General features: G+C 58.8%; 50 protein-coding genes, 2 tRNA genes, 1 other RNA gene and 1 pseudogene (1 of these 54 running past the window's edge). 34 read left to right on the plus strand and 20 right to left on the minus strand.

Annotation, left to right across the window (positions count from 1 at the left end):
• Positions 1–217: 217 nt before the first annotated feature.
• The gene (locus CKW26_RS18790) at positions 218–583 is read right to left on the minus strand and encodes a DUF6124 family protein (protein WP_095049681.1); all 366 of its coding nucleotides are present in this window, start codon (positions 581–583) and stop codon (positions 218–220) included.
• A 582-nt stretch (positions 584–1,165) separates the two neighbouring features.
• Positions 1,166–2,182, minus strand: a complete 1,017-nt coding sequence (locus tag CKW26_RS18795; RefSeq protein WP_095049682.1) for an AraC family transcriptional regulator — start codon at positions 2,180–2,182, stop codon at positions 1,166–1,168.
• Positions 2,183–2,393: 211 nt separating this feature from the next.
• Between CKW26_RS18795 and CKW26_RS18800 the strand changes: the two genes are divergently transcribed.
• The 7 genes from CKW26_RS18800 to CKW26_RS18830 all read left to right on the plus strand — a co-directional run bounded on the left by CKW26_RS18800 (position 2,394) and on the right by CKW26_RS18830 (position 12,579).
• A complete protein-coding gene (locus CKW26_RS18800; RefSeq protein WP_095049683.1) occupies positions 2,394–3,989 on the plus strand; it encodes an FAD-binding oxidoreductase in 1,596 nt (531 codons plus the stop codon).
• A gap of 5 nt (positions 3,990–3,994) precedes the next feature.
• Entirely contained in the window at positions 3,995–5,590 is a 1,596-nt protein-coding gene (locus CKW26_RS18805) for a glycerol-3-phosphate dehydrogenase/oxidase (RefSeq protein WP_095049684.1), read from the plus strand.
• Between the two features lie 20 nt (positions 5,591–5,610).
• Complete coding sequence (locus CKW26_RS18810; protein WP_095049685.1) at positions 5,611–7,179, plus strand: FGGY-family carbohydrate kinase; 1,569 nt, start codon at positions 5,611–5,613, stop codon at positions 7,177–7,179.
• A 240-nt stretch (positions 7,180–7,419) separates the two neighbouring features.
• Positions 7,420–8,709 (plus strand): phospholipase, encoded by a 1,290-nt coding sequence (locus CKW26_RS18815; RefSeq protein ID WP_095049686.1) that lies wholly within the window; start codon positions 7,420–7,422, stop codon positions 8,707–8,709.
• 49 nt (positions 8,710–8,758) lie between these two features.
• Entirely contained in the window at positions 8,759–10,717 is a 1,959-nt protein-coding gene (locus CKW26_RS18820) for a DUF1302 domain-containing protein (protein WP_095049687.1), read from the plus strand.
• A 163-nt stretch (positions 10,718–10,880) separates the two neighbouring features.
• Positions 10,881–12,254: a DUF1329 domain-containing protein gene (locus CKW26_RS18825; protein WP_095049688.1), complete on the plus strand. Its 1,374-nt coding sequence runs from the start codon at positions 10,881–10,883 to the stop codon at positions 12,252–12,254.
• Between the two features lie 76 nt (positions 12,255–12,330).
• A complete protein-coding gene (locus CKW26_RS18830) occupies positions 12,331–12,579 on the plus strand; it encodes a plasmid stabilization protein (protein ID WP_095049689.1) in 249 nt (82 codons plus the stop codon).
• Positions 12,580–12,875: 296 nt separating this feature from the next.
• Here the strand turns inward: CKW26_RS18830 and CKW26_RS30535 are convergent, their stop codons facing one another.
• Positions 12,876–13,739: a methyl-accepting chemotaxis protein gene (locus CKW26_RS30535; protein WP_371748303.1), complete on the minus strand. Its 864-nt coding sequence runs from the start codon at positions 13,737–13,739 to the stop codon at positions 12,876–12,878.
• Positions 13,734–14,795, minus strand: a pseudogene (locus tag CKW26_RS30540) (methyl-accepting chemotaxis protein); the annotation flags it as partial. The gene CKW26_RS30535 and the pseudogene CKW26_RS30540, both read right to left, overlap by 6 nt.
• Positions 14,796–15,048: 253 nt before the next feature.
• Between CKW26_RS30540 and CKW26_RS18840 the strand changes: the two are divergent.
• The gene (locus CKW26_RS18840; protein WP_095049818.1) at positions 15,049–15,720 is read left to right on the plus strand and encodes a histidine phosphatase family protein; all 672 of its coding nucleotides are present in this window, start codon (positions 15,049–15,051) and stop codon (positions 15,718–15,720) included.
• Complete coding sequence (locus tag CKW26_RS18845; RefSeq protein ID WP_095049691.1) at positions 15,717–16,532, plus strand: phosphatase PAP2 family protein; 816 nt, start codon at positions 15,717–15,719, stop codon at positions 16,530–16,532. The genes CKW26_RS18840 and CKW26_RS18845 overlap by 4 nt, the downstream gene beginning before the upstream one ends.
• A 67-nt stretch (positions 16,533–16,599) precedes the next feature.
• On the opposite strand, the gene CKW26_RS18850 is transcribed toward CKW26_RS18845, so the two are convergent.
• From CKW26_RS18850 to CKW26_RS18870, 5 genes are all read right to left on the minus strand, one after another.
• Positions 16,600–18,078 carry a glycosyltransferase family 39 protein gene (locus CKW26_RS18850; RefSeq protein WP_095049692.1) on the minus strand — a complete coding sequence of 493 codons (1,479 nt, stop codon included), beginning with the start codon at positions 18,076–18,078 and terminating at the stop codon, positions 16,600–16,602.
• A 29-nt stretch (positions 18,079–18,107) separates the two neighbouring features.
• Positions 18,108–18,695, minus strand: coding sequence for a ribosomal protein S5-alanine N-acetyltransferase (gene rimJ / locus CKW26_RS18855; RefSeq protein ID WP_095049693.1), 588 nt, complete (start codon positions 18,693–18,695; stop codon positions 18,108–18,110).
• 248 nt (positions 18,696–18,943) lie between these two features.
• Positions 18,944–19,318, minus strand: a complete 375-nt coding sequence (locus CKW26_RS18860) for a DUF6124 family protein (protein ID WP_095049694.1) — start codon at positions 19,316–19,318, stop codon at positions 18,944–18,946.
• Between the two features lie 211 nt (positions 19,319–19,529).
• A complete protein-coding gene (locus CKW26_RS18865) occupies positions 19,530–20,936 on the minus strand; it encodes a DUF2252 domain-containing protein (RefSeq protein WP_095049695.1) in 1,407 nt (468 codons plus the stop codon).
• Between the two features lie 84 nt (positions 20,937–21,020).
• The gene (locus CKW26_RS18870) at positions 21,021–21,944 is read right to left on the minus strand and encodes a PliI family lysozyme inhibitor of I-type lysozyme (protein WP_095049696.1); all 924 of its coding nucleotides are present in this window, start codon (positions 21,942–21,944) and stop codon (positions 21,021–21,023) included.
• A 204-nt stretch (positions 21,945–22,148) separates the two neighbouring features.
• Here CKW26_RS18870 and CKW26_RS18875 point away from each other — a divergent pair, with 204 nt between their 5' ends.
• Both CKW26_RS18875 and CKW26_RS18880 read left to right on the plus strand, forming a co-directional pair.
• Positions 22,149–23,189, plus strand: a complete 1,041-nt coding sequence (locus CKW26_RS18875; protein WP_095049697.1) for a DMT family transporter — start codon at positions 22,149–22,151, stop codon at positions 23,187–23,189.
• Between the two features lie 76 nt (positions 23,190–23,265).
• The gene (locus tag CKW26_RS18880; RefSeq protein ID WP_095049698.1) at positions 23,266–23,892 is read left to right on the plus strand and encodes a hypothetical protein; all 627 of its coding nucleotides are present in this window, start codon (positions 23,266–23,268) and stop codon (positions 23,890–23,892) included.
• 168 nt (positions 23,893–24,060) lie between these two features.
• On the opposite strand, the gene ssrA is transcribed toward CKW26_RS18880, so the two are convergent.
• The 7 genes from ssrA to CKW26_RS18915 form a co-directional block, all read right to left on the minus strand.
• Positions 24,061–24,449, minus strand: a transfer-messenger RNA (tmRNA) gene (gene ssrA / locus CKW26_RS18885).
• Between the two features lie 96 nt (positions 24,450–24,545).
• Complete coding sequence (locus CKW26_RS18890; protein WP_095049699.1) at positions 24,546–24,824, minus strand: hypothetical protein; 279 nt, start codon at positions 24,822–24,824, stop codon at positions 24,546–24,548.
• Between the two features lie 130 nt (positions 24,825–24,954).
• Entirely contained in the window at positions 24,955–27,765 is a 2,811-nt protein-coding gene (locus CKW26_RS18895) for an FAD-binding and (Fe-S)-binding domain-containing protein (RefSeq protein WP_095049700.1), read from the minus strand.
• Positions 27,762–28,433 carry a lactate utilization protein gene (locus tag CKW26_RS18900; RefSeq protein ID WP_095049701.1) on the minus strand — a complete coding sequence of 224 codons (672 nt, stop codon included), beginning with the start codon at positions 28,431–28,433 and terminating at the stop codon, positions 27,762–27,764. Before CKW26_RS18900 ends, CKW26_RS18895 begins: the two co-directional genes overlap by 4 nt.
• Positions 28,433–29,887 (minus strand): LutB/LldF family L-lactate oxidation iron-sulfur protein, encoded by a 1,455-nt coding sequence (locus CKW26_RS18905; protein WP_095049702.1) that lies wholly within the window; start codon positions 29,885–29,887, stop codon positions 28,433–28,435. Before CKW26_RS18905 ends, CKW26_RS18900 begins: the two co-directional genes overlap by 1 nt.
• Entirely contained in the window at positions 29,884–30,708 is an 825-nt protein-coding gene (locus CKW26_RS18910; RefSeq protein ID WP_095049819.1) for a (Fe-S)-binding protein, read from the minus strand. Before CKW26_RS18910 ends, CKW26_RS18905 begins: the two co-directional genes overlap by 4 nt.
• A 162-nt stretch (positions 30,709–30,870) precedes the next feature.
• Complete coding sequence (locus CKW26_RS18915) at positions 30,871–32,565, minus strand: lactate permease LctP family transporter (RefSeq protein ID WP_095049703.1); 1,695 nt, start codon at positions 32,563–32,565, stop codon at positions 30,871–30,873.
• Between the two features lie 262 nt (positions 32,566–32,827).
• Between CKW26_RS18915 and CKW26_RS18920 the strand changes: the two genes are divergently transcribed.
• A complete protein-coding gene (locus CKW26_RS18920) occupies positions 32,828–33,595 on the plus strand; it encodes an FCD domain-containing protein (protein ID WP_007915207.1) in 768 nt (255 codons plus the stop codon).
• A gap of 103 nt (positions 33,596–33,698) precedes the next feature.
• Here the strand turns inward: CKW26_RS18920 and smpB are convergent, their stop codons facing one another.
• A complete protein-coding gene (gene smpB, locus CKW26_RS18925) occupies positions 33,699–34,181 on the minus strand; it encodes an SsrA-binding protein SmpB (protein ID WP_007915208.1) in 483 nt (160 codons plus the stop codon).
• 119 nt (positions 34,182–34,300) lie between these two features.
• Here smpB and CKW26_RS18930 point away from each other — a divergent pair, with 119 nt between their 5' ends.
• From CKW26_RS18930 to CKW26_RS18940, 3 genes are read left to right on the plus strand one after another with little or no spacing between them, the layout of a single operon-like run.
• On the plus strand, positions 34,301–35,704 hold the full coding sequence (locus tag CKW26_RS18930; protein ID WP_093435729.1) for a sodium-dependent transporter: 1,404 nt from the start codon (positions 34,301–34,303) through the stop codon (positions 35,702–35,704).
• Positions 35,705–35,711: 7 nt separating this feature from the next.
• Entirely contained in the window at positions 35,712–36,146 is a 435-nt protein-coding gene (locus tag CKW26_RS18935; protein WP_003221509.1) for a type II toxin-antitoxin system RatA family toxin, read from the plus strand.
• Positions 36,139–36,453: an RnfH family protein gene (locus CKW26_RS18940; RefSeq protein WP_095049704.1), complete on the plus strand. Its 315-nt coding sequence runs from the start codon at positions 36,139–36,141 to the stop codon at positions 36,451–36,453. Before CKW26_RS18935 ends, CKW26_RS18940 begins: the two co-directional genes overlap by 8 nt.
• 60 nt (positions 36,454–36,513) lie before the next feature.
• Here the strand turns inward: CKW26_RS18940 and CKW26_RS18945 are convergent, their stop codons facing one another.
• Positions 36,514–37,041, minus strand: coding sequence for an outer membrane protein assembly factor BamE (locus tag CKW26_RS18945; protein WP_095049705.1), 528 nt, complete (start codon positions 37,039–37,041; stop codon positions 36,514–36,516).
• A gap of 97 nt (positions 37,042–37,138) precedes the next feature.
• Here CKW26_RS18945 and fur point away from each other — a divergent pair, with 97 nt between their 5' ends.
• Positions 37,139–37,543, plus strand: coding sequence for a ferric iron uptake transcriptional regulator (gene fur, locus CKW26_RS18950; RefSeq protein WP_003221515.1), 405 nt, complete (start codon positions 37,139–37,141; stop codon positions 37,541–37,543).
• Between the two features lie 75 nt (positions 37,544–37,618).
• On the opposite strand, the gene recN is transcribed toward fur, so the two are convergent.
• A complete protein-coding gene (recN, locus tag CKW26_RS18955; protein WP_095049706.1) occupies positions 37,619–39,292 on the minus strand; it encodes a DNA repair protein RecN in 1,674 nt (557 codons plus the stop codon).
• Between the two features lie 240 nt (positions 39,293–39,532).
• Between recN and grpE the strand changes: the two genes are divergently transcribed.
• The 8 genes from grpE (at position 39,533) to CKW26_RS18995 (ending at position 50,003) form a co-directional block, all read left to right on the plus strand.
• Positions 39,533–40,099, plus strand: a complete 567-nt coding sequence (gene grpE, locus CKW26_RS18960) for a nucleotide exchange factor GrpE (protein ID WP_007915219.1) — start codon at positions 39,533–39,535, stop codon at positions 40,097–40,099.
• 102 nt (positions 40,100–40,201) lie between these two features.
• Complete coding sequence (gene dnaK / locus CKW26_RS18965; protein ID WP_095049707.1) at positions 40,202–42,118, plus strand: molecular chaperone DnaK; 1,917 nt, start codon at positions 40,202–40,204, stop codon at positions 42,116–42,118.
• Between the two features lie 297 nt (positions 42,119–42,415).
• The gene (dnaJ, locus tag CKW26_RS18970; protein ID WP_095049708.1) at positions 42,416–43,540 is read left to right on the plus strand and encodes a molecular chaperone DnaJ; all 1,125 of its coding nucleotides are present in this window, start codon (positions 42,416–42,418) and stop codon (positions 43,538–43,540) included.
• Positions 43,541–43,549: 9 nt separating this feature from the next.
• Positions 43,550–44,356: a 4-hydroxy-tetrahydrodipicolinate reductase gene (gene dapB, locus CKW26_RS18975; protein WP_095049709.1), complete on the plus strand. Its 807-nt coding sequence runs from the start codon at positions 43,550–43,552 to the stop codon at positions 44,354–44,356.
• 257 nt (positions 44,357–44,613) lie between these two features.
• Positions 44,614–45,750: a glutamine-hydrolyzing carbamoyl-phosphate synthase small subunit gene (gene carA, locus CKW26_RS18980; RefSeq protein WP_007915228.1), complete on the plus strand. Its 1,137-nt coding sequence runs from the start codon at positions 44,614–44,616 to the stop codon at positions 45,748–45,750.
• Between the two features lie 125 nt (positions 45,751–45,875).
• A complete protein-coding gene (carB, locus tag CKW26_RS18985; RefSeq protein WP_007915231.1) occupies positions 45,876–49,097 on the plus strand; it encodes a carbamoyl-phosphate synthase large subunit in 3,222 nt (1,073 codons plus the stop codon).
• Positions 49,094–49,570, plus strand: a complete 477-nt coding sequence (gene greA / locus CKW26_RS18990; RefSeq protein WP_003221530.1) for a transcription elongation factor GreA — start codon at positions 49,094–49,096, stop codon at positions 49,568–49,570. Before carB ends, greA begins: the two co-directional genes overlap by 4 nt.
• Positions 49,571–49,598: 28 nt before the next feature.
• Positions 49,599–50,003 (plus strand): MFS transporter, encoded by a 405-nt coding sequence (locus CKW26_RS18995; RefSeq protein WP_095049710.1) that lies wholly within the window; start codon positions 49,599–49,601, stop codon positions 50,001–50,003.
• Positions 50,004–50,012: 9 nt separating this feature from the next.
• Here CKW26_RS18995 and CKW26_RS19000 read toward each other — a convergent pair whose 3' ends face one another.
• Positions 50,013–50,321 (minus strand): YhbY family RNA-binding protein, encoded by a 309-nt coding sequence (locus CKW26_RS19000; RefSeq protein WP_003221534.1) that lies wholly within the window; start codon positions 50,319–50,321, stop codon positions 50,013–50,015.
• A gap of 101 nt (positions 50,322–50,422) precedes the next feature.
• Here CKW26_RS19000 and rlmE point away from each other — a divergent pair, with 101 nt between their 5' ends.
• The 10 genes from rlmE to nusA form a co-directional block, all read left to right on the plus strand.
• A complete protein-coding gene (gene rlmE, locus CKW26_RS19005; protein WP_007915237.1) occupies positions 50,423–51,052 on the plus strand; it encodes a 23S rRNA (uridine(2552)-2'-O)-methyltransferase RlmE in 630 nt (209 codons plus the stop codon).
• Positions 51,053–51,254: 202 nt separating this feature from the next.
• Positions 51,255–53,162 (plus strand): ATP-dependent zinc metalloprotease FtsH, encoded by a 1,908-nt coding sequence (gene ftsH, locus CKW26_RS19010; RefSeq protein WP_095049711.1) that lies wholly within the window; start codon positions 51,255–51,257, stop codon positions 53,160–53,162.
• 8 nt (positions 53,163–53,170) lie between these two features.
• Positions 53,171–54,022: a dihydropteroate synthase gene (folP, locus tag CKW26_RS19015; protein ID WP_095049712.1), complete on the plus strand. Its 852-nt coding sequence runs from the start codon at positions 53,171–53,173 to the stop codon at positions 54,020–54,022.
• A gap of 16 nt (positions 54,023–54,038) precedes the next feature.
• Positions 54,039–55,376, plus strand: a complete 1,338-nt coding sequence (glmM, locus tag CKW26_RS19020; RefSeq protein WP_064119464.1) for a phosphoglucosamine mutase — start codon at positions 54,039–54,041, stop codon at positions 55,374–55,376.
• 65 nt (positions 55,377–55,441) lie between these two features.
• A complete protein-coding gene (gene tpiA, locus CKW26_RS19025) occupies positions 55,442–56,197 on the plus strand; it encodes a triose-phosphate isomerase (protein ID WP_016986498.1) in 756 nt (251 codons plus the stop codon).
• A 4-nt stretch (positions 56,198–56,201) separates the two neighbouring features.
• Positions 56,202–56,588, plus strand: coding sequence for a preprotein translocase subunit SecG (gene secG, locus CKW26_RS19030; RefSeq protein ID WP_027610782.1), 387 nt, complete (start codon positions 56,202–56,204; stop codon positions 56,586–56,588).
• 22 nt (positions 56,589–56,610) lie between these two features.
• Positions 56,611–56,696: transfer RNA gene (locus tag CKW26_RS19035), tRNA-Leu, on the plus strand.
• Between the two features lie 97 nt (positions 56,697–56,793).
• A tRNA-Met gene (locus CKW26_RS19040) sits at positions 56,794–56,870 on the plus strand.
• A gap of 139 nt (positions 56,871–57,009) precedes the next feature.
• Positions 57,010–57,468: a ribosome maturation factor RimP gene (rimP, locus tag CKW26_RS19045; RefSeq protein WP_007915250.1), complete on the plus strand. Its 459-nt coding sequence runs from the start codon at positions 57,010–57,012 to the stop codon at positions 57,466–57,468.
• A gap of 47 nt (positions 57,469–57,515) precedes the next feature.
• Positions 57,516–57,671, plus strand: partial view of a transcription termination factor NusA gene (gene nusA / locus CKW26_RS19050; RefSeq protein ID WP_093435760.1) — the beginning only. It continues 1,326 nt past the right edge of the window; only the first 156 of its 1,482 coding nucleotides appear in the window; the start codon lies at positions 57,516–57,518; the stop codon falls past the right edge of the window.

Raw genomic sequence — 57,671 nt, forward strand, 5'->3', positions numbered from 1 at the left:
TACGAAGCTGCACGGTGGACACCTCTTCCCAAGACACAGGCCATCTCCTTCGCGATGAACAATGTGTCTATTAAAAAGTGTCCACCATGTCTCCGAACACCTGTCCACCATGTCTCCGGTACATACACCGGGAGAGGGTTGGGGTGAGGGGGAAATGACACACCACAAAAAGAAGCCCGCCATCCAACCCTTCCAGTTGGGGTAGCGGGCTTTTTCGTTACTCGGTCGGCACTAACCTGTCCAACACGCGATTGACGGCCATTTCCGCCACCATCACCACTTGCGCAATACCCTGCAGTGTCTTGCGGTGTGTGCCTTCAACCTGCGCGGCATGGTTGTTGAGCATGACGGTCGCCGAGCCAAGAGTTTCGCTGGCGTCGGCCAGCAGGGATTCGGTGCCTGCCTCGGGGTTGGCCATGTACAGCGTGTTGGGGGAGTAGGGCGTAGCCATGAGGTCGGCGTTCGTCGGACCGAGATAGTGGTCTAGGGCGCGCTCGGCGGCTTCGTGGAATTTCTTTGAGTCGGGGGATTCGTAGGGGGAGGCCGGGTCGGTGACCGGCGGGTTTGGCGTTATCTTGAACATAGCTGTGTTCCCTTTGTTGAGCGGCAACCCTTTGGCTACTAAACGAAAGGGTGGCAGCTGTACGCAGGTTAGTAGACCGGGGAACTCAGCTAAGCCGGCGCGCCGAAGCGCCCTGCGTACAGCCACCATCAAGCTCAGGTACGCGAGTACCTGTGATGAATGTACGACCAGCAGAATTACCACCGGGCTACTAAACCCGATCACTGGGAATCAGTGACGCAATCAAGTTACGCAGCATGCTCAGGGCGCACAAGCCGGCGGATTCTGGCTTAGGCGTAGGTTACGGCGCAAGGATTTGTGGGCTGTTTCGCGTAACGCTGAGTGTCTTTAAACACCTGTGGTGCGGGATGTTTATTGCGTTCAAGTATCGAAGATTTACCTGTAGGAATTCTGGGCTGCCACTGACGCCATCGCTGGCAAGCCAGCTCCCACAGGTTTATGTGCAAGCCATGGATTTTGTGGACGACTTGGGCACTATGGGAGCTGGCTTGCCAGCTCCCATAGGTTTATGTGCAAGTAATAGATTTTGTGGACGACTCGGACACTGTGGGAGCTGGCTTGCCAGCGATGGGGCCGGAATATTCACCCCCGATGCATCTGCCGAAACTCCCCCGGCGGCATCCCGCGTCGGCTCTTGAACGTGCGATGAAACGACCTCGGTTCGGTAAACCCCAGATACTGCGCAATGTCCTGAATCGGCAAGGTGCTATTGAGCAAATAATGCTCAGCCAGCTCCTGGCGCAAATCATCGAGAATCTGCTGATACGACGTCCCCGCCTGATGCAATTGCCGCTGCAACGTGCGCACGGAAACAGCGAGCTGTTCGGCGACCTGTTCTTTGCGCGGCAACCCCTCCTTGAGCAATTGCCGCAGGATGTTTTTCACCTGCTGCTCAAGCGACGCATCCTCCAGCGTCGCCATCAAGCCCAGCGCATGTTCTTCCAGCGTTCGCAGCAACTGCGCATCGGCCTGGCGCAACGGCAACTGCAAATAAGCCAGCGGCACGACCAGCGCCGAATACGGCTGATCGAACAACACCGGGCAATCGAAAAACGCTTCATATTGCGCTGGTGTCGCTTCGGCCGGGCACGAATGTTCGAGCCAGACCCCGGCCGGCGACATCTGCGTGTCGGCGATCCAGCGCGCATAGTGCAGCCACGAACCGAGCACGTTTTCCACCAGATGCCGGCGGATTCGCGGGCGCTGATAACGGCAAGTCCAGATCAGATGCACATGTCCGTCCTGCACCTCGGCGCGGCTGACGCCCATGTCGCCGACCAGTTTCTCGAACGGCATGATCCGGCTCATCGCATCGCCCAACGTCGCGCAGTTCATGGTGATGTAACCGAGCACGCTCCACGAATTGGGCAGGACGAAATTCGCCGCGTTGAGCCCGAACAGCGGATCGCCCGAGTGTTCGCAGAAATAATCCAGCAAGCGTTCATGCGCTTCACCGGGCAAACGCAGGGTGTTGTCGCTCAACTGCTGCGCCTGCAAACCCGCTGCCGCCAACGCCGGCTCGATGGCCATGCCCAGTTGTTCGGCATGGCGCAGGTACTTGAGCAGTGGCGGAACCGAGGTGTAGCCGAGCGATTGCATGATCCCATTCCTTTGATCAACGGCAGCGGAGGCGGACGAAATAGCCTGAAAGGTAATTTGAAACCCCGACTAAAGTAAATGGCTGACGCTTGCGCGACGTTTGACTCAATTGGCTACACGAACTGGCCGGATGCGACCGTGACACTTGGCGGCCGCTGGCTAGTATGGAGGCCTGAAATATCACTGATCTGACGGCAAGAAGGACACACGCATGCGACGCTGGAACGGCTGGGGAGATGCAACCACGGTGGTCGAACTGCCGGCCCAGGGCGCGGAGTTTCTTCATGAGCGCCTGGGCGAGGGGCGCGCGCTGCCCGATGCGACGCTGGAGGCGGCGCTGGCGCGTGTGCCGAATTCGCGGTTGCAGGCGCACACTTTGTACAGCGTCGATGCCCATGACCGTTTACTGCATGCGCGGGGACAAAGCCTGCCGGACTGGCTGGCGTTGCGCGAAGGTGCGCTGGGCAATTATCCCGATGCGGTGGCCTTTCCCGAGACCGCCGAGCACATTCGCCAGTTGCTGGCGCTCGCCCATGAACAAGACTTGTGCCTGATCCCGTATGGCGGCGGCACATCGGTGGCCGGCCACATCAATCCACCGGATTCGGAGCGGCCAGTGGTGACGGTGTCGCTGGCGCGGATGAACCGCCTGATCGACCTCGATGAACAGAGCCTGCTGGCGACGTTCGGCCCCGGCGCGAGTGGGCCGCAGGTCGAAAGTCAGTTGCGTGCGAAAGGCTACACGCTGGGGCATTTTCCGCAGTCGTGGGAGCTGTCGACGCTGGGCGGTTGGGTCGCCAGCCGCTCAAGCGGTCAGCAGTCGTTGCGCTATGGCCGGATCGAGCAGTTATTCGCTGGCGGAACGCTGGAAACCTTCGCCGGGCCGATGCATATTTCAACCTTTCCGGCCTCTGCCGCCGGGCCTGATCTGCGCGAAGTGGTGCTGGGTTGCGAGGGCCGTTTCGGGATCATTTCCGAGGTCCAGGTGCGGGTCAGTGCGCTGCCTGCCGATGAGCGTTTCTACGGTGTATTTCTGCCCTCTTGGACCAAGGCACTGCAAGCCATCCGCCAATTGGCTCAGGCGCGCGTTCCGCTGTCGATGCTGCGCCTGTCCAACGCCGTGGAAACCGAAACGCAACTGGCGCTGGCCGGTCATCCGCAACAAATCGCCTGGCTGGAAAAGTATCTGAAACTGCGCGGCGCCGGTGCGGGCAAGTGCTTGCTGACCTTCGGCGTGACCGGCAATCGTCGGCAAAACGCGCTGTCGCTGAAACAGGCGCGACAACACCTCAAGGCCTTCGGCGGCGTGTTCACCGGCACCTTGCTCGGCAAGAAGTGGGCGCAGAACCGCTTCCGTTTCCCCTACCTGCGCGAGAACCTGTGGAACGCCGGTTACGTGGTCGACACCCTCGAAACCGCCACCGACTGGAGCAATGTCGACCACCTGCTCAACCTCGTTGAAAACAGCCTGCGCGAGGCCTTGGCCGCCGAAGGCGAGCGAGTGCACGTGTTCACCCACCTGTCCCACGTCTACGGCGAAGGTTCGAGCATCTACACCACTTACGTGTTTCGCCCAGCAGCGGATTACCCCGCGACGCTGGCACGCTGGAAAGCGCTGAAACACGTGGCCAGCCAGACCATCGTCGACAACCACGGCACCATCAGTCACCAGCACGGTGTCGGCAAGGATCACGCGCCGTACCTGCTGCGCGAGAAGGGCGCATTGGCGATGGACACCTTACAGGCGCTGAGCAAGCACTTCGATCCGGCCGGGCGCCTCAACCCCGGCACGCTGCTGCCGGAGTGACGGCCATGAGTCAGGACTGGAACGCTGCGTGGCGCCAGCAGATTCTGCCGACGCTGGCCGAGGAAACCTGGGATCTGATCGTCATCGGCGGCGGTATCAGCGGCGCCGGCATCCTGCGTGAAGCGGCGCGTCGAGGCTGGCGCTGTCTGCTGCTGGAACAACGCGATTTCGCCTGGGGCACCTCAAGTCGATCGTCGAAAATGGTCCACGGCGGTTTGCGTTACATCGCCAAGGGCCAGTGGCGCCTGACCCGCGATTCGGTGCGCGAACGTCAGCGCTTGCTCGACGAAGCGCCGGGGCTGGTCGAGCCGATGAGTTTCCTGATGCCGCACTATCGCGGCGGCTTTCCCGGGCCTCGTGTACTGGGCGGTTTGCTGAGCGTGTACGACGCCTTGGCGGGACGGCGCAGCCATCGCTTTCATGATGCGCAACAACTGCGTTATCTGGCGCCGGGCGTGAGGGAAAACGACTTGCTCGGTGGCACCTGTTTTGTCGATGCGCTGACCGATGATGCACGGTTGGTGATGCGTGTGTTGAGCGAAGCGCGGGCCGATGGCGCTGTCGTGGTCAATGGCGTGCGCGTCGAACAACTGCTACGTGAAAACGGCCGAGTGTGTGGCGTTCAGGTCGAGGATTGCGAGGCCGGTTCGTCACTGCAATTGCGCTGCGGCGTGCTCGCGGTGGCTACCGGCGCCTGGGCTGAACGCTTGCGCCCGGCAGCGGCGCCACGGCAATTGCGGCCGTTGCGGGGTAGTCATCTGTTACTGCCAGGTTGGCGTTTGCCGGTGGCGCAGGCGTTCACTTTCATGCATGAGCGCGACCGGCGTCCGGTGTTCGTTTTCCCGTGGGAAGGCGCGACGGTGGTCGGCACCACGGACCTCGATCATCGTGAGGATCTCGATCAGAGCGCGAGCATCAGCGGCGAAGAACTCGACTATCTGCTGGCGGCTTGCACGCAACAGTTTCCCGGAGCGCAAGTGAACGCTTCGGACGTGCTGTCGACATGGTCGGGCGTACGTCCGGTAGTCGGCAGTGCGGCGGGCAATCATCAAGACAAACCGTCGAACGAAACCCGCGAGCATGTGCTGTGGCAGGAGCCCGGTTGCGTGACCCTGGCTGGCGGCAAACTGACCACGTTTCGCCCGCAAGCCATCGAAGTGCTTAAGGCCTGCGCGGCGATGCTCGAGCGTCCTTTCGTTGACGACGCCGCGCCAGTGTTTGCCGCTGTGCCTGCGCTGGCGATCCCTGAATTGAGCAACCATCAGTGGCGACGCCTGGCCGGACGGCATGGCCGCGACCTGCCGAGGCTGGCGCAACTGATCAAAGAAGTCAGCCACGAAACGGTCGGTGCTACGGATACTCTGTGGGCAGAACTGGCCTTCGCCTGCGAAGCGGAAATGGTCTTGCACCTCGACGATCTGCTGCTGCGCCGCACGCGTCTGGGCCTGCTGTTGCCGCGCGGTGGCGAAGACTATTTTGTCGCCATCCGCCAACTCTGCCAGCCTCGACTGGGCTGGAGCGACGAACACTGGCAGCAGGAAGAACAGCGTTATCGGGCGTTGTGGCAACGCCATCACGGTTTGCCGGATGCCACGCCTTGATGCCCCCAGAAGAGAGCTCCATGGATAACCACCCGAACAAGCGTTACCTGCTGGCCATCGACAACGGCACCCAGAGCGTGCGTGCGCTGCTCTTCGATTTGCAGGGCAATCTGCTCGGCAAAGGCAAGGTCGAGTTGCAGGCGTATTACTCGACGCAGCCGGGTTGGGCCGAGCAGGATCCGGAGTATTACTGGGCGAAATTGGGGGAGGCGTGCCAGCAAGTCTGGGCGCAGACCGGCATCGACCGTACGCAGATTGCCGGCGTTTCCCTGACCACGCAGCGCGGTACGGTGATTAACGTCGATGCCGAGGGCAAGCCATTGCGTCCGGCGATTCTGTGGCTCGATCAACGCCAGAGCGAAGTCGAAGGCGGGATTAAAGGGCCGTGGGGCTGGCTGTTCAAACTGGTCGGCGCCCAGGCGACTGTGGATTATTTTCGTGCTCAGGCTGAGGCGAACTGGATTGCTCAGCATCAGCCGGAAGTCTGGGCGGCAACAGACAAGTTTTTGCTGCTGTCCGGTTTTCTCACCCATCGCCTGTGCGGGCGTTTTGTCGACTCTGTGGGTTGCTGCGTCGGCTACCTTCCGTTCGACTTCAAACGCCTGAAATGGGCTGCGCCGAGTGACTGGAAATGGCAGGCGCTGGCGGTGTGCCCCGAGCAATTGCCGAGCCTGCACAAACCCGGAGAAACCCTCGGCCACATTACCGCCGAGGCCGCTCGCCATACGGGTATTCCCGAAGGCTTGCCGCTGATTGCTGCGGGGGCTGACAAGGCCTGTGAAGTGGTCGGGTCCGGCGTGGTCGATGCGAGCACGGTGTGCTTGTCCTACGGCACCACGGCGACGATCACCAGCACCCGATCGCGCTATCTGGAAATCGTCCCGTTGATCCCACCATATCCATCGGCGGTGCCGGATCAGTACAACTGCGAGGTGATGATTTATCGCGGTTACTGGATGGTCAGTTGGTTCAAGAACGAGTTCGGTTTGCGCGAGATGCAGCAGGCCAAAGAGCAGGGTATCGAGCCTGAGCAGTTGTTCGATGCACTGGTTGATGCGGTGCCGCCGGGCTCGATGGGCCTGATGCTGCAACCGTATTGGTCGCCGGGGATTCGAGAGCCGGGTGTCGAGGCGAAAGGCGCGATGATCGGCTTCGGTGATGTGCACACCCGTGCGCATATTTATCGGGCGATTCTGGAAGGGCTGGCGTATGCGTTGCGCCAGGGCATGGAGAATATCGAGCGGCGTTCGAAGGTCTCGATCAAGCGGTTGCGCGTGGCCGGTGGCGGCTCGCAGAGTGATGCGGCGATGCAGCTCACGGCGAACATTTTCGGCCTGCCGGCGGAGCGTCCGCATGTGTATGAGGCGTCCGGTCTGGGCGCGGCGATTTGTTGTGCGGTGGGGTTGGGGTTGCATGCGGATTTCCCCACGGCCATCGCTTCAATGACCAGAGTAGGGGCTGTCTTCACCCCACAACCCGATGCGCAAAAAATCTACGAGCAACTGTACAAAGAGGTCTACCTGCGCATGTATCGCCAACTCAAACCGCTGTATCAGAGCATCCGCAAAATCACCGGTTACCCCGCCTGAAAGAACACCACAAATCCCCTGTAGGAGTGAGCCTGCTCGCGATAGCGGTGTGTCAGCCAACATCTATTTGACTGACACACCGCTATCGCGAGCAGGCTCACTCCTACAGGGGCGGTGGTGTTTTTGATATCGGGTAATTGGCGCCATCGGAGACTTTTTCTGGTGAGATCGGACAGTGTCAGCGGCGGGGGCGGTTGTTAGGCTCATCCCCCACGGCACCGCCAATAAGAACGAAAAGCAATGAAGCTGACCTTCCTCCTGTTGCTGCTTTGTGCAACCGCCCCGAGCGCTTGGGGCTGGTCGAACCATACGGTCGGCAGCTATCTGGCGTTGCAGGATCTGCCGGCGTTGCGCGATGCGCCAGCGGTCGAAGTCGAGCCACTGGAGCGGTTTCTCAGCGAGCAATACCCGGCCGTGCTGGCGCTGTTGGAGCAACAGGAAACCTTCGCCCGTGCGCACTTCGCACAATACCCACCACGCCCCGATAATCTGAAATTGCCAGCGGTGCCAAGTGATAATCTGCGCCACGACTTTCTCACGGCACTGCGCATCAACCCCGAGATTAATCTGGCGATGGTCATCCAGCCATTACCCGGTAAAGACCTCCCCGAACGTGAACATTTGCAGGCCAATCAAGTCATGGTCGAACAAACCCTGTCACCGTGGAATCGCCAGCGTTTCATCGTGGTCACCGATCATGAAAAAGTCGCAGCCCTGGCCGTGCTCGCCAGCGCTGCTGATGAGCCTGATTACGGCCACGACATCAATCTGTTCAGCGACAACCCTGGCAACGTCGGCGCGCTCTACGGCTTCGGCCCGCAACCGTTCGGCGATGCGCGTTTCCAGTACAGCTCGCAGGCGCCGTTTCATATGGGCTTCTTCCACGAAAGCGCGGTGGTGTATGCGGCTGCCGGTTTCCTCGAACGCAGTTGGCCGGACTGGCGCGCGTATCAGTACATGGGCCTGGCGCGACTGGCGTTTGCCAGTGGTCATCGGTATTGGGGTTATCGCTTTCTCGGCTGGGGACTGCACCACATTCAGGACCTGACCCAGCCGTATCACGCCAAACCATTGCCGGGCGTCAACCTTGCCAATCTTCTTCTGCTGGAAGGCAAGGCAATCGCCGGTTTCGCCGCCGACAAACAAGCCTCCATCGAGCGCGTCGCGACCCGGCACATGGAAGTGGAGAAATATCAGTCGACCTGGCTGCGCCGCGTGCTGCGTGCCGGTCAGCCGCATCCGATGCTCGCGGCTTACGCCGATGTGGCTCAGGACAAAAGCTACCCGCCGTACTCGGTCGACTACCTGCGCGAAGTGGTCAGCGCCGAAGCCGTCAACGACTCCGCCGCCTTCGACGAAGCCATCGGCCAGTGGCTGGAAACGGTGCCCGTCAGCAGTGATTTCAGCAGCGGCAATCAGCTGCAACGCGAAGACTTCGACCACCCGGCACTCAACCAGCAGTTGTTCAGGTTGCTCGGACATTTCGGCGCTCACAGCCGGATTTACGTCAGCGCGGGTTTGGCGCCGTAGTGCGCCGCAACGCACACCACAACAATAAAAAACAGGCAAGGAGGAACAGATGATCAACACTCGATTGCGCCTGACGGGCGCCGCGCTCCCCGGTGTCGGCCTGGCAGGGCTGCTGCAGTTGTGCGCAGTCGATGCGGCGCACGCGGTGGAGTTCAGCCTGATGGACAAACAGGTCACCGGCTCCCTCGACACGACCTTGTCTTACGGTCGTTTGTGGCGGGTGCAGGGCCGCGACAAGACTAACGATGACGTCAACACCAACGACGGCAATCGCAACTTCGATACCGGGCTGGTTTCCGAGGTGTACAAGATCACCTCCGAGCTTGAGGCCAACTATCAGAACTACGGCGTGTTCGTGCGCGGCACCGCGTTCTACGACACGCAACTGATGGACAAGCGCAACGACTACTACGACAACAACAGCCCCTCGCAACCGAGCCAGAGCTACCCGCAGGACAACCATTTCACCAGCCAGACTCGCGACATCGCCGGCAGCCGCATCGAGATGCTCGACGCCTACGTGCACGGCAGCTGGGACGTCGCGCAGATGCCGGTGACAGCGCGCGTCGGTCGGCAGGTATTCAACTGGGGCGAGGGGATTTTCTATCGCGGCGGGATCAACACCACCAACCCGGTGGATGCCGCCAAGTACCGCTTGCCCGGCGCCGAAGTCAAGGAAGTGCTGGTGCCGGTCGAGGCGCTGAGCTTCAACATCGGCCTGACCGACTCGCTGACCATGGAGAGTTTCTACCAGACCAACTGGAAGGAAACCCGCATCGACCCGGTCGGCACCTTCTACTCGCAGACTGACCTGTTCGCCGACGGTGGCAACACCGGTTACAACAACTTCAGCGGCACGGCGCTCGACACGCCGGTTCCGGGGTTTGGCAACGTCATCGGTTTGTACAGCGCGCTGGGTAACAACCCGTTGCTCAACTCCGCCCTGCAAACCACAGGCCTGTACGCCAACGGCGTGACACCGGCCTACGGCAACACACTGAAAGTGGCGAGCATCGGCAAGGACTACAACGCCCGCAACGATGGCCAGTTCGGTTTTGCCTTTCGCTACATCGCCGAGCAGCTCAATAGCACCGAGTTCGGGTTGTACATGGTCAATTACCACGCCAAGGAACCGACCATCGCGGCGGATCTGGGCGGGTATAAAGGCATCGACATGGATGCGCTGACCAACCTGTTGTCCGGCGTTGCGGGCAGTCAGGCCGGGGCGCTGGCCAATGGGTTGGCGACTGCCGACGTGATGGGCAATATCCAGGCGCATCGGCGTTATGCCGAAGACATCCGCATGTACGGTTTCAGCTTCAACACCACATTGGGCGAGGCGTCGGTGTTTGGTGAAATTGCTTATCGGCCGAATCTGCCGATCGGCGTTGCGGCGACCAACGATTTGATTGGCGACCTGGCCAACGGCGCGGCGGCGGCAGTGACGGGCAAGTCGATCAACGTCGGCGGGCAGATGGTCACCCTCGACAGCCAGATCAATAACGCCGAGCGCGTCGAAGCGTTCAACACCTCGCTGGGGACCATCTACAACTTCGGCCCCACGGCTTCGTTCGACTCGCTGTTCGGCATCTTCGAACTGGCCTCCGAACACCTGCGCGGCAGCAGTCTGCAGTACACCGCGTATGACGGCAGCCGTCGCTTCTACGCCGGCACCGGTAACTATTCCTATGTGTCTGGCGGTGATCGCGACGATCAGGTCAACCGCAATTCCTACAGCTACACGGCGATGCTCAACGGCACCTGGAACGATGTGTACGCCGGGGTCAACGTCTCGCCGTACATCGTTTACAAGGACGACTTCGAGGGCAACAGCTATCAGGCCGGCAACACCATCGAAGGTCGCAAGGCTTACACGCTGGGGATCAAGGCCAACTACCAGAACAAGCTCGAAGCCGAACTGCAATACACCGAGTTCTATGGCGGCGGGCAAAACAACGGCATTCGCGACCGCGACAACGTCGGGTTCAACCTCAAGTATTTCCTTTGATATCCAGAACACAGGCGCACCCCCTGTAGGAGTGAGCCTGCTCGCGATAGCGGATTTTCAGTCGCTGTAGATGTTGTCTGACACACCGCTATCGCGAGCAGGCTCACTCCTACAGGGGATCTACGGTGATTTGCAGACCTCACTCCCGTTTCGGAGATCGATTATGTTTCACACTTCAAGATTGACCAAAGCTTCGCTAGGGCTTGTGTTGGGCCTTGCCGCCAGCACCGCTCTGGCCGCCATCACCCCACAACAAGCCGAACAACTGAAAACCACCCTGACCCCCATGGGCGCCGAGCGTGCCGGCAACGCCGCCGGCACCATCCCCGCGTGGACCGGCGGCATCACTCAAGCCCCGGCTGGCTACAAACCCGGTCAGCATCACCCCGATCCATACGCCGCCGACAAACCGCTGTTCACCATCACCAAAGCCAATCTCGACCAGTACAAAGCCCACCTCAGCCCCGGTCAGATCGCGCTGTTCAACAGCTACCCCGACACTTTCCAGATGCCGATCTACCCATCCCGGCGATCCGGCTCAGCGCCGCAATGGCTGTACGACAACACCCTCAAGAATGCGACCTCGGCCAAATTGCTCGAAGGCGGCAGCGGCTTCTCCGATGCTTACGGCGGCGTGCCGTTCCCGGTGCCCAAGGACGGCGTTGAAGTGCTGTGGAACCACATCACTCGCTATCGCGGTATCTACGTCGTGCGCCGCGCCTCCGAAGCGCCGGTCCAGCGCAACGGCAGTTTCGCGCTGGTGACCTCGCAGCAGGAAGCGCTGTTCAATTACTACCGCCCGAACGGCCAGTTCGCCGACCTGAAGAACATCCTGTTCTACTACCTCGCCTTCGTGAAAAGCCCGGCACGGCTGGCCGGCGGTGCCGCACTGGTGCACGAAACCCTCGACCAACTCAAAGACGCACGCCAAGCCTGGATCTACGACGCCGGCCAACGCCGCGTGCGCCGCGCACCGAACCTCGCCTACGACACGCCGATCGCGTCCTCCGATGGACTGCGCACCGCCGACGACACCGACCTGTTCAACGGCTCACCGGACCGCTACGAGTGGAAGCTCAAGGGCAAACAGGAAATCTACATCCCCTACAACAACTACAAAGTCGCCAGCCCCGAGGTGAAATACGCGCAACTGCTCACCCCGGGCCACCTCAACCCGCAATACACCCGCTATGAACTGCACCGCGTGTGGGTGGTGGAAGGCAACCTGAAACCGGGCTCGCGGCACATCTACTCCAAACGCGTGCTGTTCCTCGATGAGGACAGCTGGGGCGCGGCACTGGTCGATCAGTACGATGGGCGAGGGGAGTTGTGGCGCGTATCGATGGCCTACCTGAAAAACTTCTACGACCTGCCGACCACGTGGAGTGCGCTGGATGTTTTCCACGATTTGCAGGCGCGTCGTTACTACGTGCAGAACCTTGATAACGAAGAAGCGGAGACGGTGGATTTCGCGCAGCCGGTGCCGGAGGATGCTTACTTCATGCCGTCGGCGTTGCGGCAGCGGGGTACGCGGTAAGTGATTGCGCTGGCTGTTCTTGGGCGGATGGATGTTAGTCTCGATCAATGATTTTTAGTTGATAGCAGGAGTCATCATGGCCAGCATCACAATTCGAAATATTGATGGTCCGCTCATGGATCAGTTACGGATTAACGCGGCCCGGAACGGAAATTCCATCGAGGAAGAAGCTCGCATGATTCTGGGGCGAGCATTGATTAGAAGGGATAGCGCTGGAGGCTTGGGTAGCCGGATTCGCCAGCGCTTTTCCTCGGTCGGAGGGATCGACCTTGGTTTGCCTTCACGGCAGGAAAAAGCCAGGGTTATGGATTTTCCAGATTGCTGATGCTCGAAATGCGCACGCGCTGAAGAATACCTTCATGTAGGAGCTGCCGAAGGCTGCGATCTTTTGATCTGGCTTCTGATTTGTTCAAAAGCGAAGATCAAAAGATCGCAGCCTGCGGCAGCTCCTACATTAGGCGGAGTTTTTTCCGGGACATCGGGGTGATGGGGCGGACGCAATCGCGAGCAGGCTCACTCCTACATGGGAATTGGCGTCGCCCACATAATCTGTGATCGACGCGTTACCTGTAGGCCTTCGTCTGCTCGCGATTCGGTTGTAGCTTCAGCGCGAAATCAGGATCAAACGCGGAAGTGGCTGACCATCTGCTGCAACTGACCACCCAAACGCGCTAGTTCAACACTCGACGCTGCCGTCTCATCACTCGCCGCTGCGGTCTGTTCCGACACGTCGCGCACGTTGATGATGCTGCGGCTGATCTCTTCAGCCACGGCGCTCTGCTGTTCGGCAGCAGCAGCGATCTGCTGGTTCATCGACTGGATGTTCGACACCGTACGGGTGATGTTTTCCAGCGATGCGCCAGCCTTGCGCGTCAGCGCCACGCTGCTGTCGGTCAGCGCACGGCTGTTGCTCATCACGGCCGAGACTTGCTGGGTGCCGTTCTGCAGACCGGCGACCAGGCCTTCGATTTCTTCGGTGGATTTCTGCGTACGCTGGGCCAGACCACGAACTTCATCAGCGACCACGGCAAAACCACGACCGGCTTCACCGGCACGCGCGGCTTCGATCGCGGCGTTGAGCGCGAGCAGGTTGGTCTGTTCGGCCACGGCTTTGATCACGTCCATGACGCTGCCGATCTTGTCGCTTTCCTGTTGCAGCACGCTCATCGCTTCGGTCGAACGCACCACTTCGCTGGCCAGACGTTCGATCTGGGCGATGGCTTCGTTGACGACTTTGTCGCCTTCACGGGCTTCGCCGTCAGCGGCGGCAGCGGCTTGTGAGGCTTCTTCGGCGTTGCGCGCGACTTCCTGCACGGTGGCGGTCATTTCGTGCATCGCGGTGGCGACCTGATCGGTCTCGACTTTCTGGCTGTTCACACCGGCGCTGGTCTGCTCGGTCACAGCGGACAGTTCTTCGGCGGCGCTGGCGATCTGGGTGACGCCGTCGCGGATACCGCTGATCAAGTCACGCAGGGTCACGCCCATGCGTGCGATGCCTTGTTGCAGCACGCCGAGTTCGTCGCGGCGGGTGACGGTGACGTTCTGGGTCAGGTCGCCGCTGGCGATGCGCTCGACCACGGCCAGGGTTTCTTGCAGCGGACGGGTGATCTGACGGGTGATGATTACCGCAGCAATCACGCCGACCAACAGCGCCAGCAGGGTGCTGATCAACTGGAAGGTGCGCGCCTGGGCACTTTCGATGTCGCGACGGTCGAGTTGGATCTGATACAGCTGCTCGCTCGTGGTAACGATGGCGGCGCCCTGATCGGTCATTTCTTTGCGCGCCTGCACCGCATCGGTGTTGGCGTTTTTGTACGCCATCAATGCGCTGCGATAGTTGACCAGTGCGGTTTCCAGTTGACGCAGGGCGTCTTGCTGCGAGTCAGCAAAATGCACGTTCAGTTGCTTGAGGCTGGCAATGGCGGCGTCAATCTGGCGGACGGCTTTCTGCTCGGTTTCGGCGTTGCTGGTGGCGGTGTAGCCGCGCACTTCGTAGCGCGCGAGGATGAACGCTTCCTTGGCGGCGGTGATCGCCTGGAACTGTTCGAAACGCTGCTCGCTCATGTCCATCTGCTGCACGCGCTTGCTGATCGACTCGATCTGGTTGTACGCGGTCTCGGCACTCACGCTCATGCTGTCGCGCGCGCTGTTGCCGGTGCGGTAAGCGTTGCGCATTTTGTTCAGCGAGGTCTGGTATTCAGCGATGGTCGCTGCCTGCTCTTTGAGCAGTTTGACGTTTTCCGGGCTCTTGAAGCTGTTGATCAGCTTCTGTTGTTGCGCGGCAAAACTTTCAAGGGTGGTCTGCACGTTCTGTGCGGCGGTTTCATCGCCATTGGTCAGCATGTATTGCAGGCGCACCACGCGCAGTTTGGTCAAGCCGGCATTGAGCTGGGTGATGTCACTCATCCAGTTGCTGCGGTCGATCAGGCCACCGAGGCTGGTCCAGCCCGTCAGGGCCAGCACGCAGGTCAGGGCCAGCACGAGGCCGAAGCCCAGGCCCAGTTTCATGTTCACGCTGATGTTGCCGAACCAGCTATTCATCAAAAATCCTCCAGAAACGTTGGGTTTCTTGTCGTCGGTTAGGCTGGAAGATTGTTGTTTTTTTGAGCCAGCAAGGGTGTTAGCAGGACTGTATCGGCCGCATTTCCCAGAGCTGAAAGGATTTTGTCCTACGGAATTTGTAACACCGGATCCCAAGACTTTTTTCACATGGGTTTCACTGGCTGCCCACGCGCGCCTCTGTACCTTCGCCGCATCGAATGAACCCGAGATGCACAGTGGCGAGGCGGTTTTTGTGGAATTGAGACTGAGTCTGTTCGGCGTCAAACGCTCGATCGATCTGAGCTTTTTAGCGCGTTTTCGCAACACTTGGGTGGTGTTGGCGGCATCAGTGTTGGTGATCCCGCTGACTCTGTGGTTGCTGGAGCCGGCGGCGGTGCCGGACCTGGCCCACGGCAATGTCGCCGGTGCGCAAGCGTTGGCGACAGGTTGGGCTAAGGGCGAGATGATCGTGCTGGTGCGTCATGTCGAGCGCTGCGATCACTCCAAAGCTGCCTGCCTGAGTGGCAATGACGGTATTACCGATCGCTCGCGCAGTGTCGCGGTGGCGGTTGGTGCCGGGTTCGAACAACTGGGCCTGAACAACGCCGACATCTACAACAGCCCGTCGATGCGCACGGTGCAGACGGCCGGCTACATGTTCAATCATGCCGCCAGCGGTGACGACTGGTTGATCAACTGCCGGGGGCGCATGTTGCAGGATGCGCTCGCCCACAAGATCCCGGGGCGCAACCTGATTCTGGTGACCCACAGCGAGTGCATGGCGCAAATCGAGAAAGACCTCAACGTACCGACTTCGAGCGCGGGTTATGGCTCGTCGTTGTTTGTCTCCGCTGCCAGCCCGGCGGCTCCCAAGATGCTCGGCTTTATTGAAGCCTCCGACTGGCGCACGGTGAATACCCGATGAAATCCCGCTTCTACGCTTACAACTTTGGTATTCCGCTCGCTTGTGCGGCGCTGGTGTTCCTGATGTTCGACATGACCAAAATCGACATTGCCTTCAGTAACCTGCTGTTCGATCCGCTGACCCAGACCTTCCCGCTCGACAAAATCCACTTCTTTGAAAAACTCACCCATAAATGGGCGCGGATCATTCCCAACTGGACGGCGGAAATCGCCCTGATCGGCGCGCTGCTATCGGTGCTCTGGCCATTGGTCAATCCGCAGAAACGTCCGCGACTCGGCGCAATGCTGGAGCGCAGCAAAGTCGCGCCAGTGCTGCGATTTGCCGCTGATCACCGTAGGGATTTTCTGTTTGTGGTGGTCGCATTTGCCGTTTGCACTGGGGTGATTCACTTCCTCAAATCGCACACCAGCGTTTACTGCCCGATCGAGACCACGCTGTACGGCGGCAAAATGGCTCACGTTGAGTGGTACAGCAATTTTCAACTGTTCCATGAAGCGGGTAGTGGCCGGTGCTGGCCGGGTGGTCATGCGTCGGGCGGCTTCACCATGCTGGCGCTGTATTTCGTGGCGCGACGTTATCAATGGCGTTTTTCCAGTGCCATCTTGTGGGGTTCGCTGCTGCTGGGATTGGTTTACGGCACCACCCGCGTCCTGCAGGGCTGGCATTACATGTCCCACACGTTTTGGGCCGGAATCTTTGTCTGGCTGGCGTGTTTGCTGACAGCGTTGGCGTTCTATGGGCGGGCTCGGCTGGATTTGCCAGTGCTGGGCAAGCGTGAGCAGAAAGCTTTCAGTGCTGAGGTCTCTCTCTGAACCCGTTCGGATCAAATGAAAAACCCGCCAATCATCGGCGGGTTTTTTTATGGGGCTGCGCAGGCCCTCAATAGCCGACGAAGTAATACGGTTGTCGTCCGACTATCATGGTCTTGAGCACTTTCAATGGGGCTGCGGGTTCGCTGTCGCCGGCCATCACCGCGACATGCGAGGGTGATGCCGCGAGAAAATCTCGTAACTGCGCTTCGGTATCCAGGCCTTTGAGTACTTGCTGGGTATAGAAGACCGTGGCGCCACCGACCCGCTCATTGGCCTGAAACAGCGCGACTTGGTGCCCGGCGGTTTGCAGCGATTGAATCTCTGCACTCAACGGCAGGAACGAAAGCTTTTTGTCGGCATGAGGCAACGCCCACTGCGCGGCGGCGAGGTAACTGCCGATCACCAGCGTGAGCACACCGACTACCAGTGTCTGACGCTGCCGGGCAATTCGGCCTACGAATCCATTACCGGATTCATACTGCTTCAAGCGCTCGAACAGCACGCCTGCATACTCCGCTGCGATCACCGCGGCGGCCGGTGTCATCGACATCAGGTACACCGTGCGTTTGCTCGACGCCAACGTCAGCATGATGAACTGCGCCACGATCCACAGGCTGAAAAACAGCAGGTAACGATTGGCCTTCAGGTGTTTGCGGAAATGCCAGAGCCCCAGGTACACCAGAATATTCCACGGCAGAAAGGCTTCCGGCAGTTTGGCGAGGTAGTAGTAGAACGGTTCGTAGTGCCCGGCCTCGACGAACGAACCGCTGAAGCGCCCGACGCTGTTGGTCAGCAGCACTTCTCTGACGGCCTGTGCGCCGCCGTGCTGGAAGAGGATGACGAGCCAGATCAGCAGCGGAATCAAACCGAGCAGGGTCAGGAAACCCGGTCGCAGCCAGTCAGCGATTTTCAGTCGTTTGTCCATCAGGTTGTCGGCCAGCAGATAGGCAAAAATCACCACTCCCGGCATGGCCAGCCCCAGCACACCTTTGCTCAACGTGGCGATGGCGATCCCGACGACAAACAGCAGCGAGTTGCCCAGAGTCGATGCCCGCTGCGCCTGATAAAAGGCCAGCAGCGCGGTGGTCACGCCGAGTGCGAGCAGCGCATCCTCACCGACGCCGCGCACATTGCTCCAATAACTGGCCATGGTCGCGAGCAGAATGCCTGCGGTCCAGGCAATCATTTTCGGTCGCTCGAAACGCCGTAACATGCCGTACAGCAGCATCACACTGAGCAAACCGGCAACGGCCGACGCCAGCCGCACGGCCCACGGTGAAACACCGAACACGCGCATGGCGCCAGCATCCAGCCACAGGCTCAGCGGTGGTTTTTCCAGAAACGGTTCGCCGAACAACCGAGGCGTCACCCAGTCGTCGTCCAAGTGCATCTCCATGGCGATACCGGCGACGCGGGCCTCAGTGGAGCCTTGCAATTGGTGGCCACCCAGCGCGAAGAAAAACAGCAGGGCGGCAAGCAGAAACAGCGAAGTGGCGGCACGCGACATGGGGTTCAGGCAACCGGAAGGGGCGGGAGGCCTGAGCATACGTCGGCAATCCTGAACAAATTGTGAAGCTAGGCCAGTTGTCGCGACCAACGCTTCTCCGGCGTTTCGAACAGCCGATTGACCAGCGCCGTCAGCACATGATCCTGCCAGCGCCCGGCAATGTTCAGATACGCCTTGGCGTAACCCTCACGTTCGAAGCCCAGGCGCTCAAGCAAGCGCGCACTGCGCTCGTTACCGGGAATGTAGTTGGCCATGATCCGGTGCAGGTTCTGGCTGTCGAACATGTAAGCGATGCCAGCCTCCAGCGCTTCCTGCATCAAGCCCTGACCCTGTTGGGCCTCGTCGATGTGATAACCCAGATAACACGCCTGAAAGGCTCCGCGAATGATGCCGCTGAAATTGCAGGCGCCGATCATCTGCTGGCCATCCGGGCTCAGCAGCGCGAAATGCATGGCCAGCCCGGCCTCGAATGCACTGGCCTGTACGTCGAGGCGCCGGCGAATTTGCTCAGTGGAAAAATATTCGGTGGTGCGGATCGGTGACCATGGCGCCAGGTGGCGCAGGTTGCGTCGGTAGAACTCGCTTTCCAGCTCGGCCTGCTCCGGTGCAAGTATCGCGAGCGTCAGGCGTTGGCAGGGCAGGGTCAACAGCGGCATCGGGCGCTCCGGCTTGTGGGATCTGCTCGCAGAGTCGCGCAATCACTGGGGTTACGGCAAGTTGTGACGAAGAAGGGGTTTTGTTTCAGGCAAAAAAAAGCCCGCAGGAGCGCGGGCGAACCGTAGTTTCTTGAATGAGCGAGCGGACTGTACAAGGCTTGGCCGCGCAGCTGCAGTGAAGAAAAATTCATCTCGATGGGCGGCTCCAATGCAGTCCGATGCGCAACCGAGCGCCGGGGTTTCGCCCGTCAATGGCGGGTTTCAGGCCCGGTAGTGTTCAGCGGTTTCTGCGGATCAAGATTGTCCCGTGCCCGACAAATCAGGATCTCGGCCAGTGCGCTCAATTGCTTCATGGCCACCGCCACATGGCGTTTCGAGCCGTCGAACTCATCGGCAAAGGTTGCGCTGATGGCCGCGAGGGAATCGAGGATCTCACTGGCGTGGGTGAGCAGGGTCAGGGTGTCGACATCGTCGCGCACCCTGATGAGCTGATTGAGCGGGATGCTACGGCGCCGCTTGTGCGCTTCGCTGCGTGCGCTGGTATTCGATGGCGGTTGGGTGCTGGACGTTGGCGCATCGGACGGTGCCGGGCCAACCAGCGAAAGGCGGGGGATTTTCTTCATGACGTAGCTCCGTGGAGTGAACATTCACTGCAATTGCGGCTGCCAAACCGTCCGCTGGATGGCAGTGGTCGTGGAGCGTAACGCCCTGAGGAACTGTGCACCAGTTCATCAAAGTCGACGCGTGTTGCGGGAATTTTCCTAGGACGTTCGATGTGGGAAGGAGGGCGTGGCGACAAAACCAATGGCAGTCGCGGTGATCACGGACGTCATTTCAAGGCATATGGTCAGCGGCAAAGTCTGCCTCTGATCGGGCACGCAACTGCCCCTTGCGACAGGCCGTCTGGAAGCGTTCGAAATCACGTTCGTTCTGCGCGGTGTAATGTTGCGCGTACTTCAATAGCGCATCCGCCAGCGCATCGCCTTTGCCGATGTAGCCACTGATCTGCGCAGCGAGACCGGAGGCCTTGGCATGTGCCCGGGCGAGGGCGCGGCCGCAAACGCGACCGTAGGCAGCAAAGGTTTCACCGTCGAAGTTTTCCAGTTCGGCAGAGATCTTCATGTCGCGTAATTGCCGCACGTAGAATTGCCGACCGCTGGGGCCGGTCGTCCAGCCCAGAAACAGGTCGCTGGCCGCCTGCATCAGGCGCTGCCCCTCGACCACGCGCTGCCCTTCATGACGCACCCTGGATTTGCTTTTGACGTAGTCGGCGAGCACCGAACGCCGGGCTTCCTTGAATTGCAGGAACAGCGGGAACTCCTGATCGTCCGTCAGCAGCGCCACCAGACAACGCGTGCCGACACTGCCGACGCCCACCACTTTGAACGCCAGATCCTGCACGTGAAACCGCGACAACAACTCGCGGCGGTCGGGTTGCAACGTGCTGCGATACTCGCGCATGAAGGTGTCGAAGAGCGGCCGCCAGTCCGCGAGCCGCAGCCAGTCATCCTCGGCATCCAGCAGCGTGGTGTTTTTGTGCAGGTGAAAAATTTCCGGCAGGTCATCGCGAATGATCAGACGCCCGTGGGTATCGCGCTCGCTGATTTTCGGCAGCAGCTCGGCGTGTGTGCGCCGTTCGGCCTTCTCGATGGCGCGCTCCACATGTTCAAGGGTACTTTTGCGTGCCTGCGCCAGCAGGTCGTTGTAGCTGATCGACTCGTACCAGTTTTCCAGCGTGCTCTGCTCGGCGCACTCCAGAAGCGTGGTCTGATAGGCGCCGACCATTTCACGACACACCTGTTCCTCGACCGACTCACCGTGGCGCAGGTCGCGGGCTGCCACCACGCAACTTGCCGCCAGACGCTTCAGATCCCACTCCCACGGCCCGGGATGTGCTTCGTCGAAATCGTTGACGCTGAACAGCAGATTGCGCTCAGGCGTGGCGAAACCGCCGAAATTCATCAGATGGCTGTCACCACAGATGGGCAAGTTCAGGCCCATGTTCGCCGTGCCCGACAAATCGTGCGCCTGCAACAAGGCATTGCCGCGAAAGAACGTGAACGGCGACACCAGCATGCGCCCGTAACGCAGTTCGACCAGCGACGCGACGCGGCCCTGGCTGGAGGCCTTGATCAACGGAATCGGGTCACGGTTCATCTTGCCGGTGGATGCCTGAGCGCTGCGTGAGCACTGCTTGCGGGCGTCCTTGCCTTGTTGCATGCGGTCTTTGAGTGAGGTCATTGGGCTCGGTCCGGCGGAAGGGGCGCTGTGAGTGTAGAAGCGCTTTTGGGGTTTATCCGTTGGCGTGAGCCCGGTGACGTCAACTCAATACTCCGCCACCTTATCTTCGCGCAAAACCCACCCGGCCTCGCCCGCCATCAACGTGTATTGAACCTGGCGCATCTTCCCCGTGCGGCCTGCGCCTGCGTCAGTGCTGTCATACACCGGGAAGCGCTGCACCAGCGCGTTTTCCACCACTGCAAACGAATCCTCGCCCTGATAGCCTTCGGCGATTTTCGGATTGTCGCTGACCGGCGGCAGGTAGATTTCGCTCAGGGATTTCTTGTTGTTGGCGGAATAGGCGATCAGCTCGCCCGGCATGCCGCGTCCGGGCGAGCGGGTAAACACGTAGAGTTCGGGGGAGCCGTCGTTATTGAGGTCAGCAACCTCGGCACGCACGACCTCACCGGTGAGCGCCCGGCTGATGACCGCGTTATCGATCTCCAGACCTTTGGGGGTGATGCGCAGCGTCGGTTTGCCATCGACCTGTTCGGTGCTGGCGTGAAAGGCAATGCCCTGCAATTCCAGCGTCTGCTCGAATGGCTGTCTCCCGCTGGTGGCGTCGCCATTGACCCGTCTCAGAGACAGCTCGTAGTTGGCCACTTCGTTGCGCCGTGCGGCATTGCGCATGAGATAGACCTGAACGGTGTACTCGCCGTCGGCCGGCAATGTTCCGAGGAAATGATTGCCCATGATCGAACCGTTGAACAGCGCGTAATCCGCGCCCTTGGCGGTGATGTTGAAGTAAGCGGAGGTGTTGGACGGTTTGAAATCGACGGTGAGCAATTGGCCGGCCTTGGCGTTGAATCTGTACTCCGCCGTCTGGTCGCCCTTGATCGACTGTTTGCGCTGAACACTGTCGGCGCTGGTTGGGAAATCGATCGGTTCGACGCGCACAGCGCCAGTATCTGCTGCGGGGACCGGCAGAGAAATCAGTGCGGCCAACGCGGCGGCAATCCAGGTTTTCATCTTCAACTCCATTGCATCTCGATGTACGCAGCATAGAGGCTGCGCCGAGCAGGCACCCACTGATTACGCGGTTTATATGTTGCTGGATTTGAGCGCGTGCTTGAGGTGATGTTTCTGACACGAATCAGCTGTTCACATAATTCTCACCTCAGTTTTGCCATGATCATTACCGGTATTCCATCGGCCCGAGCGAGTGATCCCGTCATGAATGTGAGCGTTCTCTACGCTTTGGTTGCGGCAGCATTGTTTGGCGCCAGCACGCCACTCGCCAAGCTGCTGGGGGTACAGATTTCACCGATTCTATTGGCCGGTTTGCTCTATCTGGGCAGCGGTCTGGGTTTGACCGTCCTGCGTGTTGCCCGCGATCGAGGCTGGCAGCGTTCCGGACTGGGCACAGGCGAATGGCCGTGGCTGGTCGGAGCGATTGGCTTCGGCGGTGTGCTGGCGCCAGTGGCATTGATGTTCGGTTTGACCAGAACGTCCGGCGCGAGCGCGTCGCTGATGCTCAATCTGGAATCAGTGCTCACGGCACTGCTGGCCTGGGTCGTGTTCAAGGAAAACGCTGATCGACGAATCGTGATCGGCATGCTCGCCATCGTGGCCGGCGGTGTCGTGTTGTCATGGCCGCAAGAGGCCATGTCGGCGCAGGACTGGACAGGCCCGCTGGCCGTCGCCTTCGCCTGCTTTTGCTGGGCCATCGACAATAACCTCACGCGGAAAGTCTCTGCCTCGGACGCACTGTTCATCGCCGGCAGCAAAGGCCTGGTCGCCGGTCTGGTCAACTGCGGCCTGGCCTTGCTCATCGGCACGCAAATGCCTGCGGCCACCACGCTGGTGCCCATCCTGCTGGTCGGATTTCTCGGCTACGGCGTCAGCCTGGTGATGTTCGTCCTCGCCCTGCGCGGGCTGGGCAGTGCGCGCACCGGCGCATACTTTTCCAGCGCACCGTTTCTGGGCGCAGCGATCTCGATTCTGCTGCTGGGCGAGTCGGTATCGCTGATGTTCCTGCTCGCAGCAGCGTTAATGGCCGTGGGGGTATGGATTCATCTGATGGAGAACCATAGTCATGAGCATCAGCACGAACGGCTCGAGCATGATCATCGCCATACCCACGACGAGCATCACCAGCATGTGCACGGGTTTGAATGGGATGGAACGGAGCCGCACAGTCATCCGCATGTGCATACGCCGATGCGGCATAGCCATGCGCATTTTCCGGATGTGCATCATCGGCATGGGCATTGATTGAATGTCTGAAGACTGGCGATTGATATCATTGTGATATTATTTTTTGTCTTCAGTCTTTCATTCGAGTCATTCCATGAAACCCTTTTTCCTGCTGCCCCTTGTCACCCTGTTTTCGGCTTTCAGCGTTGCCGCTGCACCCTCACCGGTAGCGTCGTTTGCCGCTTGTGACGATCACTCACTGGCCGTTGTGCAATCACCCTTGATCAAGGATCTGGTGCCAAGCACCGTCGAAAATGGCCAGATCAGATTGTCCGGCGGCACCAAGAGCGACATGGGCCAGCGCTGGATGTTTGCCAAGCCAGTCGAGATCGATGGCATGTCGTTGACCGGTTTTTACGCCGAAGACATGGACCTGATGGGCACGCGCATCATCAGTTGGGGCTTCTACGCCAAACAGACGCCGAACGAACTCCACACTCAACTGGAAAAAGCGGGCGGCCCGCGCCTGGACATGTCGCAGGGACTCTACGCTCGCGCGGAAATCTGGTCCCATGGCAAATCCAGCTGGCAGCCGGAAGATCCTGCCGCCACTGCCGGTAAGCTGGTGGTCGACAGTGCCGAGCGGGTGTTCTTGATTGAACCGGCTCCGGAAGAGCTGAGTGCTGGGAGTAAGGGGATGTTTACTTGCTCGATTCAGGGCAAGGTTAATGAGGCGATGCTTAAGTCTAGTCGTCCGGATTTGGTTAGTGTTGCTCGTTGATGGGGCATGAGTGCAGGTATGGAAAAGGACGACATTAGGTCGTCCTTTTTCGTAGCGTTTTCGAGGTAGTCGAGCCTGATCAATTGCAGACTACGGTCTTGCGTGCCCGGTTTGGCTTATGCCCTGATGCGACAAAGCCCGCACTTGGCGGGCTTTGTCGTTGAGAGTTGGTGGAGCCGGGGGGATTTGAACCCCCGTCCGCCAGTACTCCGCTGTCGGTACTACATGCGTAGCCGTTTCTATTAAGTTAACCCTCAGCGACCCGAAGGGCAGGGTGCTTTGGGCGAGTTGTGTAAGTTTTAGCCGCTTCGTCCACAACGTACTGCACGGCGATTCTGTTCTATATGACAATCATTTTGGGTTTACAGACATCCCCTGATGATTGCTGGACCCGAAGGTACCAGGAGCATTGTCAGCTGCAATTAAGCAGCGAGAGCAACACCGTATTGGTCGTCATTGGCAACTATAAGTAGTTGCAACAGTGGATTTACGACTTCTGTTACCAAGTCGGCATGCACCTAAAGTTTCGCAACCGGCGTCGAATCCTAAACGGCCCCGAACTCATTGCTCAGTACATCTGTTTGAGCAACAAGCGTGTGCAGTGTACGCCAATCGGCCCACAAGGCCAACCCGAAGGTTGGCCGGGACGCTGATCAGTTGTTGGTACCGGTGGACTTGCGCAATTCCACGATGGTTTGCGACGTTTCCGCAATGCAATCGTCGATTTTGCCTTGAGCCTTGAGCGCCTCGGCCTTGCTCACACTGGCGTTAGCACGCTGACTCAGTTCCGGGTTCGCTGACAGCTGGCCCTTGGCATTGTTGATGGTCTGAATATTGGCATCACACAGGTCAGCAGGCTTGCCGTCAGCAAACGAAGTGGACGCCATCATCGATGCAGTAACGAACAGACCTAACAGTACAGAACGTTTCATGTGTATCTCCTTGAACCGAGTGGGTCCAGACTTCGCTGGCCGTCAGGACGGGCAACCGTATGGAAGAAAAACCCCGATCAGCCGGGGTTAATCTGTGGACTACAGTCGAACTCAAGGGTTCTATTTTTCTTCAGCGAGCCTTCGCCCGGGTCACTCGATCCACCAGATAGACCAGTCCGTGGTAGTCAATTCCGCCATGTTGCGTCAGACCGATCTCACAGGTGCGGCTGGTGGAAATCCCCTCGCTGCAATGCTGCACCGCGTCCTTGAGCGTGCGCAGCGAATGGCTGTTCAGCTCCGGCGTGGTGAAGCCTTTGTCCCCGGCAAACCCACAGCAATGAATGCCTTCCGGGATCACCACGTTGTTGCTGCACTTGCGCGCCAGATCGATCAACGCCTGGCTTTCGCCCAGATGCTGCGTGCTGCAGGTCACGTGTACGGCAATCGGTGCCTCTTGCGGGGTGAAGTCGAGTCGATCAAGAAGGTGCGTACGGATGAAGCGCACCGGATCGTACAGATCAAGACGAACATCACCGACATCCTGCACCAGGCGCAACGTGCACGGACTGGTGTCGCAGTAGATCGGATCGAGTCCGCCGCGACTCGCATGCAGCAGTGCGCTGATCAACTCTTGGCGTTTGTGTTCGGCCTGTTCGGCGTAGCCTTTTGAGGCGAAGGGCTGGCCGCAGCAGAGATTGTCCTGATTGTCCGGGAAGACCACTTGGTAGCCGGCCTTCTCCAGCAAGCCACGGGTTTTGTCGTAGAGCGACATTTGCTCTTTGTCACCCGCCGCCGGGCCCATCACTCGCGACACACACGCGGCCAGATAGACAACGCGCGGGCGCTCGTCCGACACGCTGGGGCTGAAGCGAATGGCTTTCTCCGGTTGCGGCATCGCATTCGTCCACAACGGCACCTGACCTTTGGACAGGCGCGTAATGGTTGCCGAAAGTTTCGCCAGACGCGGCGCGCCGAGCATCATTCGTGCGCCGTTGGCCACGTGTAGGGTGAAGCGTGCGCCTTGCAGGGTCTTGGCGAAATTTCCTTCGATCCAGTCAGCGGTTTTCTGATGCGTCGCGTGTCGGGCTCGGAGTTTTTTCACCAGCTCACCGGTATTGATGCCTACAGGGCAACGTTGCGCGCACAGACCAGTGGCGGCGCAGGTTTCGATGCCTTGGTACTCGTAGGCTTTTTCCAGTTCGGTGGTGTCGACACCTGCACGTTTTTTCGCCTGAATATCGCGCCAGATGACAATGCGCTGGCGCGGGCTGAGGGTCAGGCCTTTTGACGGGCAGACAGGTTCGCAGAAGCCGCACTCTATGCACTTATCGACAATCTCATCCGCCGCCGGCAGCGGCTTCAGGTGCTTGAGGTGGATCTGCGGATCTTCGCTGAGCACCACGTCGGGATTGAGAATGCCATTCGGGTCGAGCAGACGTTTGAGCTGCCACATCAACTGATAGGCGTCGCTGCCCCATTCCAGTTCCACGAACGGCGCCATGTTGCGCCCGGTGCCGTGTTCGGCTTTCAGCGAACCGCCAAACTCCACCGCGACCAGTTGCGCGACGTCGTCCATGAACGCTTGATAGCGTGCGACTTCTTCCGGGTTGTTGAAGCCTTGGGTGAAGACGAAGTGCAGATTGCCTTCCAGCGCGTGTCCGAAAAGGATCGCTTCGTCGTAGGCATGTTTGTCGAACAGCTCGATGAGGCGATTGACGCCGATCGCCAGTTGTTCGACCGGGAAGGTCACGTCTTCGATGATCACCGTGGTGCCGGTTTTGCGCACTGCGCCTACGGCGGGGAAGGTGTCCTTGCGGATCGCCCAGAGCTTGGCGTTCTCGGCAGGGTCTTCGGTAAAGTCGACCTGCTTCTCCACTGGGAAGTCGCTGAGCGACGCCATGATCTGCCCCAGCTGCTCCTGCAGCAAAGTGGAAGATGCGGCGCGGGATTCGATCAGCAGTGCGCAGGCATTGTTCGACAGCTGTTGTACGAAAGCAGGCATGCCCGGTTTGTCTTGCACCGAGCGCAGGCTACGCCGATCGAGCAGCTCTACGGCGGACACCGGTTGGCTTTTCAACACGGTGACCGCGTTGCAGCAGGTTTCCACATCCGGGAATACGATCAGCGCCGAAGCCTTGTTTGGGTGATCGATCACCGTGTCGTAAGTCACCGCGCTGATAAAGCCGAGGGTGCCTTCGGAGCCGACCAGCAAGTGGCTCAAGATATCCACAGGCTCATCGAAATCCACCAAGGCGTTGAGCGACAGGCCGGTGGTATTTTTCAGACGGTATTTGTGGCGGATTCGTGCAGCCAGTTCGGCGTTGGCGCGGGTCTCGCGGCCCAATGTCGCCAAGCGTTCGAGCAGATCGCCGTGGCTTACGCGGAATGCCGCGACACTTGTAGCGTCTTCGGTATCCAGGCGCGTGCCATCGGCCAGCACCAGGCGAATCCCGGCCAGCGTGTGGTAGGTGTTTTGCGCGGTGCCGCAGCACATGCCGCTGGCATTGTTAGCGACGATGCCGCCGATTTTGCAGGCGTTGATCGACGCCGGATCCGGGCCGATCTTGCGCCCGAACGGTGCCAGCCATGCGTTGGCCTGTGCGCCGATCACCCCGGGTTGCAGGCGTATTTGCGTGCCTTGGCCGCGAATCTCGCGAGCGTTCCAGTTATCCCCAAGCACGATCAAAACGGAATCGCTGATCGCCTGACCGGAAAGGCTGGTGCCCGCCGCACGGAAGGTCACTGGAACATGGTCGCGCTGAGCCAGTTTTAGCAGCGCCACCACTTCATCTTCGGACTCGACGCGGATTACCAGTTGCGGGATCAGTCGATAAAAACTGGCATCCGTACCAAAGGCCAGGGTCGATAACGGGTCATCAAAACGGCGCTCGGCCGGAATCAGTTGTTGCGCATCACGCAGGAAATTCACCGGAAGCGTCATTGGTCCTCCAGGATCAGCACCACGAGGTCTTTCGGGCCGTGGGCGCCGTAAGCCAGCACTTGCTCAATGTCAGCGGTTTTCGACGGGCCGGACACCAGCAACGCATTGGTCGGCATGCCCTGGGCCCACGCGAATTCCTCTTGCACCTGATAGAAGTTGTCACGGATTTCGCTGGCCTTGAGCAGGGCGAAATGCACCGGCGGGACCAGGCTCATCAAACGCGGTTCTTCGCGGGTTGGCCAGAGGATCAGGCTGCCGGTGGCGGCGATTGCACCGAGGGTGCCGGTGAGGCTGGCCGGGGTGTCGTTGAACAGTTCGGCTTTCCACTCTTCCATTGGCCGGTCGTAGGATTTCAGTGTCGGCAGATCAGGATTGTTCGCCCAATGCTGTGTGATTTTCTGCCCGTGCGCTGTCGTCGGTGCGATCAACAGACTCGGCAACTGGCGGTCGCGCAACAATTGCGCAAGCAGTGCCGGCCATTCTTCGCCCGAGGTCAGGTGGATTTCGGTGTGCACCGCTTCCATCAATTTGCGCAGTTGCGGGATGCGTTGTTCGGCGCTGTAGGTGTAAGGCTGCGTCACCAGATCGACATCGAAGTTGTCGGCAATCGGTGTGGCGCCAGTCAGACTTTTCCGCAGTTTGCCGAGGATATTTTGCTTGGCGCTCATCAGCGGTCTCCCTGTTTGGCCAGATGCTCGCGGGCCATGTCGTGCAGTGAGCGGGCAGCGGGTTTCGGCGCGCTGTGATTTTGTGTCCATGGGCCGACATTGCTCGGGGTCAGGGCACGCAGGCGCGTGGCGAAGAAGCCGAACAATCGATACAAGGTCGGCGAGCTGTTGAGCTTGGCCCAGGCGTTCCAGATGAAACGTTCCTTGCGCGAATACTTGCTGCCCTGACCGCGCATCACTTGATTCGGGCTGTCCGGGGCTTTGACGTTCTCTTCGCGCAGGCGCCGCAGGATTGCCGGGATCGGAATTTTTACTGGGCACACTTCACCGCAGGCACCGCACAGCGACGAAGCGCTCGGGTGATCGGGGACTTTGGCCAGACCGACCATGTGCGGGGTGATGATTTTGCCGATCGGTCCCGGGTACACCTCGCCATAGGTGTGGCCACCGACGCGGGTGTAGACCGGGCAATGGTTCATGCAGGCGCCGCAGCGGATGCAGTTCAAGGTCTGACGCAATTCACTGTCGGCGAAGGCCTGACTGCGACCGTTGTCGAGCAGCACCAGGTGCACTTCCTGCGGGCCGTCGAGTTCGTGCTCCTTGCGCGGGCCGGAGATCATGTTGACGTAGGTGGTGATCGGAATGCCCAGCGCCGAGCGCGTCAGCAGTGACAGCAGCGGCACCACGTCACGCAGGTTTTCCACGACTTTTTCGATGCCGGTGACGGCGATGTGCACCGGCGGCACGGTGGTGGTCATGCGGCCGTTGCCTTCGTTTTCCACCAGCAGCAGGGTGCCGGTTTCGGCGACGGCGAAGTTGACACCGGAGACGCCGATGTCCGCTTCGAAGAATTTCTGCCGCAGGACTCTGCGACCGATCTGAATGAGTTGGTCAACGTCCTTGGTGTATTCCACGCCAAGTTTGTCGTGGAACAAGGACGCGACCTGACCGGCATTCTTGTGGATCGCCGGCATAATGATGTGTGAAGGCTTCTCGTGGTCGAGCTGGACGATGTATTCCCCCATATCGGACTCCAGACATTCAATGTCCCGAGCCTCGAGGAAATGGTTCATCTCCATCTCTTCGCTGACCATCGATTTGCCCTTGATCACTTGCCGCGCCTCGTGAGCGCGGATGATCGATAAGACGATGCCATTGGCCTCGTCCACCGTTTCCGCCCAGTGCACTGTCACACCGTTGCGGGTCAGGTTCTGTTCCAGTTGCTCGAGCAGGTCGGGCAACTTGGACAGCGCGCGGGCCTTGATCGAATTGCCCAGTGCGCGCAAATGTTCTCTTTCGTGGGCATCGCTGAAAGCGGCTGCCCGCTTGGCCATCAGTGAGTCCATGGCAGTACGGAAGTTGTTCCGCAGTTGCTGATCACCCAGAGCATTGTGTGCCCGGGTGCGGAAATCTTCTTCTACGGCGACCGTAGGAATAATCGCGGAAGTGCTCATTGCGCACCTCCGGTTCGTTGCCACAGAAAGCTGGCGAGATGTTGCCCGCGTAGCGCTTCTTTTTGTTTCTCCAATGCGCCGTTGATGTTCATCAAACAGCCACAGTCGGCGCTCAACACCTTGTGCGCGCCTGAATCCTTCAACGCTTGGGTCTTGTCAGCCACCATCGCGCCGGAAATGTCTGGCATACGGACGCTGAATGTCCCACCGAAGCCACAGCATTCGCTTTCGTGGTCATGGTTGACCCGTTCCACGTTGCTCAACTGCGCCAACAACTCGCGGCCGTGCAGGTGGGTGTTCATTTCGCGGCGTGCCGAACACGAAGTGTGCAGCGCGACTTTGACCGGTTCACCGCTGTCCTTGAGTTGCACCTTGCAGACGAACAGCAGAAATTCGGCCAGTTCATAGGTGCGGGCCGCGAGGGCCTGAACCTTTTTCAACGTCTCCGGCTCGTCCTTGAACAAGTCGGCGTAATGCTCCCGCAGCATGCCGGCGCAGGAACCCGACGGCACCACTACCGGATAATCCCCGGCAAACAGCGCCAGTTGCGAGCGCGCCACCGTCCGCGCCTGCTCGGTGTAACCCGAGGTGTAGGCCGGTTGGCCGCAGCAACTCTGCCCTTGCGGATACTCGACCCGGATCCCTTCGCGCTCCAGCAAGTGGATCGCGTCCATCCCGGCTTCGGGGTAGAACAGGTCGACCACACACGTGCCGAAGAGGTAGACCCGCGACGGTTTCTCGCTGGGGTATTGCCGAGGTTCGGGCAGTGGCGGTGCCACGCGCGTCGCGTTTGGCACAGCGTTGTAAAAAAGCTCGCTCATCAGGCGTGTCTCCGGGTGGGCCCGGTTATCCGTCTGTGGCGGCTGCTGAATATAAAGAGCGTTGCTTTCAGCAGCCTTACAGACCGGGTTGTGAATTGCTGACGCCGGCATCACGTAACCGGCGTCGGTTTTTTCCATGCTTCTTGTAGGCGTCTTGTAGGTTTAGTGCACCAGCATGCCGGTGAACCAGTAGGCCTGAGCCAGGGTGATCAAGCCGACAATCGTTGCAAAGAATAGGCTGTGTTTGAGGGTGAAGCGGAACAGATCCGATTCCTTGCCCACCAGTCCGGTCGCGGCGCAAGCCACGGCGATCGATTGTGGCGAGATCATCTTGCCGGTCACGCCGCCGCTGGTGTTCGCTGCCACCAGCAGGGTGTCGTTGACGCCGATCTGGTGCGCAGTGGTTGCTTGCAACGAACTGAACAGGGCGTTGGACGAAGTATCCGAACCGGTGAGGAATACGCCCAGCCAGCCGAGGAATGGCGAGAAGAACGGGAACGCTGCGCCCGTACCGGCCAGCACCAGCGCCATGGTCGAAGACATGCCGGAGTAGTTGGTGACGAAGGCGAACGCCAGCACCATGCCGATCGACAGGATTGGCCAGCGCAGTTCGTAGAAGGTCTCTTTCAAAGTGGTAAGACCAGTTTTGAAATTGATCTTCAAGACCAGCATCGAGATCAGCGCGGAGAAGAAAATCGCCGTGCCGGTCGCGGAAATCGGATCGAGTTTGAACACCGCTGGAATGGCAGTCGGGACGGCTACGATCGGTGCGGTTTTGATCACTAATTGATCAAGGTGTGGGATCGCGAAGTTGAACACCCAGCTGTACATCGAACCGCCAGCGGCGAACATCGCCTTGAAAGGCTTCAGCGTCCAGATCGTTACCAGCACGGTGAGGATCAGGAACGGTGACCAGGCTTTGAAAATTTCCCCGAGGCTGTAAGGCGACGCCACGGTGGTGCGCTTCTGGCCGAAACCGCCGACGCTGGCGGTGATCGCTGCGCTCGACGTGGCGCCGGCGATTTGCGCGCCTGCGGTGCGTTTTGGCTGCCAGATTTTCAGGAACAGGGTCAGCGATATCAGGCTGGCCAGCGCCGAGGTGATGTCCGGCAGTTCTGGCCCAATGAAGTTCGAGGTGAAGTATTGGGTGATGGCGAAGCTCAGGCCCGCAACCAACGCCGCTGGCCAGGTTTCACGTACGCCGCGCAGGCCGTCCATCATGAACACCAGCCAGAACGGCACGAACAGCGACAGCAGCGGCAGTTGGCGACCGGTCATGGCGCCGATCTTGAACGCGTCGATACCGGTGACTTGGCCGGCGACGATGATCGGGATCCCCAGTGCACCGAACGCTACCGGTGCGGTGTTGGCGATCAGGCACAGGCCAGCGGCGTACAGGGGGTTGAAACCCAGTCCGACCAGCAACGCGGCAGTAATCGCCACGGGTGCGCCGAAACCGGCGGCACCTTCCAGGAACGCTCCGAAGCAGAAACCGATCAGCAGCACTTGCAGGCGCTGGTCGTCAGTAATCGATAACACCGAGCTGCGAATGACCTCGAACTGACCACTTTTGACCGTCAGTTTGTAGAGGAACACCGCCGCGACAATGATCCATGCAATCGGCCACAGACCGTAGGCGAAACCATACCCGGCGGCGGCGAAGGCCATATCGACCGGCATCTGGAACGCGAAGATCGCCACGGCAATCGACAGGGCGAGGGTGATGCTCCCGGCCACATGGCCTTTGAGGCGGAACACCGCCAATGCGAGGAAAAAGAACACGATGGGGATGACGGCCGCGAGTGCGGACACGCCGAGACTGCCGAGCGGGCTGTAAAGCTGTTGCCAGGTTTGCATATGGGGTGGCCCCTAATTGTTGTTGGTCAGGCACTGTCAGCGTTCTTGGATAATTGGTAAGACCAATTTACAATCGCTGTTGGCTAGGGTAAAAGCCTTGGTGTCGGTGTGTCAATTTGTCGCCCTGAAACTTTTGTCGAACAAGCGGTGCAGATCGCATCTGATCTGGTTTGCGCAAGTGGTGTCTGGTAGGTGTCGGCAAGGCGCCGATAGGCCAGAATAGAGAGCCCGGCGAGCGGTCGGGATCGTGGAGAAATGAGTTATGGGGTTTGATCAGATACGTCAGCGCCGTTTGTCTGACGATATTGTCGAGCGACTTGAGGGGATGATCCTTGAGGGCACGCTGAAGTCCGGTGAGCGGTTGCCGGCGGAGCGCACGCTGGCAGAACAATTTGGCGTATCACGGCCGTCGCTGCGTGAAGCGATCCAGAAACTGGCGGCCAAAGGTCTGCTGGTCAGTCGTCAGGGCGGCGGCAACTATGTCGTGGAAAGCCTCGGCTCGACGTTCAGTGATCCGCTGCTGCAGTTGCTCGAAAGCAATCCTGAAGCACAGCGCGATCTACTGGAGTTTCGGCATACTTTGGAGGCATCGTGCGCCTATTACGCCGCATTGCGCGCCACCGATGTCGATCGTGAGCGGCTGACCGCCGCGTTTGAAGAGCTGCAGGACTGCTATTCGCGTCACGATGAAGTCAGTCGGGCGGAGGAGGGCGCGGCGGATGCGAAATTTCATCTGGCGATTGCTGAAGCCAGTCATAACGCGGTGCTGCTGCACACCATTCGCGGGCTGTTCGATCTGCTTAAGCGCAACGTGGTCACCAACATCGGCGGCATGTACAAGCAGCGCACGGAAACCCGCGACATGCTGATCACCCAGCATCGGGAATTGTATCTGGCGATTATTGAAGGTCGCGCGGAGCAGGCGCGAGAAGTCTCCAGCCGACATATCTTGTATGTGCAGGAAGTGCTGGAAGAGGTGCGGCAAGAGGTTCAGCGCATGGCCCGGGCGGAGCGGCGCAAGGGGATGTGATTTTCAAAGCAAAAGATCGCAGCCTGCGACAGCGCCTACATTGGAATATGTATTCCCCTGTAGGCGCTGTCGCAGGCCGCGATCTTTGCTTTCGGGGGGAAGACTAGTCTTCCTTGCCCTTGTTGCGCACGGCACGCTGCAGTTCACGACCGGCATCGCGCTCGCGCTCGGTATCACGCTTGTCGTATTCCTTCTTGCCCTTGCCCAGAGCAATTTCGCACTTGACCATGTGCTTGCTCCAGTACCAGGACAGGCAGACGCAGGCGTAACCCTTTTGCTGCACAGCGGCGGCGAGCTTTTCCAGCTCGCGGCGGTTGAGCAGCAATTTGCGTGTGCGCACCGGGTCAGCGATGACGTGGGTACTTGCGGTCATCAGAGGCGTGATGTGGCTGCCGAGCAACCATGCTTCGCCATCCTTGAGCAGAACGTAGCTGTCGACCAGCTGTAGCTTGCTTGCCCGCAGACTTTTTACTTCCCAGCCGGCCAGGACCAGACCAGCCTCGAACTTGTGCTCGATGAAGTAATCGTGTCGCGCCTTTTTGTTCTGCGCGATGGTCCCTGTTGGGTGTTTCTTCTGTTTAGCCATAGGGGCGGCATTATATGGAGATAAACCGCCGTCGGCTACGGTGATGCTGCGTGCTTGAGCAGGTTGAGTGAATCCCGGACAATGCGGCCTCTTTTTCTAACGCTTGGGCGTGATAAACGATGTCGACAGACAAGGTTTCTGTCCACGGCAGTTGGGCTAGCCGCTGGGTATTCATACTCGCCGCGACCGGTTCGGCCGTGGGACTGGGTAGTATCTGGAAGTTCCCCTACATGGTCGGGGTCTACGGCGGCGGCGCCTTTGTGCTGATGTTTCTGGCGTGCATCGCGCTGATCGGCATCCCGGTCATGCTCGCTGAAACCCTGATCGGCCGGCGCGCCCGCCAGAGTCCGGCGAACGCCTTGAAGGTGCTGGCACTGGAAGCCGGGCACTCGGGCAAATGGTCGTGGGGCGCATTTGCCGGGATGATCACGGCATTGTTGATCCTGTCTTTCTATAGTGTGGTCGGCGGCTGGTCGCTCGACTACATTGTCGATATGGGTCGCGGCGACTTCCAGGGCGCCACAGCCGATCAAGTCGGCGCTTATTTCGGCAATGTCATCTCCAATCCATGGCGTCTGACACTTTGGCATACGATTTTCATGCTGCTGTCGGCCTTCGTCATCGCCAAGGGCGTGGTCGCCGGGCTTGAGCGCAGCCTGCGCATCATGATGCCGCTGCTGTTCGTGATGATTCTGGTGTTGCTGGGTTACAGCATGACCACCGGGCATTTCATGGAAGGCGTGCATTTCATGTTCGACTTCCACCCGGAAAAAGTCCTCGACGGCTTGTTGCCGGCCATGGGGCACGCGTTCTTCTCGCTGAGCGTCGGTGTCGGTTCGATCATGATCTACGGTGCTTATATGCCGAAGAGCTCATCGTTGTCGGGCACCGTTGTCGGCGTGGCACTGCTCGATACCTTTGTTTCGCTGATCGCCGGTCTGGCCTTGTTCCCGATTGTATTTGCCGGAGGCCTGAACCCTAGCGAAGGGCCGGGGCTGATGTTCGTCAGTCTGCCATTTGCCTTTGGTAACGTGGCGTTCGGTCAGTTGATGGGCGTGGTGTTCTTTGTGCTGGTGGCGATTGCTGCCTGGAGCTCGGCGATCTCCCTTCTGGAACCGATGGTTGCCTACTTGGTTGAGCGCACCAAAGTCAGCCGCGCGTGGGTGACTTTCTGGCTTGCCTTCACTTGCTGGTTCGTCGGTCTGGGCACGGTGTTCTCCTTCAATATCTGGAAGGAAGCCAAATTTTTCGTGAACGAAGGCGGGATGTTCCATCTCTACCAATGGGGTGCGCAGAGCGGTCTGGACTTCTTTGGTGTGATCGATTTCTTCACCTCACGGATCATGCTGCCGCTCGGTGGCCTGTGTTTCGTGCTGTTTGCCGGATGGGTGATGGGGCGTGAAGCGGTACGCGACGAGTTGTCGATCCGCAATCCGCTACTGTTCGCCCTGTCTTTGTTCTTGATGCGCTACGTGGCGCCCATCGGCATTCTTGTAGTGTTTGCCGCTCAGCTCTGGAAGTAACGCTCACATGACGACACATATTCAACGATCGGCGTTGCTGCCGTACCCGGCGCAATTTCTCTATGACCTGGTCAACGACGTGGCGCGCTACCCGGAATTTCTGCCGTGGTGCTCCTCGGCGGAAGTGCTGGAAAGCTCGCCGGAGCATATGCGCGCCAGTGTTGGCGTAGCCAAGGGCGGGCTCAGTCAGCATTTCGTGACGCGTAATACGCTGGTGCCGGGGCAGTCGATTGAAATGAACCTGGAAGAAGGCCCGTTCAATCAGTTGCACGGCGTCTGGGTGTTCAAGGCTTTGAACGAGAAGGCCTGCAAGATCAGTCTGGATCTGTCGTTCGATTACGCCGGGCCGCTAGTGCGCGCGACGTTGGGGCCGCTGTTCAATCAGGCTGCGAATACGCTAGTGGACGCGTTCTGCCAGCGCGCCAAGCAGATGCATGGTTGAGCCGGTGATCGAGATAGAGGTGGTATACGCGGCCGTGGATCGTCAGGTATTGCGCTCATTCAGCGTCAATGAAGGCGCGACGGTGCGTGCTGCGGTGCTTGCATCGGGTATCGCTAGCGAGTTTCCCGAGTTGAATCTGGCGGAGTGCCCGCTGGGCATCTTTGGCAAAGTAGTTGCTGACCCGGACTCGCGGGTTATTCAGGCAGGGGAGCGCATCGAGATTTATCGCCCATTGCTTGCCGATCCGAAAGAGGTTCGACGCTTGCGAGCAGCCAAGGCTGCCGAAGCCAAGGCTCGAAACGCGTAAAAAGCCAAATTGCAGGCAATAAAAAACCCGGAATTTCCGGGTTTTTTATTGCCTCGCCAATTATTGCGGCGAGGTGTCCAGCGGCTCAGGTGTCGGAACCGGAACGGTTTCCACACCATCGACGTCCTTCTGGATCTGATCCAGCAAGGAACCTGGCTTGACCGGTTTTTCCGGTTCTGGCTTCTCGGCGTTTTCAGCAGGAGCAGACACGGTCGTGCCACTGTCCTTGCCGAGAATGGCTTCGTCACGGCTTACGCCCGGCATAAAGTCACCGGACAGGCTGACAAGCTGGTCGTTTGAGTTGAAAATAACGCTGATGCGTTCCTGTTGGCGTTCACCGCCACCCGGTTGCAGGCTGTACAGATAATCCCAGCGATCGGCATGGAACGTGTCGACAAGCAGAGGGTTACCCATGATAAACCGTACTTGCGGCCGGGTCATTCCCGGGCGTAACTGGTCTATCATGTCCTGCGTGACGACATTGCCCTGCTGGATGTCGATTTTGTAAACCCCGGGGAATGAACAACCGGCGAGTGCGAGCAGTCCCACAAAGGTGAAACTGGTTAGCAAGAGCTTGGTGTTTTGCATCGGTGGGCGACTTCCACTATCTTGGCTGGGACAACGTAAACGCCGATCATACCCGCATTAAGAGAAGCTGCGAAGCAGCATCGCGAGAAAGCTGACCATGGTTGAAAATAGCGAACTACGCAAAGCCGGCCTCAAAGTGACCCTGCCACGGGTCAAGATCCTGCAAATGCTCGACTCCACCGAGCAGCGTCACATGAGTGCCGAGGACGTCTACAAGGCGTTGATGGAAGCTGGCGAGGACGTCGGTCTGGCCACGGTTTACCGTGTTCTGACCCAGTTCGAAGCGGCTGGCCTCGTGGTCCGTCACAACTTCGACGGCGGCCATGCGGTATTCGAATTGGCCGACGGTGGCCACCACGACCATATGGTCAACGTGGAAACCGGTGAAGTCGTCGAATTCGTCAGCCCGGAAATCGAAAAGCTCCAGAAGGCAATTGCCGAGGAGCACGGTGTTGATCTGGTAGATCACAATCTGGTGCTGTACGTGCGCAAGAAAAAGTAAGCATGTCGCGCGAATTTCACATTCGCGAAACGAACGAAGGCGACCCAAGGGTCGCCTTCGTGCTTTCTGTCATTGCTAAACCTTGGCAGTGACCACCATTTTTTTCGCGTGGGCCAGGGATTCCTTGGTCAGATCGATGCCGCCGAGCATCCGTGCCACTTCTTCTATACGGTCATTCTTGCTCAGTTTGGAAACGGCAGTGTGCGTCGCCTCTTCACCGCGCACCTTGTGCACGAACAGATGCTGATGGCCTTGCGCGGCCACTTGCGGCAAGTGCGTGACAGTCAGTACCTGGCCGCGATCGCCGAGACGGCGCAACAGTTGGCCGACAATTTCTGCGGTCGGGCCACCGATGCCGACGTCCACTTCGTCGAATACCAGCGTCGGAACACGGGATGTCTGTGCGGTGATGACCTGAATCGCCAGGCTGATCCGTGACAGCTCACCGCCGGAAGCGACTTTCGCCAGCGCCTTCAGCGGCTGGCCCGGGTTGGCGCTGACCAGCAATTCGACCTGCTCCAGCCCGTTGGGCAATAACTCGTCGCTGCTGTTGGCCTTCAATTCGATGGTGAATCGTCCCCCCGGCATGCCCAGTCGCTGAATTTCCTGCTCAACAGCACTGGCGAGACTGCCGGCAGCCTGATGACGCAAATCGCTCAGTTCTCGGGCTTTCTCCTGATAGTGGCGGGCGTAGGAGGCCAGTTCTTCACCCAGGCGCTCAATGGATTCGTCATTGGCGTTGAGGGTTTCGATCTCATCCAGCAATTTCTGCTGCATTTCGCCGACTTCGGTGGGTTGAATCCGGTGTTTGCGCGCCAGGGTATAAATAGCGTCGAGACGTTCTTCCAGATATTGCAGGCGCGCCGGATCGGCATCGAAGTTATCTAGGAAGCGATTGAGTTCGCCAACGGCTTCTTCGACCTGAATCTGTGCGCTGGTGAGCAAACTGCTTGCTTCGCCCAATGCGCCAACGGAATTGTTCACGCTCGACAGGCGATTAAGGCTGGCGGTCAGTGCATTCAATACATTGCCGGAATCGCTTTCGCTGCATTGTTCGACCACTTGCCGACAAATGCCCAGCAAGGTTTCGGCGTTGGTCAGGTTTTTGTGTTCCTGCTCCAGTTGCTCCAGCTCGTTATCACCGAGGCCGAGGTTTTCCAGCTCTTCAAGCTGATAGCTCAGCAATTGATGGCGGGCGCGTTGTTCGTCGCCGGAATTGGAGAGGCGCTCCAGCTCCTGGCGAGTCTGGCGCCAGCGCTGGGCGGCGAGCTGAACCTGGCGGGCCAGGTCGGTAGCGCCGGCGTACTCGTCCAGCAAGCGGCGGTGAGTATCGGTTTTCAGCAGGGACTGGTGTTCATGCTGGCTGTGGATATCGATCAACAACTCGCCCAATGACTTGAGGTCGCCGAGCGGGCAGGGAGTGCCGTTGATGTAGCCGCGTGAACGACCTTCGGAGGTGATCACCCGGCGCAGAATGCACGGGCCATCAGTCTCCAGATCGCGCTCGGCCAGCCACGTGCTGGCTTCAGGAATGTCAGCCAGATCGAAGGTCGCAAGGATATCGGCCTTGTCGGCGCCGGGACGAACCACACCGCTGTCGGCGCGATCGCCGAGGGTCAGGCCCAGTGCGTCGAGCATGATCGACTTGCCGGCGCCGGTTTCACCCGTGATCACGCTCATCCCGCGATCAAGTTCGAGATCGAGATGTTCAACGATGGCGTAGTTATGTACGGACAGGTGCACCAGCATAAAGGCCGCTCCCAAGCTAAAGGTCTGGTTATTTATACAGTGTTTTGTTTCGCGCTGACAATGCCCTCCCTTAGCTCGATTTGCTTGAACCACAAATCTGCTTAGTGCATCGAGGAATGAGGATTCGGCACTTTTTTGTAGGGTTAATGTTTGAAGGCCCTTGAAGCCTGATTTTGCGGCCCCATATATCGGGGCAGAAGCGCGAGTCAGGCTCGCGGACGAAATTGAAAGGAGAATTCTATGGCTGACGAACAGACAGTAGATACGCAAAACCCAGAAGCCAATCAGGCGCCCGAAGGTTCGGGTGATGACCTGGCGACCCGTGTACAAGTGCTCGAAGAGCAATTGGCCGCCGCGCAGGATCAATCTCTGCGTGTTGCTGCTGATCTGCAGAACGTCCGTCGCCGTGCCGAGCAGGACGTCGAGAAGGCGCACAAGTTTGCCCTGGAAAAATTTGCCGGCGACCTGTTGCCGATCGTCGACAGCCTGGAGCGCGGCCTCGAGCTGTCGAACCCGGACGACGAAAGCATTCGTCCGATGCGCGAAGGCATCGAGCTGACGCTGAAAATGTTCCACGACACCCTCAAGCGTTATCAGCTGGAAGCGATCGATCCGCACGGCGAACCGTTCAACGCCGTTCAGCATCAAGCGATGGCCATGCAAGAAAGCGCCGACGTAGAACCGAACAGCGTTCTGAAGGTGTTCCAGAAGGGCTACCAGCTCAACGGTCGCCTGCTGCGTCCGGCCATGGTTGTGGTCAGCAAGGCGCCTGCGCCAATTTCGCCTTCGATTGACGAGAAGGCTTGAAATTAGCCGCAAGGCCCCCATTTAGAAGTCAAGCGTTTAAGTATTACCGCAGTCAGCCACCACTGCTGCGGCAAAAAAATCCAAAGTTTCGGGAGAGTTAACATGGGCAAAATTATCGGTATCGACCTGGGGACCACCAACTCCTGCGTCTCCGTGCTGGAAAACGGCAAAGCAAAAGTTATTGAAAACGCTGAAGGCGCGCGTACCACGCCGTCGATCATCGCTTACGCCAACGATGGCGAAATCCTGGTAGGTCAGTCGGCCAAGCGTCAGGCTGTGACCAACCCGCACAACACCCTGTACGCAGTAAAGCGTCTGATCGGTCGTCGTTTCGACGAAGAAGTTGTGCAGAAAGACATCCAGATGGTCCCTTACAAGATCGTCAAGGCTGACAACAACGACGCCTGGGTTGAAGTGAACGGCCAGAAAATGGCGCCGCCACAAATCTCGGCTGAAATCCTGAAAAAGATGAAGAAGACCGCCGAAGACTATCTCGGCGAGACCGTGACCGAAGCGGTGATCACCGTTCCGGCCTACTTCAACGACAGTCAGCGTCAGGCGACCAAAGACGCCGGCCGCATCGCGGGTCTGGACGTAAAGCGCATCATCAACGAACCGACCGCAGCTGCTCTGGCTTACGGTATGGACAAGGCTAAGGGCGATCACACCGTGATCGTTTATGACCTGGGTGGCGGTACTTTCGACGTTTCCGTGATCGAGATCGCTGAAGTTGATGGCGAGCACCAGTTCGAAGTTCTGGCCACCAACGGTGACACGTTCCTCGGCGGTGAAGACTTCGACATTCGTCTGATCGACTACCTCGTTGACGAATTCAAGAAAGAAAGCGGCATGAACCTCAAAGGTGACCCGCTGGCCATGCAGCGCCTGAAAGAAGCCGCTGAGAAAGCCAAGATCGAGCTGTCGTCCGCTCAGTCGACCGACGTCAACCTGCCGTACATCACTGCAGACGCGACCGGTCCTAAGCACCTGAACGTGAAGATCTCGCGTGCCAAGCTCGAAGCACTGGTTGAAGACCTGGTTCAGCGCACCATCGAACCTTGCCGTATCGCCATGAAAGACGCCGGTCTGGACGTTGGCGCGATCAACGACGTGATCCTGGTCGGTGGTCAGACTCGTATGCCGCTGGTGCAGAAGCTGGTTACTGATTTCTTCGGTAAAGAAGCTCGTAAAGACGTTAACCCGGACGAAGCTGTTGCCATGGGTGCTGCGATTCAGGGCGCCGTTCTGGCTGGTGACGTGAAAGACGTTCTGCTGCTCGACGTTAGCCCGCTGACCCTGGGTATCGAAACCATGGGTGGCGTGATGACCGCGCTGATCGAGAAAAACACCACGATTCCTACCAAGAAATCGCAAGTGTTCTCGACTGCCGACGACAACCAGGGCGCTGTGACCATTCACGTGCTGCAGGGCGAGCGTAAGCAAGCCACTCAGAACAAGTCCCTGGGCAAGTTCGACCTGGCCGACATTCCACCTGCTCCACGTGGCGTGCCGCAGATCGAAGTGACCTTCGACATCGACGCTAACGGCATCCTGCACGTTGGTGCGAAAGACAAGGCTACCGGCAAGACCCAGTCGATCGTGATCAAGGCCAACTCCGGTCTGTCCGACGAAGAAATCGAGCGCATGGTGCGTGACGCCGAAGCCAACGCTGAGGAAGACCGCAAGTTCGAAGAGCTGGCCGCTGCCCGTAACCAGGGTGACGCACTGGTTCACTCGACGCGCAAAATGATTGCTGACGCGGGCGACAAAGTCACCGCCGAAGAGAAGACTGCGATCGAGGCTGCTGTGGTTGCTCTGGAAGCCGCTGTCAAAGGCGACGACAAGGCCGCTATCGAAGCCAAGGTTGAAGATCTGTCGAAAGTCTCCGCTCCGGTTGCTCAGAAGATGTACGCCGAACAGGCGCAGCCAGCTGATGGCGCAGCCCCGCAAGGCGAATCGGCTGAGAAGGCTGACGACGTTGTCGATGCAGAGTTCGAAGAAGTCAAAGACCACAAGTAAGTTGTTGGTCGGCCGGTTGACTGCCTTTAGGCAGTGACTGGTAGGATGTCGCCGCGCGGGAGCTAGCTCCCGCGTTGGCGTATCTGGAATACGCGAATTTTTACAGCATGCGACAAGGTTCGGATGTTGGCGGTATGGCCGGGAATGCTCCTGCTTTTCGCGCCGCAAGTACCGCAAGAAACAAAGACCAGGATCGTTGAATTGACGTGAGTTGGGTCCGGGCCTGTATTGGGGCTCAACGAGTTTGGCCATCCTCAGGAGGGGTTTGCCGAACGTCCTCAAGAGTGCAGAAGACTTATGGCAAAGCGTGACTATTACGAAGTGTTGGGTGTTGAGCGCGGCTCAAGCGATGCGGACCTCAAGAAGGCTTACCGTCGTCTGGCGATGAAGCACCACCCGGACCGTAATCCCGATGACAAAGCGTCGGAAGAAATGTTCAAAGAGGCCAACGAGGCCTATGAAGTGCTGTCCGACTCGAGCAAGCGTGCGGCGTACGATCAGTACGGCCATGCCGGCGTCGACCCGAGCATGGGGGGCGGTGGCGCCGGTTTCGGCGGTCAGAACTTCTCGGACATCTTTGGTGATGTTTTCAGTGATTTCTTCGGTGGCGGTCGCGGTGGTTCCCGTGGCGGCGCTCAGCGTGGCAGCGACTTGCGCTACACCCTGGAGCTGAATCTGGAAGAAGCGGTGCGCGGCACGTCGGTGAATATCCGCGTTCCGACGCTGGTCAACTGCAAGCCGTGCGATGGTTCCGGCGCTAAGAAAGGCTCGTCGCCATCGACCTGCCCGACCTGCGGCGGCATCGGTCAGGTGCGCATGCAGCAGGGCTTCTTCTCGGTGCAGCAAACCTGCCCGCGTTGCCATGGCCAGGGCAAGATCATTTCTGATCCGTGCAACTCCTGCCACGGTGACGGCCGTGTTGAAGAGTACAAAACCCTGTCGGTCAAAGTGCCGGCTGGCGTCGATACCGGTGACCGCATTCGCCTGTCCGGCGAAGGCGAAGCGGGTACGCAGGGCGGCCCGACGGGCGACCTGTATGTGGTTATCAATGTCCGCGAGCACGACATCTTCCAGCGCGATGGCAAACATCTGTTCTGCGAAGTGCCGATCAGCTTCGTTGATGCGGCGCTGGGCGGCGAGCTGGAAATTCCGACCCTCGACGGTCGCGTCAAACTGAAAATCCCTGAAGGCACCCAGACCGGCAAGCAGTTCCGCGTACGCGGTAAAGGCGTGGCGCCGGTACGTGGCGGCGGTGCGGGCGATTTGATGTGCCGCGTTGCGGTGGAAACTCCGGTCAATCTGAATCGTCGTCAGCGCGAACTGCTGGAAGAATTCCGCAGCTCGCTGGCCGACGACAATAGCCACTCGCCGAAAACCACCGGTTGGTTCGACGGTGTGAAGCGCTTCTTCGGCGATCTGTAAGGAGTCGGCATGCGACGTATAGCTGTGATGGGCGCTGCTGGGCGCATGGGTAAGATTCTGGTCGAGGCCGTGCAGCAGCGCGCGCCGCTGACCGGTTTGACCGCCGCCGTGGTTCGTCCTGGCAGCACGCTGATCGGCGTCGATGCGGGGGAGCTGGCCTCGCTGGGGCGTATCGGTGTGCCGTTGTCCGGGCATATCGAAGCTGTGGCTGAAGAGTTCGATGTGTTGATCGACTTCACGCTGCCGGAAGTGATGCTGAAAAACCTCGCGTTCTGCCGCAAGGCCGGCAAGGCCATGGTCATTGGCACCACCGGGCTGGACGCGGCGCAGAAGCAGTTGCTGGCCGACGCGGGCAAAGATATTCCGATCGTGTTCGCGGCCAACTTCAGTGTCGGCGTCAATCTGTCGCTGAAACTGCTCGACATGGCGGCGCGCGTGCTGGGTGATGAGGCGGATATCGAAATCATCGAAGCCCATCACCGGCACAAGATCGATGCGCCGTCGGGTACGGCGTTGCGCATGGGTGAAGTGATTGCCAGTGCGCTTGATCGTGATTTACAGAAAGTCGCGGTGTACGGTCGTGAGGGTCATACCGGCGCTCGTGAGCGTGAAACCATCGGCTTCGCCACCGTGCGTGGTGGTGATGTGGTGGGTGATCACACCGTGTTGTTCGCCTGCGAAGGTGAGCGCCTGGAGATCACGCACAAGGCGTCTAGCCGTATGACGTTCGCCAAGGGCGCGGTGCGTGCCGCGCTGTGGCTGGATGGTCGCGAGCCGGGTCTGTACGACATGCAAGACGTGCTTGACCTGCGTTGATACACTGCTGAACCCGGCGCAAACGCCCTGTTTGCGCTGGTTTTTTTCCGCTCGGCGACGACCTGTCGCATTCTCCGGCCTTTTAGGCTCTTTAGCGGTGGACCAAAAAAGCCTTTTTCTGTAAGCTACAGCTTTAGTGTGTCCACTAAAAGCGCGCAGAATAATTCAGTGAAGAAGCGGGGTGACGTGTCCATACGTCACTCCGCTTTTTTACAACCTGCGATCGCCCTTTCATGCGTTATTTACGGGAGGTCTTCTTGACTAAGCCAGCCATACTTGCCCTTGCTGATGGCAGCATTTTTCGCGGCGAAGCCATTGGTGCCGACGGTCAAACCGTTGGTGAGGTGGTGTTCAACACCGCAATGACCGGCTATCAGGAAATCCTTACCGATCCTTCCTACGCCCAACAGATCGTTACCCTGACTTACCCGCACATCGGCAACACCGGCACCACGCCGGAAGATGCCGAGTCCGACCGCGTCTGGTCCGCTGGCCTGGTCATTCGTGACCTGCCGCTGGTAGCGAGCAACTGGCGTAACACGATGTCCCTGTCCGACTACCTGAAAGCCAACAACGTTGTGGCAATCGCCGGTATCGACACCCGTCGCCTGACCCGCATCCTGCGTGAAAAAGGCGCACAGAACGGCTGCATCATGGCCGGCGACAACATCTCCGAAGAAGCGGCCATCGCCGCTGCGCAAGGCTTCCCGGGCCTGAAAGGCATGGATCTGGCGAAAGTCGTCAGCACCAAGACTCAATACGAGTGGCGCTCGACTGTCTGGGATCTGAAAACCGACAGCCACGCGACCATCGACGCTTCCGAGCTGCCTTACCACGTGGTTGCCTACGACTACGGCGTCAAGGTCAACATCCTGCGCATGCTGGTTGAGCGCGGCTGCCGCGTCACCGTCGTACCTGCGCAGACGCCTGCCGCTGATGTGCTGGCACTGAAGCCGGACGGCGTGTTCCTGTCCAACGGCCCTGGTGATCCAGAGCCATGCGACTACGCGATCAAGGCGATCAAGGAAGTGCTGGAAACCGAAATTCCGGTATTCGGCATCTGCCTCGGTCACCAACTGCTGGCTCTGGCCTCCGGCGCCAAGACCCTGAAAATGGGCCACGGCCACCACGGTGCCAACCACCCGGTGCAGGATCTGGACACTGGCGTCGTGATGATCACCAGCCAGAACCACGGTTTTGCGGTAGACGAAGAAACCCTGCCAGCCAACGTGCGTGCGATCCACAAATCGCTGTTCGACGGCACCCTGCAAGGCATCGAGCGCACCGACAAGAGCGCGTTCAGCTTCCAGGGCCACCCTGAAGCGAGCCCGGGCCCGAACGATGTCGCGCCACTGTTCGACCGCTTCATCAACGAGATGGCCAAGCGACGCTAAGCGTTCGCCTTGAGACTGTAGAGAGAAGCCCTCGAGGGCGGCCCCGACACCGGCGGCCCCCTCGGGACTTCAGAAATCGATCAAGACGGCTTGCCGACTGACCTGCGGATTTGAGTGACAAACCCATGCCAAAACGTACAGACATTAAAAGCATCCTGATTCTCGGCGCTGGCCCGATCGTTATCGGCCAGGCCTGCGAATTCGACTACTCCGGCGCCCAGGCCTGTAAAGCCCTGCGCGAAGAGGGTTACCGCGTCATCCTGGTGAACTCCAACCCGGCCACCATCATGACCGACCCGGACATGGCCGACGCGACCTACATCGAGCCGATCAAGTGGCAGACCGTTGCCAAGATCATCGAAAAAGAACGCCCGGACGCCGTGCTGCCAACCATGGGCGGCCAGACTGCTCTGAACTGCGCCCTGGATCTGGAGCGCGAAGGCGTTCTGGAGAAGTTCGGTGTGGAAATGATCGGCGCCAACGCTGACACCATCGACAAGGCTGAAGACCGCTCGCGTTTCGACAAGGCGATGAAGTCCATCGGCCTGGCGTGCCCGCGTTCCGGTATCGCCCACAGCATGGAAGAAGCCAACGCGGTTCTCGAAACCCTGGGTTTCCCGTGCATCATCCGTCCGTCCTTCACCATGGGCGGCACCGGTGGCGGTATCGCGTACAACCGTGAAGAGTTCGAAGAAATCTGCGCCCGTGGTCTGGACCTGTCGCCGACCAAAGAGCTGCTGATCGACGAATCGCTGATCGGCTGGAAAGAATATGAAATGGAAGTTGTCCGCGACAAAAAGGACAACTGCATCATCGTCTGCTCGATCGAAAACTTCGACCCGATGGGCGTGCACACCGGTGACTCGATCACCGTTGCTCCAGCACAAACCCTGACCGACAAGGAATACCAGATCCTGCGTAACGCCTCCCTGGCGGTACTGCGCGAGATCGGCGTCGAGACTGGCGGCTCCAACGTGCAATTCGGTATCTGCCCGAACACTGGCCGTATGGTCGTGATCGAAATGAACCCGCGCGTATCGCGTTCCTCGGCACTGGCTTCGAAAGCCACCGGTTTCCCGATCGCCAAAGTCGCGGCCAAACTGGCTGTGGGTTACACCCTCGACGAACTGTCGAACGACATCACCGGCGGCAAGACCCCGGCGTCCTTCGAACCGTCGATCGACTACGTCGTCACCAAGCTGCCACGTTTCGCCTTCGAGAAATTCGCCAAGGCTGACGCACGCCTGACCACGCAAATGAAGTCGGTTGGTGAAGTCATGGCCATCGGCCGTACCTTCCAGGAATCCCTGCAGAAAGCCCTGCGCGGTCTGGAAGTCGGCGTTTGCGGTCTGGACGAGAAGCTCGACCTGAGCAACCCGGAAAGCATGAGCGTGCTCAAGCGCGAACTGACCGTGCCGGGCGCCGAGCGTATCTGGTACGTGGCGGACGCTTTCCGCGCTGGCCTGTCGGTCGAAGACATCTTCGGCATGAACATGATCGACCCGTGGTTCCTGGTGCAGATCGAAGATCTGATCAAGGAAGAAGAGAAGGTCAAGACCCTCGGTCTGTCCGCTATCGACCGCGACCTGATGTTCAAGCTCAAGCGTAAAGGCTTCTCCGATCAGCGTCTGGCCAAACTGTTGGGCGTGACCGAGAAGAACCTGCGTACTCATCGCCAGAAGCTGGAAGTGTTCCCGGTCTACAAGCGCGTTGACACCTGCGCCGCCGAGTTCGCCACTGACACCGCTTACCTCTACTCCACCTACGAGGAAGAGTGCGAAGCTGCGCCGTCGGGTCGCGACAAGATCATGATTCTGGGCGGTGGTCCGAACCGTATCGGCCAGGGCATCGAGTTCGACTACTGCTGCGTTCACGCTGCTCTCGCCCTGCGCGAAGACGGCTACGAAACCATCATGGTCAACTGCAACCCGGAAACCGTTTCCACCGACTACGACACTTCCGACCGTCTGTACTTCGAACCGGTAACTCTGGAAGACGTGCTGGAAATCTGCCGCGTCGAGAAGCCGAAAGGCGTGATCGTCCAGTACGGCGGTCAGACTCCGCTGAAACTGGCTCGTGCCCTGGAAGCCGCTGGCGTGCCGATCATCGGCACCAGCCCGGACGCCATCGACCGCGCTGAAGACCGTGAGCGTTTCCAGCAAATGGTTGAGCGCCTGAACCTGCGTCAGCCGCCAAACGCCACCGTGCGCAGCGAAGACGAAGCTGTTCGTGCTGCCGCGAAGATCGGTTATCCGCTGGTGGTGCGCCCGTCTTATGTACTGGGCGGCCGTGCGATGGAAATCGTTTACAAGGAAGACGAGCTCAAGCGTTACCTGCGTGACGCGGTGCAAGTGTCCAACGACAGCCCTGTGCTGCTCGACCACTTCCTCAACTGCGCCATCGAAATGGACGTGGATGCGGTCTGTGACGGCAAAGATGTGGTGATTGGCGCGATCATGCAGCACATCGAACAGGCTGGCGTTCACTCCGGTGACTCAGCGTGCTCGCTGCCGCCGTACTCGCTGCCGGCGCACATCCAGGACGAGATGCGCGAACAGGTCAAGAAAATGGCTCTGGAACTCGGCGTTGTCGGCCTGATGAACGTGCAGTTGGCGCTGCAAGGCGAAGACATCTACGTCATCGAAGTCAACCCGCGCGCTTCCCGTACCGTACCGTTCGTGTCGAAGTGTATCGGTGTCTCCCTGGCGATGATCGCTGCCCGCGTGATGGCCGGTAAGACCCTGAAAGAAATCGGCTTCACCAAAGAAATCATCCCGAACTTCTACAGCGTGAAAGAGGCGGTGTTCCCGTTCGCCAAGTTCCCTGGCGTTGACCCGATTCTCGGCCCAGAGATGAAGTCGACCGGTGAAGTGATGGGCGTCGGCGACACCTTCGGTGAAGCATTCGCCAAAGCCCAGATGGGCGCCAGCGAAGTGCTGCCGACCGGCGGCACTGCGTTCATCAGCGTGCGTGACGACGACAAGCCACTGGTTGCAGGCGTGGCCCGCGATCTGATCAACTTGGGCTTCGAAGTGGTAGCCACTGCCGGCACTGCCAAGCTGATCGAAGCCGCAGGTCTGAAAGTGCGCCGTGTGAACAAAGTGACCGAGGGTCGTCCGCACGTGGTCGACATGATCAAGAATGACGAAGTCACCCTGATCATCAACACCACTGAAGGTCGTCAGTCGATCGCTGATTCGTACTCCATTCGTCGTAATGCCTTGCAGCACAAGATTTACTGCACAACCACTATTGCTGCTGGCGAAGCTATCTGTGAAGCGCTGAAGTTCGGTCCTGAAAAAACCGTGCGCCGCTTGCAGGATCTACACGCAGGATTGAAGGCATGATCAAATACCCAATGACCGTCCAGGGCGCCAAAGCCCTGGAAGAAGAACACGCTCACCTGACCAAGGTCGTCCGTCCGAAGCTCAGCCAGGACATTGGTACGGCTCGCGAGTTGGGTGACTTGAAGGAAAACGCTGAATACCATGCTGCCCGCGAACAGCAAGGCATGGTCGAGGCGCGGATTCGTGATATCGAAGGCCGGATTCAGAATCAGGTCATCATCGATGTCACGACCATTCCGCATACTGGCAAAGTGATTTTCGGTACCACCGTCGAAATCGCCAACGTCGAGACTGACGAAAGCGTCACTTACCACATCGTGGGTGAGGATGAGGCTGACTTCAAACTTGGCAAGATTTCGGTCGGCTCGCCTTTGGCCCGTGCCTTGATTGGCAAGGAAGAGGGCGATGTGGTCGCCGTGAAAACGCCAAGCGGCGTGATCGAGTACGAGATTGTCGAAGTCCGTCACATCTGAAAAAGGGCGCCCGCTGCATGCGGGCGCCATGCTTTGGCAGCTGACCCAGATGCTTTGGGTTGGCGGTCTATGGCTGATTCATCTCGGTTTGCAGCCGGCGTTGGGCAAGATTGGCCTGGCACCGCTGCTGATCGATGAGGTGGCCAGTGCATTCGAAGTGCTGGTGGTGGGATTCGCCGCCGCATGCGTGATCTTTCAGGCGCTGGTGCTGGTTCAAGCTGAGGGTCTTGCCAGTCTATGGCGGGATTTTCGCGGGCAGGTGTTGCTGATGGCGTTGTATGCGTGTGCGATGTTTGTCGCAGTGCGTGTCGGCTGGCCGGATGCGCAGCGCTGGCAGGTCTTCAGTTATCTGGTTCTGGGCTTTTCCGGGCTGGTGCTGGTGATGCAGCCGGTGCCGGGATGGAGTGGCAGGGTGCGCGAAGCACACCCTTGACCCTTGTCATCACTTGAAGCGATGAACGTTCGACAGCTGCTTGTTGACGCTGAAGTTCTTGCGGTAAACCAGTGCCATCTTGCCGATGACCTGTACCAGGTCCGCTTTGCCGACCTTGCACAGTTCTGCGATATGCGCCAGGCGCGACTCGCGATCGAGGATGTTGAGCTTGATCTTGATCAGCTCGTGGTCCGCCAAAGCGCGTTCAAGTTCGGCTAAAACACCTTCAGTCAAACCGTTGTCAGCCACCGTCAAAACCGGTTTCAGGTGGTGGCCAATGGATTTGTACTGTTTCTTCTGCTCTGGAGTGAGCGGCATAATCTGACCCTTTCGTCTGGATTCTGTAAAATGGCGGCCATTTTACCCGAGGGCTCGTGGATCCGCCCAATTAATCACGACCCTAATCATCGAGGTGCCCAATGGCGCGTTCCAAGACAAGCCTTGGTTGGCTGAAACGACATGTCAACGATCCCTATGTGAAGCAAGCACAGAAGGATGGCTACCGCTCGCGTGCGAGTTACAAACTTCTGGAGATCCAGGAGAAATACAAGCTGATCCGTCCCGGTATGAGCGTTGTCGACCTGGGTGCGGCGCCCGGTGGCTGGTCGCAGGTGACTAGCCGGCTGATCGGTGGTCAGGGACGTCTGATCGCCTCGGACATCCTGGAAATGGACAGCATTCCGGACGTGACTTTCATTCAGGGCGATTTCACCGAGGACGAAGTGCTCGGGCGGATTCTAGAAGCCGTGGGTAATTCGCAGGTGGACCTTGTGATTTCCGATATGGCCCCCAATATGAGTGGTACGCCTGAAGTGGATATGCCCAAAGCCATGTTTCTTTGCGAGCTGGCGCTTGATCTGGCCGAACGGATCCTCAAGCCGGGCGGTAATTTCGTGATCAAGATTTTTCAGGGCGAAGGGTTTGATGTTTACCTGAAGGATGCTCGCAAGAAGTTCGACAAGATCCAGATGATCAAGCCGGACTCCTCTCGTGGCAGCTCCCGCGAGCAATACATGCTGGCTTGGGGTTATCGCGGGCGTAGCGAGTAAAACGAGGTTTTTGTGCAGGGTGATAGGTTTTTAGTATTTCGCCCGGCGAGCATTAACGAATATTGTGTAGAAAGTGTTTCACAAAGGGTTACAGACGGCGCCTGCCAGAGTCGTAGGTAATGTAGTAAGTTAGGCCGGTGAATATCATGCGAAGCGCGCGCCAGTAGCGGAGCTTGCTTCAGAGGGTAGTTAATTGAACGATATGGCAAAGAATCTGATCCTGTGGTTGATCATCGCGGCTGTCCTGGTGACGGTGATGAACAACTTCTCCAGCCCTAACGAGCCGCAGACCCTCAACTATTCCGACTTCATCCAGCAGGTCAAGGATGGCAAGGTCGAGCGCGTAGCCGTTGATGGTTATGTGATTACCGGCAAGCGCAATGATGGCGATAGCTTCAAGACCATTCGTCCGGCAATCCAGGACAATGGCCTGATCGGCGACCTGGTCGACAACCACGTTGTGGTTGAAGGCAAGCAGCCTGAGCAGCAAAGTATCTGGACTCAGTTGCTGGTGGCCAGCTTCCCGATCCTTGTGATCATCGCGGTGTTCATGTTCTTCATGCGCCAGATGCAGGGCGGTGCCGGTGGCAAGGGCGGACCGATGAGCTTCGGCAAGAGCAAGGCGCGCCTGCTCTCCGAAGATCAGGTGAAAACCACATTGGCTGACGTTGCCGGTTGCGACGAAGCCAAGGAAGAAGTCGGCGAGCTGGTTGAATTCCTCCGTGACCCGGGCAAATTCCAGCGCTTGGGCGGTCGTATTCCTCGCGGTGTGCTGATGGTCGGTCCTCCGGGTACCGGTAAAACCTTGCTGGCCAAGGCGATTGCTGGTGAAGCCAAGGTTCCGTTCTTCACCATTTCCGGTTCTGACTTCGTCGAGATGTTCGTCGGTGTCGGTGCCAGCCGTGTTCGCGACATGTTCGAGCAGGCCAAGAAGCATGCTCCTTGCATCATCTTTATCGACGAAATCGACGCTGTCGGTCGCCATCGTGGCGCCGGCATGGGTGGTGGTCACGATGAGCGTGAGCAGACCCTCAACCAGTTGCTGGTTGAGATGGACGGCTTCGAAATGAACGATGGCATCATTGTTATCGCTGCGACCAACCGCCCAGACGTTCTCGACCCAGCGCTGCTGCGTCCGGGCCGTTTCGACCGTCAGGTTGTCGTTGGTCTGCCAGATATCCGTGGTCGTGAGCAAATCCTCAAAGTACACATGCGCAAAGTGCCAATGGGTGACGACGTCGCTCCGGCCGTTATCGCGCGTGGTACTCCGGGCTTCTCCGGTGCTGACCTGGCTAACCTGGTCAACGAAGCGTCTTTGTTCGCTGCACGTAGCGGCAAGCGCATCGTCGAAATGAAAGAGTTCGAACTGGCCAAAGACAAGATCATGATGGGCGCCGAGCGCAAATCCATGGTCATGTCCGAGAAAGAGAAGCAGAACACCGCTTATCACGAAGCTGGGCACGCCATTGTCGGTCGCGTCGTGCCTGAGCATGATCCGGTCTACAAGGTGTCGATCATTCCACGTGGTCGTGCTCTGGGTGTGACCATGTTCCTACCGGAAGAAGATCGTTACAGTCTGTCCAAGCGTGCGCTGATCAGCCAGATCTGCTCGCTGTACGGTGGCCGTATCGCTGAGGAAATGACCCTCGGTTTCGACGGTGTGACCACCGGCGCTTCCAACGATATTATGCGTGCTAGTCAGATTGCGCGGAACATGGTCACCAAGTGGGGCCTGTCGGAAAAACTCGGTCCGTTGATGTACGCCGAAGAAGAGGGTGAAGTGTTCCTCGGGCGCGGCGGTGGCGGTCAAGCTGCCAGCTTCTCCGGTGAGACAGCCAAGCTGATCGACTCCGAAGTGCGCAGCATCATTGATCAGTGCTACGGCACGGCCAAACAGATTCTGACGGACAACCGTGACAAGCTTGATGCCATGGCTGATGCGTTGATGAAGTATGAAACGATCGATGCTGAACAGATCGACGACATCATGGCGGGTCGTACACCACGCGAGCCACGTGACTGGTCGGGGGGCACTGGTACACCACCACCTCCGGTGGTTCATGACGAGCGTCCGGAAACACCGATTGGCGGTCCGGCTGCTGACGTTTAAGGTTTGAAATGACTTCTGTACAGTCCCTGACCCGGTTGCCTTGCGGCAACCGGGTTCTTGATTTGGCCCAGACGCATGTCATGGGTATTCTCAATGTCACCCCTGATTCTTTCTCCGACGGCGGCCAATACAGCCAGCTCGATGCGGCTTTGCGCCACGCCGAGGCTATGGTTGCAGCGGGTGCGACGCTGATTGATGTCGGTGGCGAGTCCACTCGCCCAGGCGCGCGCGCAGTGTCACCGCTCGAAGAGCTTGAGCGTGTGGCGCCGATCGTCGAGCTGATCAATCGCGAGTTGGATGTGATCATTTCGGTGGACACTTCTACGCCAGCCGTTATGCGCGAAACCGCACGATTGGGTGCCGGGTTGATCAACGATGTGCGGTCACTGCGGCGCGATGGCGCGCTGGATGCGGCGGCGGCTACGGGGTTGCCGGTGTGTCTCATGCATATGCTCGGTGAGCCTGGAGACATGCAGGACAATCCGCAGTATCAGGATGTCACGCGCGAAGTCGGTGATTTTCTAGCCGAGCGCATGGCGCAATGTGCGGCGGCCGGTATTCCTGAGGAGCGGATCATTCTTGACCCGGGTTTCGGTTTCGCCAAAACCCTGCAGCACAACCTAAGCTTGTTCAAGCACATGGAAGCCCTCCATGCCCTGGGCAGGCCTTTGCTTGTCGGTGTTTCCCGAAAAAGCATGATCGGGCAGGCCTTGAATCGTCCTGTCGGCGAGCGGCTGCATGGTGGTCTGGCACTGGCGGCGCTGGCATCGGTGAAGGGGGCGCGTATATTGCGCGTCCATGATGTAGCGGAAACGGTAGACGTGGTGCGCATGATCGCAGCCGTGGAATCAGCCGAATAAGAATGATGGAGCACTTATGAGCAAGAAATACTTTGGTACTGACGGCATTCGTGGTCGAGTCGGTGAATACCCGATTACTCCTGACTTCATGCTCAAGCTCGGCTGGGCTGCCGGCATGGCGTTCCGCAAAATGGGCGCTTGCAAGGTGCTGGTCGGCAAGGACACGCGGATTTCCGGTTATATGTTCGAGTCGGCACTTGAGGCTGGTCTGACATCGGCGGGGGCCGATGTGATGTTGCTGGGTCCTATGCCGACGCCGGCCATTGCCTATCTGTCGCGCACGTTTCAGGCTGAGGCCGGTATCGTGATCAGTGCCTCGCACAATCCGCATGACGATAACGGCATCAAGTTTTTCTCCGGTAAGGGCACCAAGCTGCCAGATGAGCTGGAGTTGATGATCGAGGAGTTGCTCGATACCCCGATGACTGTGGTCGAGTCGAGCAAGATCGGCAAAGTGTCGCGAATCAACGATGCATCAGGTCGCTACATTGAATTCTGCAAGAGCAGTGTGCCAACCGGGACCAGTTTTTCCGGTCTCAAGATCGTTATCGACTGTGCGCACGGTGCGACCTATAAGGTGGCTCCGAGTGTCTTCCGCGAGTTGGGGGCAGAAGTCGTTGTGCTGTCAGCGCAGCCAAACGGTCTGAATATCAATGAAAACTGCGGCTCGACCCATATGGGTCAGTTGCAGGCTGCGGTGCTCGCCGAGCATGCCGACCTGGGTATCGCTTTCGATGGTGATGGTGATCGGGTGCTGATGGTCGATCACACTGGCGCCATCGTCGATGGTGACGAATTGCTGTTTATCATCGCTCGTGATCTGCATGAGCGGGGTAAATTGCAGGGCGGCGTTGTTGGTACCCTGATGAGTAATCTGGGGCTGGAACTCGCGCTGGCGGATCTTTCGATTCCTTTCATTCGTGCCAATGTGGGTGACCGCTACGTGATAGCCGAGTTGCTTGAACGCAACTGGCTGGTCGGCGGAGAAAACTCGGGGCATATCGTTTGCTTCAATCACACCACGACCGGTGATGCGATCATCGCTGCGTTGCAGGTGCTGATGGCGCTGAAGACCCGTAATGAAGGTTTGGCGCAAACCCGCCAGGCATTGCGCAAGTGCCCTCAGGTACTGATCAATGTGCGTTTTGGTGGTGGCGAAAGTCCGCTGGAACACCCGGCTGTCAAGGAGGCCAGTGCGCGCGTCACCCAGGCAATGGCGGGGCGCGGGCGCGTGCTTTTGCGCAAGTCCGGGACAGAGCCTCTGGTGCGCGTAATGGTCGAAGGCGAGGACGAAACCCAGGTTCGCAACTACGCCGAAGAGCTGGCAAAACTGGTAACTGAAGTTTCTGCCTGATACGGCTTGCAAGCCATGATTGTGTTGGGTAACATCTGCGCCCACTTTGACCGACGAGGTACAGCATGCGTCGCCCTATGGTAGCTGGTAACTGGAAGATGCACGGTACCCGCGCCAGCGTCGCTGAGCTGATCAACGGCCTTCGTCATCTGGCCTTGCCAAGCGGTGTTGATGTCGCGGTATTCCCGCCTTGCTTGTATATCAATCAAGTGATTGATGGCTTGAAAGGCAAATCGATTTCGGTCGGTGCGCAGAATTCTGCGGTGGAATCCATGCAAGGTGCATTGACCGGTGAGATTGCGCCGAGTCAGTTGGTGGATGCAGGTTGTTCCCTTGTGCTTGTCGGGCACTCCGAACGCCGCCAGATAATGGGCGAGCGAGACGGGATGCTGAATCGCAAGTTCGCAGCGGCACAGGCATGTGGCTTGATTCCGGTGTTGTGTATAGGGGAAACCCTGGAGCAACGCGAAGCTGGAAAAACTCTTGAGGTTGTCGGGCGTCAGCTGGGCAGCATCATCGAGGAGCTGGGTGTGGGTGCCTTTGCCAAGGCAGTCATTGCTTACGAGCCGGTCTGGGCTATTGGTACCGGACTGACTGCTACGCCGCAGCAAGCTCAGGATGTGCATAAAGCCATCCGCGAGCAGCTGGCGGCAGAGAATTCTGAAGTCGCACGAGGTGTGCGGCTTCTATACGGCGGCAGCGTGAAGGCGGCCAATGCGGTCGAACTGTTCGGCATGCCGGATATCGATGGGGGGCTCATTGGTGGAGCTTCCCTGAATGCAGATGAGTTCGGTGCGATCTGTCGCGCCGCGGGAAACTGAAAAAATGCTGGAAACAGTCGTAGTCGTTTTTCATCTGCTGGGTGCATTGGGCGTAGTTGCTCTGGTTTTGCTGCAGCAGGGTAAAGGTGCGGACGCTGGCGCGTCTTTCGGAGCAGGTGCTTCAAATACTGTGTTCGGAAGCCAAGGTTCCTCTACCTTTCTTAGTAAGTTTACTGCTATACTTGCCGCCGGTTTCTTCATAACCAGCTTGGGGTTAGGTTACTTTGCTAAAGAGAAGGCTCATCAGCTGACTCAAGCAGGATTGCCAGATCCAGCAGTGTTGGAAGTACCTAAGCAACAACAACCGGCTTCTGATGATGTCCCGGTGCTTCAAGAGCAAAAGTCGGCTACTCCAGCGACTGACGTGCCTCCAGCTCAAGAGCAGAAGTAAGAAGAGTTTCAAACGTAGTTTTGCCGAGGTGGTGGAATTGGTAGACACGCAACCTTGAGGTGGTTGTGCCCATAGGGTGTAGGGGTTCGAGTCCCCTTCTCGGTACCAATTAGTCAGGAGAGCCCGCTGTTGCGGGCTTTCTTGCAGGTGGAAGGTTACATTGACCCTATAAGGGATCGGTCGTATACTTCCGCCCCAGCTTTGTCGCGGGGTGGAGCAGTCTGGTAGCTCGTCGGGCTCATAACCCGAAGGTCGTCGGTTCAAATCCGGCCCCCGCAACCAGTTTAAGGAGCCCCTTTTAAGGGGCTTTTTGTTAGCTGGACACTTTCAACGCCGCTGTTCGACGGCGTTTCAAGGATGGGCGTTAAGCCCATTTTTTTATTTTGCAAAGCATGCACATATCATGCACTAGGGGGTTCAGGTGTCGAGCAAGCTAGAAGAGTTGCAGGCCTTGCTGGCCCCGGTGGTCGTGGCCCTGGGCTATGAATGCTGGGGTATCGAGTTTTCGGCTCAGGGTCGTCACTCGATGTTGCGCGTTTATATCGATAAAGAGGGTGGCGTGCTGGTGGACGATTGCGCCATTGTCAGCCGTCAGATCAGCGGTGTACTGGATGTTGAAGATCCAATTTCCGTTGAATACACCCTCGAAGTTTCCTCGCCTGGCATGGAGCGCCCACTGTTCACTCTTGAGCAGTTTGCAAAATTTGCCGGTGAACAAGTGAAGATCAAGCTGCGCTCGCCTTTTGAAGGTCGACGCAACTTTCAGGGCCTTCTGCGCGGTGTAGAAGAACAGGATGTCGTGGTGCAGGTAGACGACCATGAGTTCCTGTTGCCGATCGATATGATCGACAAGGCCAACATTATTCCCAGTTTTGACTGAGACGCGGATCCCGCGGATCCAATGGCTTGCGAAAGGCGAGGCGTACGATGAGCAAAGAAGTACTGCTGGTTGTTGAGTCGGTATCCAATGAAAAGGGCGTACCGGCAAGCGTAATTTTTGAAGCGCTGGAGCTGGCTCTGGCCACTGCTACCAAAAAGCGTTTTGAAGACGAAGTAGACCTGCGTGTGGAAATTAACCGCCAC

This window comes from Pseudomonas sp. Irchel s3h9, assembly GCF_900187475.1.
In the GTDB taxonomy this organism is placed as follows: Bacteria; Pseudomonadota; Gammaproteobacteria; order Pseudomonadales; family Pseudomonadaceae; genus Aquipseudomonas; species Aquipseudomonas neuropathica.

Excerpts from the sequence above, each read along its gene's own strand:
- CKW26_RS18945 (WP_095049705.1), bottom strand. The coding sequence starts at position 37,041 with ATGCAAAACACCAAGCTCTTGCTAACCAGTTTCACCTTTGTGGGACTG.
- folP (WP_095049712.1), top strand. The coding sequence starts at position 53,171 with ATGACTTCTGTACAGTCCCTGACCCGGTTGCCTTGCGGCAACCGGGTT.
- CKW26_RS18900 (WP_095049701.1), bottom strand. The coding sequence starts at position 28,433 with ATGAGCGCCAAGCAAAATATCCTCGGCAAACTGCGGAAAAGTCTGACT.
- rlmE (WP_007915237.1), top strand. The coding sequence starts at position 50,423 with ATGGCGCGTTCCAAGACAAGCCTTGGTTGGCTGAAACGACATGTCAAC.
- dnaK (WP_095049707.1), top strand. The coding sequence starts at position 40,202 with ATGGGCAAAATTATCGGTATCGACCTGGGGACCACCAACTCCTGCGTC.
- CKW26_RS18995 (WP_095049710.1), top strand. The coding sequence starts at position 49,599 with ATGCTTTGGCAGCTGACCCAGATGCTTTGGGTTGGCGGTCTATGGCTG.
- recN (WP_095049706.1), bottom strand. The coding sequence starts at position 39,292 with ATGCTGGTGCACCTGTCCGTACATAACTACGCCATCGTTGAACATCTC.
- fur (WP_003221515.1), top strand. The coding sequence starts at position 37,139 with ATGGTTGAAAATAGCGAACTACGCAAAGCCGGCCTCAAAGTGACCCTG.
- CKW26_RS18920 (WP_007915207.1), top strand. The coding sequence starts at position 32,828 with ATGGGGTTTGATCAGATACGTCAGCGCCGTTTGTCTGACGATATTGTC.
- greA (WP_003221530.1), top strand. The coding sequence starts at position 49,094 with ATGATCAAATACCCAATGACCGTCCAGGGCGCCAAAGCCCTGGAAGAA.
- rimJ (WP_095049693.1), bottom strand. The coding sequence starts at position 18,695 with ATGCCGCTGTTGACCCTGCCCTGCCAACGCCTGACGCTCGCGATACTT.
- glmM (WP_064119464.1), top strand. The coding sequence starts at position 54,039 with ATGAGCAAGAAATACTTTGGTACTGACGGCATTCGTGGTCGAGTCGGT.
- CKW26_RS18810 (WP_095049685.1), top strand. The coding sequence starts at position 5,611 with ATGGATAACCACCCGAACAAGCGTTACCTGCTGGCCATCGACAACGGC.
- CKW26_RS18820 (WP_095049687.1), top strand. The coding sequence starts at position 8,759 with ATGATCAACACTCGATTGCGCCTGACGGGCGCCGCGCTCCCCGGTGTC.
- dapB (WP_095049709.1), top strand. The coding sequence starts at position 43,550 with ATGCGACGTATAGCTGTGATGGGCGCTGCTGGGCGCATGGGTAAGATT.
- CKW26_RS18865 (WP_095049695.1), bottom strand. The coding sequence starts at position 20,936 with ATGACCTCACTCAAAGACCGCATGCAACAAGGCAAGGACGCCCGCAAG.
- CKW26_RS18860 (WP_095049694.1), bottom strand. The coding sequence starts at position 19,318 with ATGAAGAAAATCCCCCGCCTTTCGCTGGTTGGCCCGGCACCGTCCGAT.
- CKW26_RS18850 (WP_095049692.1), bottom strand. The coding sequence starts at position 18,078 with ATGCTCAGGCCTCCCGCCCCTTCCGGTTGCCTGAACCCCATGTCGCGT.
- CKW26_RS18800 (WP_095049683.1), top strand. The coding sequence starts at position 2,394 with ATGCGACGCTGGAACGGCTGGGGAGATGCAACCACGGTGGTCGAACTG.
- CKW26_RS30535 (WP_371748303.1), bottom strand. The coding sequence starts at position 13,739 with ATGGGCGTGACCCTGCGTGACTTGATCAGCGGTATCCGCGACGGCGTC.
- smpB (WP_007915208.1), bottom strand. The coding sequence starts at position 34,181 with ATGGCTAAACAGAAGAAACACCCAACAGGGACCATCGCGCAGAACAAA.
- CKW26_RS18845 (WP_095049691.1), top strand. The coding sequence starts at position 15,717 with ATGAAATCCCGCTTCTACGCTTACAACTTTGGTATTCCGCTCGCTTGT.
- CKW26_RS18790 (WP_095049681.1), bottom strand. The coding sequence starts at position 583 with ATGTTCAAGATAACGCCAAACCCGCCGGTCACCGACCCGGCCTCCCCC.
- grpE (WP_007915219.1), top strand. The coding sequence starts at position 39,533 with ATGGCTGACGAACAGACAGTAGATACGCAAAACCCAGAAGCCAATCAG.
- CKW26_RS18805 (WP_095049684.1), top strand. The coding sequence starts at position 3,995 with ATGAGTCAGGACTGGAACGCTGCGTGGCGCCAGCAGATTCTGCCGACG.
- CKW26_RS18915 (WP_095049703.1), bottom strand. The coding sequence starts at position 32,565 with ATGCAAACCTGGCAACAGCTTTACAGCCCGCTCGGCAGTCTCGGCGTG.
- CKW26_RS18940 (WP_095049704.1), top strand. The coding sequence starts at position 36,139 with ATGGTTGAGCCGGTGATCGAGATAGAGGTGGTATACGCGGCCGTGGAT.
- CKW26_RS18930 (WP_093435729.1), top strand. The coding sequence starts at position 34,301 with ATGTCGACAGACAAGGTTTCTGTCCACGGCAGTTGGGCTAGCCGCTGG.
- CKW26_RS18895 (WP_095049700.1), bottom strand. The coding sequence starts at position 27,765 with ATGACGCTTCCGGTGAATTTCCTGCGTGATGCGCAACAACTGATTCCG.
- ftsH (WP_095049711.1), top strand. The coding sequence starts at position 51,255 with ATGGCAAAGAATCTGATCCTGTGGTTGATCATCGCGGCTGTCCTGGTG.
- CKW26_RS18935 (WP_003221509.1), top strand. The coding sequence starts at position 35,712 with ATGACGACACATATTCAACGATCGGCGTTGCTGCCGTACCCGGCGCAA.
- CKW26_RS18910 (WP_095049819.1), bottom strand. The coding sequence starts at position 30,708 with ATGAGCGAGCTTTTTTACAACGCTGTGCCAAACGCGACGCGCGTGGCA.
- carB (WP_007915231.1), top strand. The coding sequence starts at position 45,876 with ATGCCAAAACGTACAGACATTAAAAGCATCCTGATTCTCGGCGCTGGC.
- dnaJ (WP_095049708.1), top strand. The coding sequence starts at position 42,416 with ATGGCAAAGCGTGACTATTACGAAGTGTTGGGTGTTGAGCGCGGCTCA.
- CKW26_RS18905 (WP_095049702.1), bottom strand. The coding sequence starts at position 29,887 with ATGAGCACTTCCGCGATTATTCCTACGGTCGCCGTAGAAGAAGATTTC.
- CKW26_RS18870 (WP_095049696.1), bottom strand. The coding sequence starts at position 21,944 with ATGAAAACCTGGATTGCCGCCGCGTTGGCCGCACTGATTTCTCTGCCG.
- secG (WP_027610782.1), top strand. The coding sequence starts at position 56,202 with ATGCTGGAAACAGTCGTAGTCGTTTTTCATCTGCTGGGTGCATTGGGC.
- CKW26_RS19000 (WP_003221534.1), bottom strand. The coding sequence starts at position 50,321 with ATGCCGCTCACTCCAGAGCAGAAGAAACAGTACAAATCCATTGGCCAC.
- CKW26_RS18825 (WP_095049688.1), top strand. The coding sequence starts at position 10,881 with ATGTTTCACACTTCAAGATTGACCAAAGCTTCGCTAGGGCTTGTGTTG.
- CKW26_RS18880 (WP_095049698.1), top strand. The coding sequence starts at position 23,266 with ATGAAACCCTTTTTCCTGCTGCCCCTTGTCACCCTGTTTTCGGCTTTC.
- CKW26_RS18830 (WP_095049689.1), top strand. The coding sequence starts at position 12,331 with ATGGCCAGCATCACAATTCGAAATATTGATGGTCCGCTCATGGATCAG.
- tpiA (WP_016986498.1), top strand. The coding sequence starts at position 55,442 with ATGCGTCGCCCTATGGTAGCTGGTAACTGGAAGATGCACGGTACCCGC.
- CKW26_RS18795 (WP_095049682.1), bottom strand. The coding sequence starts at position 2,182 with ATGCAATCGCTCGGCTACACCTCGGTTCCGCCACTGCTCAAGTACCTG.
- CKW26_RS18875 (WP_095049697.1), top strand. The coding sequence starts at position 22,149 with ATGAATGTGAGCGTTCTCTACGCTTTGGTTGCGGCAGCATTGTTTGGC.
- CKW26_RS18815 (WP_095049686.1), top strand. The coding sequence starts at position 7,420 with ATGAAGCTGACCTTCCTCCTGTTGCTGCTTTGTGCAACCGCCCCGAGC.
- CKW26_RS18890 (WP_095049699.1), bottom strand. The coding sequence starts at position 24,824 with ATGAAACGTTCTGTACTGTTAGGTCTGTTCGTTACTGCATCGATGATG.